We start from the raw sequence: 57,671 nt of genomic DNA on the forward strand, positions 1-57,671 counted from the left end.
GTTGCTACACTAACTAACCAAAAAACAGTATCAATTTTCCATTCGGACCAACCACTCATTTCAAAGTGGTGATGAATTGGTGACATTTTGAAAATTCGTTTCCCGGTTAACTTAAATGAAGTTACTTGTAACATTACACTTGCTGTTTCCATAACATAAATCAAGCCAACTAATAACAACGTCCATTCTTGATTTAGCATCATTGAGATTGCTGCTAACAAACCACCTAAGGCTAAAGAACCCACATCCCCCATAAAAATTTTCGCAGGTTTGTGATTGTAAGCAAAGAAACCAATCAGACCGCCAACAACACTTAAGCAAATAATCAAAACATCTAGTTGATTTTGATGCCAAGCAATAAGAGCATATGTTGCAAAAGAAATTGTTCCTAATCCTGCAACTAAACCATCAATTCCATCTGTTAAATTGACTGCATTTGAAAAACCAACTAACCAGAAAATCGCGAATAAACCATAGAAAATCCCTAAACTGATTTCTAATCCAAAAAAGTTAAGTACACCTGGATACCCTTCTGAACGATAAACAAGATAAAAAGCTACCCCACCAATAATTTGACCAATCAATTTTTGTATGGAATTTAATCCCATATTTCTTTTTTTAAAAACTTTAATAAAATCATCTAAAAACCCAATCGCACCATATAACGCTAGAACGAATAACAATATAAAAAGTATTGGTGTTAGCTGATTTTGCCACGCTCCTACCCAAATACCAGTTAAAATTGCTGCAATCAGGAACACTAAGCCACCCATTGTTGGAGTCCCGGCCTTGATATTATGCCATTTAGGTCCTTCTTCACGAATCGCCTGTCCTTGTTTTTTCATTTGAAAGTAACCAATAAACAATGGCATTACTGCAACTGTCATTGCACAGCTACTCACAATGGGGATTAATGCTTGTGTCCATTCCATGCTTTTTTCTCTCCTATTTCTTTTCTTACTCTTTTAAAGTAAAGTGTAATTTTTTATCTGTAATTTTTTCATACGGTGCAAGACTTTGCTTGGTGCAATAGCCATCACCATCAAAAGTAACTTCGATGCCAAGAATTTTGCCTAATTTCATGATATCAGCTTTTGACCAACCAGTAACATCGGGCATTAGCTCATCGCCACCTGTTTGTAGAATCAATTTTTCTCCCAAAATGAGTTTATCACCGTTGGAAGTTGATTGTTTGATAACTTTCTTTCCATTACCAATCACTACTGGCTGTAAGCCACTTTTTTGTGCGTCGGCTGCAGCAACGTCTGAATCTAAATTGCGGTAATCAGCAACCACTACTTTTTCTGTCTGATCTGTCTTTTCTTTAGTCTCGCCTTCTGTTTCTTTGAAGTCCATTGCTCGTTTCATCAACGGGTTAGCAATTTTTGCCAAGGCCATTCGATCGTAAGTTTTTGGATGTTTCATTGTTAAATAAAGAACGTATTCAGGATCTTCTGAAGGAACCATTTCAACGATTGAATAAAGATAAGAAGTATCTCCTACTTGATAACCGCCAGAATCAGAGGCAATTTGTGCTGTACCAGTTTTTGCTGATACATTATATCCTGGTACGGAATAAACGCCATAGGCACTTCCATAATTTTCACTTTCAACAACATCACGCATATATTCACGTACTTTTTCTGTTGTTTCTTTTGAATAAGGTTGTCCTAATACTTCTGTTTGAGTTGTTCGCTCTTCTCCTGTTTGTGGATCAACGATTTTACTGATGAATCTAGGTTGAAGCATCGTTCCATTGTTAGCAATTGAAGAAAATGCCTTCATCATTTGGAAGTTAGTTACACCAATTGCTTGTCCATATGCACTCATTGCACGGTCAACAATATTTTCTGTTGGTAATGTACCTGCGTTTTCATCATCTAATCCAGAGTGAGTACTTTGACCAAAGCCAAGTTTTTGAAGATAGTTATACCAACGTCCACCTAGTCTTTGTTCTAAAATAACCATCCCAACGTTACTTGACCAAGAAAGAGCTTGACGCATCGTCAATACACCTTTTTCTCCAAAGTCATGGTCGTTGATGGTTGCATCTGCTACATCGATTTTTCCAGAAACAAATGTTTCGTTTTCGTTATATTCGCCTTCCTCAATAGCCGCAGCAGTGGTAAAGACTTTCATTGTCGAACCAGGCTCATAACGATCTTGAACTAAGAAATTACGCCAAACAGCATTTTCGTCTTTCAATCCCTCCATTGTTTCAGGGTTAAAGGTTGGACGTTGACCCATTGCTACGATTTCACCAGTTTTTGCTTCCATTAAAACAGCAGTCAGCTCTTCAGGTTGGTATTCTTGATTAACTTGATCCATCAATGTTTCTAAATAACTTTGTAATCTACTATCTAAAGTGGTGTAGATATCTTGCCCATCTTTAGAAGCAACCTCATCAGCAACAGTTCCTGGTAAAGGGTTTTGATATTTATCTTTTTGATAAACAATCTTCCCGTCTTTCCCAGTTAAAATGTCATTATAAGCTGATTCTAGCCCCAAACTACCGACTAACCCATCGCCTTCTTTATTAGGAATTGCAAATCCGATAAAATGGGAAGAAAAGATACCATTTGGATACATACGCGATTTGTGAGCATCAAAGTAAAGACCAGCTAACCCTGCCTCTTTCATTTGTGCCTCAATCGTCTGCTTTGTTTCCTGAGTGATATTCTGTCCGTAATTTCCAAATTCAACTTGATATAGCTCATTATCTGCTCCATTTTTCAAAATTTTAAGTGCCGCACTTTTCTTAATTGATAAATTATCACTTAAAATTGTTGCGATTTTATTAAAATCTTTTTCTTGAGCATAAAGTTTTTTATTTTCAGATGTATATGTTTTTGAAAGAATCGCTTTGATGGAATAAGAGGTCGCATCTTCAGCAATTGCAACACCATTTCGGTCATAAATTGTGCCCCGTTTCGCCTGCACAACTTCACTACCTCTGTAAAGTTGTTCTGTTTTTTCAGATAACGAAGTACCAGCCACATGACCACCTATTATAATGTACGAGAAACGGACGGCAAATAAAAAGAACAACCCAATACTCGTAGCAAATAAAATGATACCTACTTTTTTGCGATTGTTCATCGGATTTTGATTTTTCTTTTCCATAAACCGCCGAAATTTATTTTTAAGACTCATTTACTTCACTTTCCTTAAATTGTCATCATTAATGGACAATCCTTTTTCTTCTGCGATTTGTTTTACGCGTTCTGTACGCGAAAGTTCATTCTTTTCTTGTTCTAAAGTTGTTTTTTCTGTTTTCTTTTCAGTAATATCCGCTTGAATTGAAGTAATAGCTTGCTCTGCACCGCTAATATTAGTTCTTAACATAATTGTTAAGACAGACAAAGAAATTAACGCAACAATCAGGCCACTGATAACTAATTTTTCCAAATTAGAGATTCGTTTCAACCGTCTAGCTGGTGATTGAGGTAGAACAATCTCTTGATTAGAATCTGGCAGTTGTTCAGCTTGATCCACCATGTCAGGGAAATCATATGGATATTCATGTGCTCTCTTTAGTTCTGCCATTGTTCTACTCCTCTTTCACTCGTATTTTTTCCGCAATTCGCAGTTTTGCACTACGTGAACGATTATTTTCAGCTAATTCTTCTTCAGATGGAAGAATTGGCTTTCTGGTGATTACTTTTAGTTCTGGTTGAAACTCATCAGGAACAACCGGTAATCCCGGTGGTAGATCTTTCACTGTACTGTATTCCTTAAATAAGCTTTTAACAATTCGATCTTCTAATGAATGGAACGTAATCGCACTGATTCGACCATCTAATTTCAATAGTTTGATTGCTTGTTCCAAAGAAGTTTCCTCTGCTCCAAGTTCATCATTTACCGCAATTCGTACTGCTTGGAAAATTCTTTTTGCAGGATGGCCACCTTTTCTTCTAGCAGGAGCTGGAATCACACGTTTGATGATTTCAACTAATTCACCAGTTGTTTCGATTGGTTTTTCTTTTCGTACTCGCTCGATTTCACGAGCGATTTGTTTCGAAAATTTTTCTTCACCATAACGAAAGAAAATTTTTACCAGTTCTTGATAAGAATATTCATTGATAACATTAAAAGCAGAAATTGGTGCTGACTGATCCATCCGCATATCTAATGGTGCATCTTGGTGGTAGCTAAACCCACGTTCTGCCTCATCTAATTGAGGTGAAGAAACACCTAAGTCATACAAGATTCCATCGACTTCTGTCACTTCTCGTTCAGCCAACTGGAGTTCTAACTCTCTAAAATTGGCTTTGATAAAAGTAACCATTCCTTTTTCAACATATGGCGCTAACCGTTGTTTTGCATGATCAATTGCCTTTTGATCCTGATCAAAAGCATAAAGATGCCCATCGGTGTTCAATTGGCTTAGTAAATATTCACTATGTCCGGCACCGCCTAAAGTACAGTCTACATAAATTCCGTTTGGTTTAACATTCAAACCATCTACGGTTTCCTTCAACATGACTGTATAGTGTTGAAATGTCTCAGTCATTGGTCAGCCTCTTCCTATTCTATAGTCCAAAATCAATCATATTTTCAGCAATCTCATCGAAGTTACTTTCAGCTTCATCAGAAAATGTTTGCCAACGTGTTTCGTCCCAAATTTCGATTCGATTTGAAACACCAATCACTACGCATTCCTTTTCTAAACTTGCATGACTTCTCAAAGTGCTGGGAATGTTGATACGACCTTGTTTATCAAGTTCGCATTCAGTGGCAGCCGAGTAAAAAAACCGCACAAAAGTACGTGCATCTTTTTTGGTCAACGGCATTTCGCTAAGCTTATCTTCTAAGTTTTCCCACTCGCTCAATGGATAGCCAAAAAGACAGCCATCTAAACCACGAGTTAGTACGAACTTTTCACCAAGCTCGTCACGAAGTTTTGAAGGCACGATCAGACGACCTTTTGTATCAATATTATGCCGATATTCGCCCATAAACATTGAAACTACCCCCATTCCTCCACTAACTAAAATTAGTCTACCACAATCCCCCACTTTCTACCACCTTTTCTGGAAAATCTGAGACGAACTTTTTTTACATTAACTATTTTTTAAAAAATCAAGCTGTGAAAAATCTTTTAAAAGACTCTTCACAGCTTTTTTGACGTTATAAATAACTCACAATGTTAAACACAATGAGCACTAAATACAAAATGATCGTTAATAAAAAAGTTAACCGCCACGTCATTTTCAGATAACGAGAATAAACAATTTCTTCATAATAGTATGCCTGAAAAACTGCAATACAAATTCCTAAAAGTAATACAGAAATAATAAAAAAGGGTAAAACCGAAATGGTTCCCATATTTCTTGAAAGTTCATGCATTCCTCCCCATAGGAATGGGATAGCCAAATCAGGAGCTTTTAAATTAAAGCGGCGATTTAATGCAAAGATTCGCACTAAAAATTGGCAACCAAATAAAACGATTGCCGGAAAGATATACCAAAATAAGACTATTGGCGTAAAAGTACCCATGTGATGAAAACTCCTTCTTTCTAATTGCTCTAAGTATACTGCAAATACTTTACACAACTATTTCATTTTATTTAATTTATTGTGATTATCATTTTTAGATGACCACTTTTGTTTCTTGTTTATTACAGTCAGATTGTTTTTAGACAACTAGCTAATCATTTGACAGCGGTCATTAAACAACATCTAAAAAAGAGCTTATCATAATTTTTCAGTCTGAACCACCGTTTTAAAAAAGACATTCTTAAATATTTTATTTTTAATATGAAGAAATTTACTTCGTAACTTGAACAAAAACATAAAAGGTTGTACACTATTGCTAATGAATCTAACTTAAGGATGAACGCGATGAATAATAAAAAGCAAACAAGTACTTTTTCTAAAGTAACAAAAGTAGTCATTTGGACAATGTTAATTTTAACTGTTGGTTCAGTCGTACTAACCGCTGTCATGAGCGTACTATAAAAAAGCGTTGGCTATCTCTTATTTCTAAGAGATAGCCAACGCTTTTTTAATTGTGATTTTTTTTTGCCATTTTCAATAACTCTTTCGCATGCTCAATCGTTAATGGCGTAATTTCACTTCCAGCTAACATCCGAGCAATTTCTTCAATCCTTTGTGGTTCAGCAAGCTCTGAAACTGAAGTTTGTGTTCGACCCGCAATAACATCTTTCACAATGTAGTATTGGTAATCCGCAACTGCGGCAACTTGTGGAAGATGTGTGATACACAAAACTTGAGAGTACTTTGATATTTGGGCAATTTTATCTGCAATTGCTTGCGCAACTCGACCACTGACGCCAGTATCCACTTCGTCAAAAATAATACTTGTCACACCTTGTTCCGAAGAAAAAATCGTTTTTAACGCTAATAGCATTCGCGATAATTCTCCTCCAGAAGCAACTTTTACTAAAGGTTTTAATGGTTCACCAGGATTTGTCGTTATGTAAAATTCAACTTGATCAAATCCATTTTGGTCAAAAATTGTTTCTTCTTGTGTAAAACGAACTTCAAATTCTGTGTTTTCCATGTACAACCCTTTTAGTTCTTGTAAAATTGACGCCTCAAGTTCTTTAGCAATTTTTTGTCGTTGCTCACGCAGAATCATCGCTTGCTGATGAAGTTCTGTTGTCTTTTCTTCGAGTTCTTTTTTCATTTTCTCTAACTGACCCTCAGAAAAATCAGAGTCACCTAACTCTTTGGTAATTTCCTCATAGTAAGACAAGATAGCTTCAATCGACTCGCCATATTTTCGTTTCAATTGACGGATTACTTCTAATCGTTGATTTACCTCTTCCAAACGATTGTCATCAAGTTCCAAATGATCAATTTGGCGACTCATATCTCCTACTGCATCTTGTAACAGATAGTAAGCATTTTGAATATTATCAAAAATCGCTTCATACTCTGGATCTAAATGCGCAATCCCCTGCATTTCTGAAACCGCTCGTCCAATACCGTCAACGCTACTTTGCTCACCATTATCTAGCGCACTATATCCAGCGTTCAAGCTATCTACGATTTTCTGATAATTACTTAATTTGTCACGCTCTTCAACCAATCGCTCTTCTTCACCTAATTGAAGTTTAGCTGCTGCAATCTCTTCTTGCTGAAAGTGAAGCATGTCCATCCGTTGAACAAAAGACTTCTCATTTTGTTGAACTTTACGAACTTTTGCTTCTAACGTTCGATAATTTCGATATAATTTTTGATATAATTTTTTCTTTTGTTGGAAAGCTGCATCACCAAACTGATCCAGTAAGATTAGATGTGATTCAGGTTGCAACAATTCTTGATGTTCATTTTGTCCTTGAATATCAACTAAAAAAGCACCAATTCGTCGCAAATTCGCCAAAGTCACAATGTGTCCATTGACACGACAAATATTTTTTCCTGTCAATGCCATATCTCGTCGAACAATTAAGTTATCCTCATCTGATTCAATTCCTAACTCTTCCATTAGATCAGAAAAACCTGGCTGTTTAGGTAACTCGAACAGTCCTTCAAGAATACACTTGTCTGCGCCCTGACGAATATAATCACTTGAACCACGACCACCTGCTAGTAATCCTAAAGCATCAATAATGATTGATTTTCCAGCTCCCGTTTCACCAGTCAGTGCCGTCATCCCTTCGTGAAAAGACAATTGCAACTCCGGAATAATTGCAAAGTTGGTAATACTAATTTCTTGTAACACAGCAATCACCCCTTAATTACAAGTAATGTAAGAAATCTTTTTTTAATGAGACTGCATCTTCTTCTGTACGTGTAATCATCAAAACATTGTCATCATCATTGATAATCGAAAACAGTTCCTTCTTGTAACATTTATCAATTAGATTCGCTGCTGCAGAAGCATTTCCAGGTAAAGTTTTCAAAATAACAAATTTTTCCATTTGATCCACTGCGACAAAAGCATCTTTTAAAATTTTTTCTAATTTTGTTTGAACATCTTCGCTTGTTTCTGCTGGCAAACTATACCGGTAGCCACCATCAGAAGCGGGAACTTTAATCAACTTTAGTTCTTTAATATCCCGAGAAATTGTGGCTTGAGTTACAGAAATTCCTTTGTTTTTCAAAATTTCGACAAACTCTTCTTGTTTCCGGATATCACGCTCGCTCAATAATCGAGTAATCAAACGGTGTCGATCTTTTTTTCTCATTGCTTTTCGCTCCTTAGCTCATTCTTCTTGTTAATGATAGCTTATTTTTTCGGCTTAAGAAAGAAGAAATCTGCAAACCGCTTACTTTTGTTCAAATTGTTCATGCGCATTGGTGACAACTGCTGAAATATCAATTGTCGGGCTCATAGTTCCTTTACCAGAAACTTTTTGGAGATGTGCTAGAAATTCAATATTTCCTTCGCCACCTGTAATTGGTGAAAAACTCAATTCTAAGACATCATAGCCACTCTCCATTGCAAAAGCTAAGGTATCTTCTATTACTTTTTGATGTGTCTGAGCATTCCGGACGATCCCATTTTTCCCTACTGCTTCTCTCCCAGCTTCAAATTGAGGTTTGATCAACGTAACTACTTCTCCGTGATCTGCCAAAATCGCATGTAACGGTGGCAACATTAGTTTGAGTGAAATAAAAGATACATCAATCACTGCTACCTCTGGTACACCTTGTTCGAAGTCTTCTGGTTTTGAATAGCGGAAGTTAACACGTTCCATCACAACTACTCGTGGATCTTGACGAATTTTCCAAGCAAGTTGATTGTAGCCAACATCTAAGGCATAGCTCATCTTTGCCCCGTTTTGTAACGCTGCATCAGTGAATCCTCCTGTAGAAGCACCAATATCTAATAACACTTTATCTTGAACAGTCAGGTCAAAAACTTTTAACGCTTTTTCTAGCTTAAGGCCCCCACGAGAAACATAGGGCAATTTTTTCCCCTTGATTTTCAGTTCATTCGTAACAGGAATCTTTTCCCCCGGTTTGTCAAAACGTTCATTTTTTTCGTTATAAATCAAACCAGCCATAACCGAGCGTTTTGCTTGTTCTCTGGTTTCAAATAGTCCTTGTTTAACGGCTAAAACGTCTACACGTTCTTTTTCCATTTTTTTCCTCATTTCTCTATATCAAATTGTTTAATTAATTGACGTAGCAGATCACCATCAAACACTAAAACATCTTTTTCCAACTGTGTAACTAATTCCTTTGCTTGTTGGATTTCGTTTGCTAAAGCTTCATACGTTTTTTCAATTCCTAACAAACGTGGATACGTATTTTTTCCTTCTTGCGCATCCTTGCCAGCAGTTTTACCTAATTTTTCGGTTGTGCTCACCACATCTAATAAATCATCCCGTATTTGAAAAGCAAGGCCAAGATGTCCAGCCAATTTTTGTAAACAAAGTAGAACTTCTTCAGGTTGATTGGCTAAAACACCACCTGCTAACAACGCATAACGAATCAAACGACCCGTTTTTCGTTCATGGACAAAGGCAAGTTCGTCTATAGTCAATTCTTGCTTTTCACCTAAAATATCTGCCGTTTGTCCAGCAACCATTCCTTGAGCTCCACTACTACTTGCCAATTGTTGAATAAGCAATAATTTTTTCGAAGGTTCTAGTTGTGTCAAACTAATCAATTGAAAGGCACCCGTCAACAGGCCATCGCCAGCCAAAATAGCAATTGCTTCACCAAAAATTTTATGGTTTGTTGGTTTTCCTCTACGTAGATCATCATTATCCATTGCAGGTAGATCATCATGGATCAATGAATACGTATGGACCATTTCAAGAGCACCTGCTACTTGATACATCGGAGTGGTCAATGTTTCGCCAAAAGAATTTATTGCTGCTAAAAGCAGTAATGGTCTAATTCGCTTCCCACCAGCATTAATCGAATAAAGCATACTTTCTTTCAGCGTTTCATCACTTGTATATTCCATTAAAAATTGGGTGATTTCTTGTTCAACTATCGGCAAATTAGTTGCTGTAAATTTGGTTAATTGCATCAAGCTTCCTCGCTCTCACCAAAAACGACTTCTTCCTCTGTTTCAGTCATCATTTTAGTCAAAGTTTCTTCTGCTTTTGCTAATGTATCTTGACATTGCTTACTTAGCTCCATCCCGCGTTTAAATGCATCCAATGCTTTTTCCAGTGGGACATCGCCTTGTTCTAATTGTACGACGATTTTTTCTAATTCTTGCAATGATTCTTCAAATGTTGGATTTTCCATCGGTTATTCTCCTTCTTCGATTTCTTGGACTTTTGTAATAACTCGCCCATCTTGATAGTGAACAGTCAGTAGTTCTCCTTGTTGGACCTCTGTCACACTCTTAGCTACTTGATTAGTAGGTAATGTCGTATAGCTATACCCTCGCCCCATGATTTTCAGCGGACTTAGTAAATCAAGTAATTGAACAGCTGTTTGAAAATGATTTTTTTGTTGTTGCATATATTGTTCCATTTTTTCTTTCAAACGTTGCTGTAGATAATCTGTTTCTTGTTTAGCTGTTTTTATCCGATAATCAGGAGCTACCTGTTCGAGTTGGTGATTAAGAGAAATAACTTGCTTTTCCTTTTCATAATACACTTGTTGTGCAGCTTGTTGTAACCGTTGCTTGAAGTGGTCTAACTTAATCGTTTGTCCCTCATATAGTCGTTCTGGTTGCCTGAAGACATAAGACTGCTTCAAATGTTCAAAACGTTGTTGCTTCGTTTGGATTTGACGCGAAAAAGCCTGCTCTAAACGGGCTTGGCGTTCATTGATTTTCAACAAAACTTCTGATAATACCGGCACCGCTAATTCAGCCGCTGCCGTTGGTGTAGCAGCACGCACATCCGCAACTAAGTCAGCAATTGTTGTATCTGTTTCGTGTCCGACAGAAGAGATAATTGGCGTATTTGCCGCATAGATTGCCCTAGCAACCCGTTCTTCATTAAAAGGCCAAAGATCTTCAATCGATCCCCCGCCCCGGCCAATAATCATCGTATCAAAATTCCCCAGAGCTTCCACTCGTCCAATATTTTTCACCACATCGTCTGCTGCTTGGTTTCCTTGAACCACAGTAGGAAACAATACTAACTGAGCAATTGGATAACGCCTCTTTACCGTCGTAATGATATCTCGAATAACTGCACCACTAGGACTAGTTAGGACAGCAATTCGTTTAGGAAAACGCGGTAATGGTTTTTTTGGTCCTTGGAACAGACCTTCTTTCATCAACTTATCTTTTCTTTCTTCTAACGCTTGATACAACGCACCGATACCATCTGGTTCCATATGCTCCACATAGATTTGATAAGAGCCACCAGCTTCATAAAGTGAAATTCGACCGACAACGAGAACTTTCATTCCTTCCTTTGGTTGAAATTTCAGTTTTTGAAACGCGCCTTTAAACATAATTGCCGAGATTTTTGCATGATCGTCTTTCAAGCTGAAGTATTGATGTGCGTTTGCCCGCAGGCGAAAGTTAGAAATTTCACCAGTCAGATATACTCGTTCCAAATAAGGATCTAAATCAAACTTTCTTTTTAGATATTTAGTCAACGAGGTTACTGTTAAATATTCTTGTGCCATTTATTCACCTGCTCCAAAAGCTTCGGCAGACTTAACTGTTTGATACATCAGCATCGTGATCGTCATGGGTCCAACCCCTCGAGGTACTGGCGTAATATAGCTTGCTAACGGCTCAACTTCATCAAATTTGACATCTCCAATTAGCTTGCCTGCTTCATTTCGATTCATCCCTACATCAATCACTACTGCCCCAGGTTTAATAAATTCTTTTGTTACAAAATGACCGCGTCCAATCGCAACAACTAAAATATCCGCTTCGCGAGCAAGCGCTGGTAAGTCTTTTGTTTTTGAATGCGCAATGGTGACTGTCGCATCTGCCATCAATAATAGCTGCCCCATTGGTTTACCAACAATATTGCTGCGCCCAATCACTACTGCACGCTTTCCAGCAGGATCAATTGAATAAGCTTCAAACATTTTCATGATCCCATATGGTGTGCAGGGGATCATATCTGGATCACCAGCAAATAAACGTCCAAGGTTCATCGGATGGAAGCCATCGACATCTTTTTCAGGTTGGATTGCCAATAATACTTTTTCTTCGTTGATATGTTTTGGTAAAGGTAATTGTACTAAGATTCCATGGAACAATGGATCTTGATTATATTTTTCAATTTCTAAAAGTAATTCTTCTTCAGAAATGGTTTCTGGATAACGTTCTACTTTTGAGTGGATACCAATTTCTTTTGCAACACGTTCTTTATTTCGAACATAAACTTGACTCGCTTGGTTTTCTCCCACTAATAAAACGACTAGGCCAGGATGGATACCAACTTCATTGAGTTCATGCACTTTTTCGGCAATTTCTGTTTGCATTTTTTCTGCTAATTCTTTTCCATTGATTGTGACTGCCATATAACCACTCCCTGAACTTTTTGTCTTTTTATTCTACCATATAATTTGATTACCCAATAACAATGATTTTTATTTCTCAAAAAAAAGCTAGGGCCTATGCCCCAGCTTCCATTTCATTTAAAATATTGGATAATACGCCGTTTACGAATTTACGTGAACGATCGTCACTAAATGTTTTCGTTAACTCTATTGCTTCATTTAAGGCAACTGGAGCAGGCACATCTGTCACATATTTCATTTCAAAAATTGCAATACGCAAAATCACTAAATCCATTTTTGAAATTCGATTGATACGCCAATTATTTTTCAAATGTTTTTCAATCGTTTGATCTAATTCATCTTTCTTCGCACACACACCACCAACTAGTGTGTCCAGATAAACCGGAACAAACTCCGATTCTTCTTCATTGATCAAGTCACGCTGATCTAACTCAATGGCATGCATGATTGCGTCTTCTTTTGTTAAATCTGCATTGAAATCTAGTGGAAACAGTGCTTGCAACGCCATTTCACGAATCTTATGTCTCGATATTTCTTTATTCATTTTCGTCCTCATCGTCTTCAAAAAGTTCTTCCAGTACGGGTTGTTCTAATTTTTCAGGTACCACTGCTACCACGTGAACATTCACTTCAGCTAAAGCAATGTCTGTCATAAATAAAACTTGTTGGACTACACGCTCTTGCATATCCATCGCTACTTTAGGAACAGATACTCCATATTCTAAATAGCAATAAATATCCACTTTCAAGCCATCTTCTTCATTTGCAAGATAGACACCTTTACCATGAGCTGCACGACCTAATAATTCAGTCACATTGCTAGCAAAAGTACCACGCATGCCATAGACACCTTCTACTTTAGATGCTGCAATCCCAATAATTACTTCAATTACTTCAGGAGCAATAACAATTTCTCCTAAGTCTTGATTTGCGTTTAAGACAAGATTTTTTTCATCTGCCATTTTTCTTCCTCCTTTTACCTAAGCACGAGATACATATGAACCGTCTCCGGTATTAACAATCAGTTTATCTCCTTGGTTCACAAAGAAAGGTACATTAACCGTTAACCCAGTTTCCATAATTGCTGGCTTCGTCCCACCAGAAGATGTGTCTCCCTTGATGTTTGGATCTGTTTCAGCAACCTCAAGGATAACTGTATTGGGTAACTCAAGACCTAAAATTTCTGCGTCGTACATGATAATGTTAACTTCCATATTTTCCAAAATATACTTCAATTCATCTTTAATCTGTTCTTCAGGAATTTCAATTTGTTCATAAGTTTCTAAATCCATGAACACATGGCTTCCTGCACTTTCATAAAGATATTGCATTTTTCGATTGCTGATTTGAGCCTTTGCTACTTTTTCACCAGCACGAAAAGTTTTTTCCTGTACGCCGCCTGTACGCAAGTTTTTTAATTTTGAACGAACAAATGCAGCGCCTTTTCCTGGTTTGACATGTTGGAACTCAATTACCCGCCAAATTCCACCATCCACTTCAATTGTTAATCCTGTTTTGAAATCATTTACAGAAATCATAAATAGCCTCCTAATTCTTTACGGAGAAAAACTCCCAGCTCTGCTATCTTCTACATGCGTAAAAGTCCTTCTATAGTGTATCACTAAATCTAGCTATTTTCTATAACAAAAGTCAGTGCGTTAAACAGGAAAAGAAATTTTTAAACATCAGGTGAAACTATAGAATAATCAATTCCTTTGGTGAATGAGTCAACACTCGATTCCCCTCTTTTGTGATTAGCAAATCATCTTCAATCCGCACGCCACCAATTCCTGGTAAGTAAATTCCTGGTTCATCTGTGATGACATTTCCAGGAACAAATTGTTTTTCTGCCCGAGCAGAAACATTCGGACCTTCATGGATTTCTAACCCGATACCATGACCAGTTGAATGACCAAACGCTTCGCCGTATCCTTGTTTTGTAATGTAGTCACGAGCTACTGCATCTAATTGGATTCCTGTTAATCCAGGTTTAGCTGCATCTAAGACTGCTAACTGTGCATCTAGTACGATTTGATAGATTTCTTTTAATTTCTCGCCAGGATCACCAATGGCAAATGTTCGAGTCATATCAGAAACATACCCTTGATAATAACAACCAAAGTCTAGTGTGATCAAGTCACCTTGTTCAATTACTTTGTCACTTGCTACACCATGAGGCATAGCTGAGCGCAAACCACTAGCAACAATCGTATCAAAGGAAACACTTGTTGCACCTAACGAACGCATGTAGAAATCCACTTGATTTGCTACTTCGATTTCAGTCATTCCCGGGCGAATCATCTTTAGAATATGATCATAAGCCATATCGGCAATGCTACATGCTTTTTCAATGATTGAGATTTCTTCTTCATCTTTTACTTCACGTAATTCTTCAATCATTCCACTAACTGGAATCAATTCTGCATTGATAATTTCTTCTAACACTGAGTATTCTAGGAAAGATACCGTTGTTTCTTCAAACGCTAAAGCATTTAGGTTTTCTCTCTTTACTAAATCAGCCACTTCATCAAAAATCGGGCCAACATTTTTTATAATTTCAAAGCCTTGTGCTTGGCTAGCAGCTTGTTCTGTGTAACGAAAATCTGTAATAAAGAACGCTTTGTCCAATGTGATAACTGCTAAACCAGTAGTGCCTGTGAAATTGGTCAAGTAACGAAGGTTATAGGGACTTGTAACTAAAAATGAATCTAAATTTTCTGCTTGCATTTTTTTGCGGAGTTTTTCAACACGTACCATCATCAATAAAATCCTTCTTTCTTTACTTTCTTTTTTCTATTATAGCAAATTATTATTGTTTCTCGTACGAATATGAATGAAAAAAATTTGTTAACTTTCTTTCCCTAAGAAAAAGAAAAAAGAACTTGCTTAGCAAATGCTAGACAAATTCTTTTGCAACAAAAAGTAATCACTTACTTGCTTTGTTTATTTAAAAGCTTATGCTTTTTTTCCAAAGAAAAATGAAACAACTGCAACTAAAATAACTGCACCTAAAATTGAAGGTACAATCGCCATACCCGCAGCGCTTGGTCCCCAATTGCCAAAAATCGCTTGACCAATGCTTGAACCAATCAATCCTGCGATGATATTTGTAATGCAGCCCATTGAATTTCCTCTATTTGTGATGGCGCCCGCAATTGCTCCAATGATTGCGCCAACGATCAATGTCCATAACCAACCCATAATCTAACCTCCTTCTTTACAAAATAATTTTATCATACTGATTTTCTTACAAGCAAATGATTGGATTTTACTGTGCAGATGATAGCAAAAAAACGAGTGATTTTTCTGTTAAGAAAAATCACTCGTTTTTTTATTTTCGTTTAAAAATGTTCTTAACGCCTCTCTTAACAACATCCAATAAACTCAAAGATTTAACCATATGATCAGGATCTACGTAGTTACGGATGGCTCTCAAAACAACTTTTGGTTTCTTTGCTGAAAAAGAATACGTTCCATTTCGTTTTGTTTGAATGGCAAAACGAGGAATCCATTTTCCTTTGAACATCACAGAAGCAATGACATAATCTACTTCCTCCCAAGGAATCTGAACAAACTTACGCGCATCTCTTTCATTGTAAAATTCAAACCCTTTGTCACCAATCATGATTTTCCCATATTCGGTAATTCCTAAATAAGAAGTAGCATTGACTGTTAAATCGACTTTTGTATTGATTGATTGTACCATGCTAATATTTACTCCATTCAAGTTATTCTCTGCTTTATCATAACAAAGCGTTCTTCTCTATCATTATAATTATAGACATTTCTAAAAAATAAAGCAACGCAGAATGAAATCACCAAACTTGTCAATTTTTTGAGAAAAATTCGCTAAAACTATCAAAAAATTCAATAAGTTCTTTTTCTGTTATTACTTGAAAATCTGGTTGCTCAGCACTCAAACTTGCTGTACAGATACATCCATTAAGAAAAACAAATGGATGAAGATAGACTTCCTGAATAACTGTGTCTTTTAGTTCACTATTATTGTAAATCAATTCTGTTGCTGGTGAAGAGTACCAGTCTTCGTTATATAATTTACTGATTGCTTCTTTGGCAGTCCAAAAAACCACTTTTAAAAAATCATCTTTAGTAACTTGAATTTTTTCTTTTTTTGAAAAGGATTCATCTATGATTATCTCGTCAATATTCGATTCTATTTCACAGTCGACGCCGATATTTTCATTTGAAATGCCGACACTCACCAATCCATTTGTATGAGAAATTGAAATCTGACAATCTGTCTCTTGCAAATAAGGCTTGCCATTGACACCTCTACTGATTTCACCTACTATTTTTTTATTTGCTAAACAAAGTAATACATAGGCTAACGCCGAACGGTATTGATCTTCTTTTCTATAAAAATGACAGACATAATCATATCGCATAGGTGCAACGACTCTTACAAAAGTCATTACTTCTTCAAACAACATGGTATTAATTGGAGCAATCAATATGCGTTTCATTTTTCAGAGTCTCCTATGGGAGTAAGTTGAAGAAGCTTTTTGATGATCGAAGCAGTCTCTTCCTCAACAAATAAATAATCATGTCTTGAAAAGACATCGATGATACGATTATTACTAAATAGTTGATCGATTTGTTCATCACTTAAAGGACGTTCTTCAACCATACTCCGTATAAAAATAGTTGGCACTGTCAATGCTTTAGGTTTATAGTGAACTAAATCTTGAAACACCTCATGGTTATTTTTAATTAAGCGTTCTGTTGTAATATTTTTTTGATCTTTATTTTTAAAAATGTGGGTTTCTTCAAAATATTTGCGATAATAGCCAGTTTTTTCTCTTGTTCGTGCCAAATCAATATCTTCTTGGCTTAAATAGAATGGCGAATCTAAAATAATCAACTCAGTAACTTCTTTATGATTTTTATTTTCCATCATTTGGTGACAAATTTCACTTGCAACCACACCACCGTAGCTCCATCCCATCAGTTTAATCTGACCGATCTTTTTTTCTGGAATAAAGGTTGCAATAAGTTCACTGTAGTACTTGGCAATGTTTTCAATTCCATCAATTCGTTCGTCTGAGGTAAGTAAGTTATGAGGTTCAATGACATAGATAGGAAAATCTGGCGCAATAATTTTTTCAAACAAAGGGCGATAGACATCACTACCTGTATTTCCTGAATGAACAATGAATAGGCCCGGATTATCCTTCATTTCAGCTGTTCTAGGTACAAAGGTATAAATCGATTGAAAATTATTTTCCTTTACTAATAATTTAGCCATATCACTGAGCTTACTTTGTTTATGCAATTCAACAAAGTTCACTTTTTGATTTCTATCTTGTAAAATTTTCACGCCTAATTCCATGATTTGTAAGGAACTAGCACCTAATTTTTTAAAGTCGCTTTCAAAACTAATGTTTTCTTCGTCTATATTTAAAATCTGTGCCCAAGCTGTTGTTAAATATGCTTCGATAGTTGCTTGGTTCGTACTAATGTGACGTTGAATGTCCCTGTCTACTCGTTCTGATAGCTCAGAAAAAAGTTGATTTTCGTCTGTTTTTCCATTGCCGTTAAGTGGTAACGAGTCTATTTGAATCAATCTAGTAGGTATCATCACATCAGATAAATATTGATTCAGTTGCTCAAGTATCAATTGTTCATTCTCACATTTTTCACTAGTAATCCAACAGTAAATACGATTCTTTCTGACGGTTACATAACTTTGTTGGAGCTGAGGAAGAACCTTTTGTAAAGCTTCTTCAATTTCTGCTAAGTCAATTCGTACACCATTTATTTTGTATTGTCGGTCGCGTCTACCAAGATAGTCGATTTCACCTGATGGTAAGATTCGTGCAAAGTCTCCTGTACGGTATCCTCTAACTTTTTCATTATTTGAATTTTCTACAGTTATAAATGTTTTTGAAGTAGCATCTGGATTAAAATAATAGCCTTTTGCAACTTGTGGACCATAAATAAAGAGCTCACCAACCTCTCCTATAGCAAGGGATTCATTCTTTTCCCCTAATATCAATGCGTTCATCCGATAGACTGGCTTACCAATCGTGATTTTTTTATCCGTAGATTTCATTTCTTTAATAGTTGCAGCCCCGCATTCAGTATTCCCATAAACATTGAAAATTTTATATGATACCTTACTTAAATCGATATTAGGGAATCTTTGACCTGAAAAAGTTAATATTCTTAAGCTAGGAATCGTCATGCGCTTAACTATTTGTTCCCCAATCACTGCTGTAGTGTTCATAAATGTAATTGAATGTTTGACTAAGTACGCTTCTAGCATATTTAAATCATGACGAATCTGCTCATTCACTACATAAAGTGTGGCACCAGAGTAAAGTGTCGAAAAAAGTTCAATATAACTGATTGCAAATGAATAAGGTGTATATGCTGCTACTCTATCCTTTATACTAATTTCAAATTCATTTTTTTCCCAAATCACTGTATTCATCACATTTTCTCTAGGAATCTCTACAGCTTTTGGGATTCCTGTAGAACCAGACGTAAAATAAATTGCCCAAGCATTGGTGTTTTTTATTTTATTTTGGTCAATTTTTTGGACATGATAGTTTCCGTTTTTTATAGAAATAATTGCTGTTGCTTGCGCTGTTTCAATCATTTGATTAAGTCGTTCTTTAGGTTGGGTGATATCTTGTGGGATAAAAGTCACAGACATTTTTGTTAATGCCAAGACTATAATCGGAAAGTAAACACCTCTTGTTACCTGAAGTGCGACACATTGATCTTCAAGTTGATATTCTTTTAGTAATCGAATCGTCGCTTCTATTTTTTCTTTCATTTCAAGATAAGTAAACTCATTTTCATCATCAACCAAGGCTATTTGATTGGGTATTGTATCTGCATAATCAAATATTTGTTCTAAAAAATCCTTTGATTCGGCCATCATCTATTTCCTCCTACTCGTTCGATCTTAACAAAAAATAGTTTTGGAGCTGATTTTCCCTGATTAGCTTCCGGTATTCATTATCATTTCTAAAATACGTGGATTTTTCACATCAAATTCTGTTTCAGCAAAATAATAATTTATTTGTGCTACTAGATTAGGTGCATTAGGATCTAGTTGTAGCGCAAAAGCCACTTTCGATTTTTCACTGTCAGAAATCGTATTACTTGCGTTCATCAGCGCGGCAGCAATAAACGCTTCATCTGCATCAACATTATTACTTTTGGCTAACTCTAAAGAATGATTTGTCCTGTCAAATATCTTTTCAAATTCGCAAATAATTTCATTTAGAAAATATTTTTTTCGTATTTCTGGTGTAATTTCGACAGTTTCTTCATTCGTTAGTGTATTCCGGTCTAAAAATGGAAAAGTTTGATTCTGTATATAATATCCGTAGCTTCTTCTCAAAAATGGATGGATCACATATAAATCTGATTGCCATAGCCATTCTAGAAAGTACTTGCAACCTTCGTCTAATGATTGTTCAAGTGCTTTTAATAATCCCGTCAAATATGGTGGTTTGCCATTTCGATCCCAATGTATTTTGTCAGCTATAAAAACGATTTTTACTAATGAAGAAGCCTCATCGATACAAGTCGTATGGTAAAGTATGGCATTCAATATTTCTGGATCTTCAATTTGAAATAAATTTCGAGCAAAAAATTCTCCTTGTTTTGCATGAACAAGCATTGGAACCATTTTTTCTTCTTCAAAAAGCGGAATATGATAAAGCTGGGCTATTTCAACTCGATCACTATCAGGAATAGCTCCCCCTAAATCATGGAGAACACCTGCGATAAAAGCACGTTTAGCATCCACTTCATATTTTTTTGCTAACTCATATGAAACTTTCCCCACGCCAATTGCGTGGAGAAAGTTTTCTGTCACTGGGCTCAAAAAACTTCTTTCTTTCATAGTTATTTTAGCTCCTCAGTCAGTAACCCATATTTTTCATATCTAACTTCCCGTTGAATTTTATTCTCTTCATCAACCAAGACAACGTATGGTTTGGCTTCTTTTGCCTCATTGATTTCTAGCTGACAGTAACTCATAATGATTATTTTATCTCCTACAGATACACATCTTGCTGCTGCACCATTCAAACAAATCATTCCTGAATCTCTTGGTCCTGCAATCACATATGTCTCAAATCTTTCACCATTATCAACATCTGCAATTTGTACTTTTTCATATTCAAAAATATGACTGGCTTCCATCAAGGCTTCATCAATCGTTATACTTCCTACATAATCAAGCTCTGCTTGTGTGACTTTAGCTCGATGGATTTTTCCTTTTAACATTTCAACTAACATTTAATTTTCCTCCTGAAAAATATCTTTTATTTGAATCATTGGCTCTTCAATTATTAAGTGAACGATTCTTTGATAAACAGTTATAAATAATTTTATTTGATCGGGTTGGAACAAATCTTTAGCATAATTGAAATCTAATGTTTGTCCCCAAACAAAGAGTGTTAAGTCGCTAAAAGCATCTTTTTGGGCTTGTTGGTTCATTTCTTTTATACCTTCAAATAATTTAGAATGACTCAATGCTTCTCCCTTAAATCCTTGGATTCCAAAATATAGCGTATTTCCACTTAATTGAATATTGTTTTCTTCTAGCATTTGTTCAAGTGGAATATCCTGATTATTTTGTGCTAAGACAACTTTTTCATTTATTTTATTTACAAGCTCTATGAATGTTTCGTTCTCTTCTATATGAATTTGCAACAACAACTGATTGACGAATAAACCAATCAAACGATCGACTCCAGCAACATTTCGATTGAGTGTAGGAATGACAATAGCAAGTGTTGATTGCTTAGTGACTTTTGCACACATTAAGTAAAAGATACCTAACAAAATATTGTGCATCGTTAAATCATTTGTTTTAATCAAATGTTGAAGTTTTTCATATTGTTTATCATCAATATAGAAATACTCATCTGCACCAGCTACTTGACGCTTTGGAGAAGTAGCCTTCTCAGATAAATACACGCCTTCAAAGTCCTCCAATTCTTTTTTCCAATATTCTAGCTGTTGTTGTTTCTGATCACTATTTAAGAAATTATACTGACAAATGGAATAATCCTTGTATTGATAAGGCAGTTGTTCCAATTCTTTTTTGTCATAAAATGCTTCAATTTCTTTTAAAAATAGAGAAGTAGACCAGCCATCAAACGCCACGTGATCAATCACACAACAAAATTCCTCATTTGTTATATTTACTTTGATCGGAATTTCCTGGCTTAAATCAAATTCGTGATCAAAGTAACTTTCTACGTCAATTTCATCTGAAGTTACTATTAGTTTTTGCTCATCTACAACTTGGTAGTCTTTATAAATTTTGGTTCTAAGAACTTCATGTCGCTCAACTACTGCCACTACGGCTGCTGCTACTCGTGCTGGAACAATGTTTTCTTTCAATTTAAATCTAATTTTGATATTTCTATAAGAATTTTTGGGTGCTCTTTGATATAGCTGCTGAGCATATGACAATTTTTGCTCTTTGACATCATCAATGTGTTGCTTTGTTACTTCCAGATGATCTTCGCTCGATACCTGAGAGTGCCTGTTTTGATCAATAATTTGTGCAATTTTTTCAATCGTTTTGTTTTTGAATACCTGATTGATTGTTAGTTTATAGCCCAACTTCGCTTTTATTAAACTAATCAATTTAATTACCTTAATTGAATCACCGCCAATGCTAAAGAAACTTTCTAAGATTGAAATGTTTCTTGTTTCAAGTTCTAAAACTTCACAAACGATGTTTAGTACGCTATCTTCTACCAGATTTCTTGGTGCTACGAATTTCACGTGATTATCATAGGTAATGACTGGTAGGGCGTGTCGATCTATTTTTCCATTAATCGTTAAAGGAAATTCTTTTACAAATTGATAACCAGACGGCATCATGTAGTCTGTCAAATGCTTCGCAAGTACATCTTCAATCGTTTTACGTTCGATTTCTTGTTCTCCTTGATAATAAACACCAAGATATTTACTATCTGATTTTCCTAAAGCTAAAGCGAGTACCTGCTTAACACCTGGGACTTTTAACATCGCCGCTTCAATTTCACCCAGTTCTATACGAAATCCCCTTATCTTCACTTGGAAATCATTACGACCAATTAATTCATATTCTTGATTCAATAATCTTCGAACGACATCACCCGTTTTATAGATCCTGGCATATTCTGGTGAATCAGAGGCATTATAAGGATTTTCGATAAAGCTAGCTTTTGTTAAGCTTTCTTGCCCATAATATCCCGCTGAAAGTTGTGGTCCGCCTACATATAATTCTCCGGGTGCGCCATCTGGTAACAATCTCAATTGTTCATCTAAAATATAATGTGCATACTGAGGAAAAGGTGTACCTATATTTGAATAGTTGTCTTCTACTTTTTTCATTGACGTCCACACAGTTCCCTCTGTTGGCCCATAAATATTAATCAGGGTGATTGTTTTGAAGCGTTCAGCAAACGAAGCATTCATTTTTTCGCCACCTACTAAAATAGTCGTGAGCGCACTTTCTAAAATCTCTTCATCATTTTCTTGGAACAAATAGCTAATTTTTCCTGGTGTAGATTGTAATGTCGTGACTCGATTATGCTTCATAAACGTAAGGAAATCTTCTGGCTGTCCCGTAAATAAATGAACTGATTTTCCTCGCAAAATTTGACCAAAGACTTCTGTTCCAAAAATGTCGAACACAGGCTCAGCGATGCAACCAAATTCAATATCAGTCGTTCCATTTCTTTCTATCGAAGCAATCATGTTAGCCAAATAGCAAATGAAATTACGATGTTCGACCATTACACCTTTTGGTTTTCCAGTTGTTCCTGAAGTAAAAATAATATAGGCCAAATCTTGTGGCAGAATCTCTACATTAGGATTGCTATCAATTAAAGAGAACTCTTGTTGCATGAATTCTTCAGTAATTGTCAATTTTGCCTCGACTTGCCTTTGAATATAAGTAATTCGTTCACTTGGATAGGACGTGGACATTGGCACATAGACCGCGCCTGCTTTCAAAATGCCTAGCATCGCAATAATTATCTTTTCTGACTTAGGCAACAACAATGGAATCTTGTCACCAACTTTGACGTCATACCTTTTAATTAGTGTGTGCGCTAAACGGTTAGCCTGCTTATTTATTTCGTCAAATAAGTAACTACGCTGATTAAAGTTGATTGCTATATTTTTTGGTGTTTTTAGAACTTGTCTTTCAAAAACTTCAACGATTGTTTTTTGTGGATATTCAGCAAAACCAAATTCTGGTGCTTTTTTAACATAGTTAAAATGTTCTGATCCCTCCATAATTTGCTCAATCAAATAATGCATCAGTTGAAACAGCCGGTCGATCGTATGATCAGTAAATAATTCGGCTGCATATTTTATACGGAAATTCAGTTCCTTTTCTGTCTCATAAACAACAATCGTTAATGGGTAGTCTAGTTTTTCCACACCATTTGTCTTTGTAATACGAAGGCGATCATCCTTGCCATTATCTTTTGGCACTGGATAATTTTCATAAATAAAGAGTGTGTCAAACAATCGATCGCCATTTTTTTGTAATTCAGAGAGATTGACATGCCCATTTGTCATCCCTTCATTATTGATATCCTGAAGTTGGTGTAATTCCTTGATAATGTTTTCTTCAGAATGTTTAAATTGGATAGGCAAGGTTTGGATATAAAGACCTACGCTATTTTCAACACCAGCTATCGGTAAGTTTCTTCCTGCATTCACTACACCAACAGTCGTTTCTTTTATTCCACCATAAATGCTTAATACCTTATGCCAGACATATTGCATCATGATATTAGTTGTTATTTCATGGTTCGTTAAAAAATCATGTAGATTTTCTTGTTCATTTTTCGATAATTTGAATACCTTGTCCTTTGGTTTCTCAATCCGATTGAATGTTTCAAGTTTCGTTTCTCGCATGCCCTCTTTAAATATGCCAGAAAGGTCTGGATGTAACACTTCGTTAAGATATTTTTCCCAATAGGCTTTATCTTCATTGTTATGATCCACTAAATAAGATTGTGCTTCAATGTAAGCTTTGTCTTCTATGATATGGATGGGCTGTCTCTTAGTTAAAGCATGATAGATCGTATGAACCTCATTTAACAATACTGGGTTGGACCAACCATCAAGTATCGCATGATGATTCGTTAAAACACAGACATAATGTGTCGGATTCATTTTTATTAACCTAATCCTAAAAAGATTACCTTCTTGTAAAGAAAAAGGAATCTCTCTTTCTTTTCTAACCACGTCTTCAACTGTTTCGTTTTCCAGATAGTCAAAATCAAGTTGACCTTGTTTGGCAATAACTTGTAAAATCTCACCATATTCCGCATTTAACGATAGACGCAAACTAGGATATTTTTTTTGTGCATAAGACCAAGCTTTCTTGTAATTAGCCACATCGATTTCCTGTTCATATTCGAAAATAAACGAACATATATAGGCATCATCTTTCGTTAAGTTGTTTAAACTTTGATAGACAAAACCTTTTTGTAAGGAATTAGCAGCTAAAACTGTCTCTAGCTCCTGTGTAGCTTGCAGTTTATCCAGATTTTGTTGAGTAGTAACCTCTTGAATATCTTCAACAGTCAAATAGGTTCGACCGATTTGTTCAAGTTCAGAAATGAGCTTCTTAAGTTCTTTTTCATAATCGGAAATAATCTCAGTTAATCCGGTAATAAATCCGCTAAATTCTAATGTCAATTTTTCTTGAGAGATTGCACTATTGACCGTTAGAACATCATTGAAAGCTACATCTGTAAGCTTCCCTAATTCAGCGGGAATAATGGACCAATCCTTATTTTCCCCTGTATCAATTTGTCCTAGATAATTAAACATGATCGACGGAAGATCTTTTGAATGAATCCCTCTGCTTGCTACATAACTTACACCATGATCTTTTATTTTACGTCCAAATGTTTTTGTTTTAAGCAGATCAACAGAAATCACTTGTGGATATATTGTAGTGAACCAACCTACTGTTCTTTGAATATTCAAATCGTTCATTATCTCTTCACGCCCATGAGATTCTACTTTTACACTCATGCAATCTTTTTGATTTACGTTTTTTAACGTTCGAGCCAAAACCGTCAATAAAAGATCATTCATATTCGTATTGAAAACTTGATTTACCTCGTTTAGCAGCTTTTTCGTCTCACTAGCTTCAATAGTTAGTTTCATGCTGTGGTATTTATCTCCACATCTATATGTTTCAACAGAAAAGTCATCCACTTCAGCAGTATCTTTTTCTGACGCCATCGAACTAACTACTTCGGTCCATTGGCGATAGCTGGTCTGTTTCTTTATCAAACTTTTTCCTTCGTAAAGTTCTTTTAAATCAGAGGCAATGATTTGCCAAGAAACACTATCAATCACTAGATGATGACAAATAATGATCAAGCTCTTTTCTTTTATTGCAAAACGATACAACTTCCCATCTAGTTGAAAACTTTGCTGAATTCTATTAAGTTCATCCGTACTGTTCACAAATGAAACATCCACCGTTGAAATAGGTGAATCATATAGCTGAATACCATCTTTGAACGTTAAGCGCAATGCATCATGATAATTTACCAATTTAACAAGCGCACTTTTCAATTTATCAAGAACTACATTTTCTGGTAATTGAAGAGCAAACGCCTGATTAAAGTGAGAGGAGTGATATTCTTCAAAGAACCATTTTTGGATAGGAAGTAATTTGACTTCCCCTGTTAGCTCTCCTTCTTCAGCTCTGATTTGAACCTCGTCAGCTTCATCAATCAGTAGGGCGATTCCTTTAATTGTTTTAGCGTCAAAAATCTGTTTAATTGAAATTGTTTTATCTAATTTTTGTTTTAGACGATTGCTCAATTGAATGGCTTTGATTGAATCACCACCTAAATTGAAGAAATTATCTAATATACTAATTTTTACTTGCTCGCGACCTAATAATTCAGAAAAAATCGATTGTATTTCTAACTCAGTTTCATTTCTAGGACCTACAAAATCTTCAAGAGCTACATTCGAAGTTGGCAAAGAGCTACGATCTAGTTTTCCGTTGATCGTTAAAGGAAATTTTTTCATGTGTGTATAGATTTTAGGAACCATGTAATCAGGAAGTTTTGCCTTCAGCGCTTCTTTCAAAAAGTCTGGTGAAAGTTCTTTTGGACTCAAATAATAAGCAATCAACTGATCCGTTTTATTTACTACGATTGCTTGTTGGATACCATCTATTTCTGTCAGTTGTTTCTCTATTTCACTAAGTTCGATTCTCAAACCATGAATTTTTACCTGAAAATCATTTCGACCTAAATAATCGATTTCTCCTTGATTATTAACTCGGACAAGATCACCTGTGCGATAAATCCTTCCAACTTTTGGATGGTCGAAGAATTTCTCATTCGTTAGTTCTGCTTGATTTAAATAACCTCGTGCTAATTGAACACCACCAATAGCTAATTCACCAATTGCACCTGCTGGCAATAGTTGATTATTTATTCCTAGCACATAACAATTTGTATTAGCTACAGGTTCTCCTATAAGAATCTTATTGATATTGACAGGATTACAATCATAGGCTGTGACGTCAATACTTGCTTCTGTCGGCCCATATAAGTTGTATAAATTTGCGTTTGGAATCATTTTTTTAAATCGCTGAACACTTGCTAAACTTAACGCCTCACCAGAGCAAAAAACATATTTTAGTGAAGACATATCAACTTGATCAGGCACAACACTGTAAGTTTCTACAGTATCTAAGAAAGCATCCAGCATACTAGGAACAAAGTGAACGACAGTAATCTTTTTGCTTTTAATCTCATTTGCAAGATACAGTGGATCCTTATGTCCATTTTCTTTTGCAAAAACAATTCTTGCACCTGTCAAAACTGCCCAAATTTGTTCCCAAACAGACACGTCAAAAACATAATTCGTCTTTTGATAAATCTTATCTTCTTTATCGATTGGATAAGTTTCATTCATCCATTGAATTCGGTTACTCAATCCTGCATGTTCAATCATTACGCCTTTCGGTTTACCTGTCGTTCCTGAGGTGAAAATGATATAAGCTAACTCATTGAGTGTTGGCCGCATTTTTATCGAAGATTGATTCCCAGCAAAAAAGCCCGCAAACGACTGAGTTACCACTAATTTACAATTTAATTGTTTAAGAATATAGTTTTTTCTTTCTTCAGGAAATTCAGGAGAAATTGGGACATAAGCACAGCCCGCCTTTAATACTCCCCAAATAGCAATTGCCATTTTTTCATTCCGCTCTAGAATTAGTGGTACCTTATCCCCACGCTTGACTCCATTATCCAATAAATAATTTGCGAATTGATTCGTCAATAAATCGAACTCTTCATAAGTAATCTTTTTATCTTGATATTCAATTGCAATTGCTTTTGGTGTTCTGATAACTTGATCGGCAAAAAGATCAACAACAGTCTTTTGAGGATACTCTTTTTTCACTCCTAGTGAAGTTTTTTCTGGTAAAGTTATAGTCGCTACTTTTACGATGTCATTTTCGATTACTTGTTCAATCAAAGCGATATAACTATCAAGCATAGATTGGATCGTATCTTCACAATAGATATCTGTGCAATAATTAAAGTTGATAAACCCATTTTCTACTAACACAGACAAATCATATTTGGCAGTTTCTATCTTTAATCCTTCATTACAATTCATAAACAAATCATTTTTTATTAAGTTAACTGGAGCAAAATTTTGGACACTAAATAGAACTTGAAAAATCGGATTTCTCGAAGTATCTTGTGCAACATTCAACATTTTTACAATCTGTTCAAAAGGAATATCTTGATTATTTTGAAGCTCCACGACTGCTTCGTTATTTTGTAAAAATAGTTCACTTAGACTAAGATCATTTGTCATTTTTGTCCTGATAGGTAATGTGTTGATGAAGAAACCAATCAAATCTTCAGTACCTTCGATGTGTCGATTAGCAAAAGGAGTTCCTACGACTACTTCTTGTTGATAACTATATTGAGAAAGTACAATATCCAATAAAGTCAACATAACTGTATAAAGACTTACTCCATATTTTTTAGCTATATCTTCTAGCGAGTTTTGCCATTCTGCCTTGAATACAGTTTTGACATCCGCCCCTTTATATGAGAATTCTTTTGGTCGTTTAAAGTCAGCTGGTAAATTCAATGGCTCATAGGATGACAAATATTCCTTCCAGTATTCCTTTTGTTTATCTAGTTGTTTCTCTGTTAAATTCTCTCTTTGCCAATGAGCATAATCCTTATATTGATTTTGTAATGAGGGTAATTCATTGTCATGATATAAATCATTTAACTCTTTTAATAAGATTTCTGTAGACCAACCATCAAAAGCAATATGATGGATACTAATCATCAGCTGATCATGGTAAATATTTACTCTTATTGGTATTTCTTTTTCTAAGTCGAATCGTTGTTCCACAAACTCTTTGGCATCAATTTTTTGATGTAAGATTTTAAGCTTTTCTGGTTGGATCACTTGATAGCCATCAATAATCAAAGTGCGTAACACTTCATGTCTTTCAACTATCTTTATCAGAACCTCTTCTATTTTCTTCCTTGATACATGTGGTCTTAAAGTTAAGATAATAGGAACATTGTAAGCACTACTACCTTCTTCAAATTGATCGATAAACCACAATCGTTCTTGTGCAAAAGATAATTCAATTTTTTCTGTTGCTTTTACCTGATAATTCTGAAGTTGTTTTTTTCTTGGTTCCATTTTTGCCATTGAAAAAATAGTTTTTGCTTGTAGGATTTGTTTGGCTTGTAGATTTATTTTATTTGATAATTTCAACGCTAGGATTGAATTACCACCTAGTTTATAAAAATCATCCCTGATAGAAACTTTTTCTCTATTCAATAACTCACAAACGGCATTAGCTATTTCAATTTCTCTTGGAGTTTTAGGAGAAACAAATTCTTGTTGATCAAAAATAGGATCAGGTAATTGCTTTGTATCTACTTTTCCATTGATAGTTAATGGAATCGTTTCTAATTTTATATATTTATTTGGCACCATATAGTCTGGTAAAACATTTTCTAAGGAAGAAGCAAATTCGCCCGTATAATAAACGATGATATTAGATTCTTTAACAACGGCTACACATTGTTTAACAGATGCTATTTCTAACATACGAGACTCTATCTCTTGCAACTCAATTCGATAACCACGTAATTTAACTTGAAAATCATTTCGTCCAATATAAACAAAGTCTCCAGTTGGTAGCTGTTTGACTAGATCTCCAGTCTTGTATAGTTTTCCTTTTTCTGGATGTAAAATAAAAGCTTGCTTTGTTCTTTCATCGTCCTTAAAATAACCTCTCGCTAAACCATCTCCTCCAATATAAAGTTCTCCTATAGCATTATATGGAAGTTGTCTTAAGTTTTCATCAAGTACCCATGCGGTAACATTTTTTAAAGATTGCCCAATATTTCGATTATCCATCCCTTGCTCATAGAATTTTATCGTTGCACAGATGGTTGTTTCAGTTGGTCCGTAAGCATTGACTATTGTTGTCCCATTTTTATCATAAGCTTCATAGATTTCTTTTGGTGTCGTTTCGCCTGCAACAATCAATGTTTTTAGGTCTAATAGATCCTCTCCATTTAAGATAGCAGGTGGTAATGTAGCTAAGTCAATTTCATTTACAGTGACAAAATTTTTCAGATTTTGATAATCGGTTCTAATTTCTTGATCCAGTAGATAAGTTGTAGCTCCGGCTAATAATGTGTAAAACAATTCAAAGACAGATGCATCAAACACAAAATTTGAAAAATGGACAGCTTTCGTTTCTTTCGTAATTTCGTATAATTCGATCTGATTACAAATAGTATTGATGACATTTCGATGCTCGATCATTACGCCTTTAGGAAGCCCTGTTGTACCAGAAGTAAATATGATGTAAGCAAGGCTCCTATTCGTTAACTGAAGATCTGGATTTTCCACATTATGAGAAGAAACTGTAAATTCATCTGTGATGATCAATGGTGCATTTGTTTTTTCAACAATATAATCGATCCGTTCTTGAGGATATTCTGTGCTTAATGGCACATAACAAGCACCTGCTTTTAAAATACCTAGTATGGCAATCACATACTTTTCAGATCGTTCCATCAGGATCGGTATACAAGTTTCTGGTTTTATTCCATGCTTCTCAATCAATGTATGCGCAAATTGATTGGCGTTTCGATTAAGCTCCGCATAAGTTAATTGTTTATCTTTATATACAATTGCTAGGCCATTTGAATTTGTTTCCACCTGCTTTTCAAATAACTGGTGAATCAACTTATGTGGATATTCTTTTTCCACTTTTTTCGCACTATTTTCCGTTAACGTAAGTTCAGCAATTAATTGGTCAGGCTCATCAACGATTTCTTGTAGAATTCGTTCATACGTTTTGGCAATATCTGCAATTGTTTCTTGTTTAAATAAACTTGTAGCATACGTAAAATCGATTGCGTTATCTCTATGCATCATTGAAAAATCAAATTTAGTACTATCCAAATCTAATGCTTCATTGATTTCACGATACACATCTTTATAGGACAATACATCAGAGACATCTTGAAAACCAAACATAATTTGAAAAATTGGATTTTTTGATAAATCTGCTGTAATATTCAGCTCATTTACTATACTTTCAAATGGTAGATCTTGATATTTTTGTGCACTAATTACTTGTTCGCTATTCAAGTGAATGAACTCATTAATTTTCAATTCAGGATCTACCTTTGCATTCAAAGCTAATGTATTCACGAAAAAGCCAATCAAATCTTCTGTTCCTTTGATATGGCGGTTAGCAATTGGCGTGCCAACGACTACATTTTTTTGATTACTATAAATTGAGAGCAAGATCATAAATGCACTTAAAGTGACAGAAAATAAACTTGTATTTTCTCTTTGGGCGAGCTCTTTTAGTTTAATAATTAGTTCCTCATTCAACATATATGTGTATTCTTTTCCTCGATAGTCAAATTCTCGAGGTCGAGAAAAATCTGTAGGGAAATCTAATTCTTCATAGTCTGCCAACTGCTTGACCCAATACTCTTTTTGCTCTTTTAATGCATCGTTCGTTTGTACTTTCCTTTGCCAATTTGCGAAATCTTTGTATTGTAAGTTCATTTCTGGTAGTTTTTCACCACGATATAACTTAGCTATCTCATCTAATAACAAATTTGTAGACCAGCCATCAAAAGCAATATGATGAATATTAAAGGTCAAGACATTCTGATATATATTCACTCGTATTGGTATTTCTCGAGTCAAGTCAAACTTATAAGAAAAATATTCCTTATTTTTAATCGGTTGGTGCGTAATTTCAACTTCCGTGTGAAGCACTTTTTGATGGAAATCAACAATCACTGTTCTCAAGATTTCATGACGTTGAACTACTTCTTGAATAGCTGATTCTAGCTTTTGTAAATTGATCTTTGGATTTAAAGTAGTAACTATTGGTATATTATAAGCTTGTGTTCCTTCTTCTAACTGATCGATATAAAAAAGTCGTTCCTGAGCATAAGATAACTCTTGCGCTTCTTCATTAGGAAAATCTTGTTTCTCAATTTTTAAGTTTTTAACTGTTAGCTTCGCAAGGTTGCGAATCGTCTTATGCTCAAAGATTTCTTTTACAGGTAAATCAATTAGATTTGCTAATGAAATAGCCGCAATAGAATTTCCGCCCATTCTGAAAAAGTCGGTGCATACCGAAGCTCTTGGTATAGCTAATACTTCACAAAATGCTTGAGCAATTTCCACTTCTCTATCTGTATTTGGTTCAACATATTCTTCTTCGAACTGTGGCGCTGGTAGCTTGCTAATGTCTATTTTTCCATTAATGGTTAAAGGTAGATCAGAAATTCGGATATACGCTACTGGAACCATATAATCTGGAAGCTTTTGACTAACTTTTCTTCTCAATCGCATGGTGTCCAATACTTCATCGGCAGTATAGTAAGCAATCAAATTTTCTTTGTTGACTACTATTGCAACTTGCTTGATCTTTTTAATCGTCTTTAATTGTTTTTCAATTTCTGGCAACTCAATTCTGAATCCCCGAATCTTGATTTGTTGGTCTTTTCGACCGTAGTATTGATACGATCCATCTTCCAATTGACGAACAAGATCTCCAGTGTTATATAAAATTCCTGTTCCAAAAGGGTTCATGATATACCGTTGGCTTGTTTCTTCTAATTGATTAAGGTAGCCTCTAGTTACTTGATTCCCCCCTATATAGAGATTACCTACAGCTCCTGCCGGAAGTAAGTTTTGATCATCATCTAATACATAAGGTTTTACTCCACCAATCGGCTTCCCAATAGAAAGGTCCTTCGTATCATTATTTACAAAACTTAGAACAGTCGTTTCCGTTGGCCCATAACAATTATTTATTTGTATGCCTGTTTTGGCATATTTTTCAATCACCTCTAAGGTAATGGACTCACCACCACAATGAATAACTTTCATACTTGGAACTAAATTAAGATCGATCTTTCCAGCTAAGGATGGTGTCATACCGATTGCCTCTACATGATAATGATTTAAGGTTTTAATAAAACGATCAATATCATAAATTAGATCTGTATCAAGCATCACGACACTTTCGCCCATCGTAAATGGACGTATCAAATCATGGATAGATGCATCAAACACATATTCAAAGAAGGCGCCATTAATCCTCCCTGCTTTCATTCCTGAATGTTCCATTTTTGGAACTTCTACCACAAAATTACTTAAATTCCCATGTTCGACCATTACGCCTTTAGGCTTTCCAGTAGTTCCAGAGGTAAAAATGATATAAGCTAAATCATTTGCATTTATGCTTTGATTTGGACGAGCTGTATTATTAGGAAAGTCTTGATGCATAAATTGATCATCAATGATGAAGCTTGATTTACAGGTTTCCACAATGTAATCAATACGCTCCTGTGGATATTTTGGACTAATTGGAACATAAGCAGCTCCTGTTTTTAAAACAGCTAAAATAGCAATAATCATTTTTTCAGATCGTTGAAGCAATAAAGGAATTTTTTGTTCCGAACAGACGTGATACTCACTGAGCAAGTAGTTCGCTACTCGGTTCACTTCATTATCTAATTCTAGATAGGTCAATGATTTGTTCTCAAACTGCAGTGCAATGCTTTCCGGATGGATGTCGACTTGTTCTTCTATCAAATGAATGACATTTGGTTTAGACGAAAATTGGGTATGTTGAATTAGTTTTTCTTGCTCTTCTTTGGAAACAAGAGACAAATCTTTTAACCGTTTATTTTCAGAATGCAAGTACGATCCTAATAATCTGAAAAATTGCTTACCTAATTTAGCAATCGTGGTTTTTTTGAAAAGAGAAGTGTCATAATTCAGGTATAAAGACATCGTTGAGTCATGATCTTCTACTTCAAACGTTAAATGAAATTTTGACGCTGAAGTTTTATACTCATTTCTTTTGGCTTCACCAGCGAAATACTCTTGAGAATTTCTTTGTTGATAAACATACATACAATCAAAAAATGGATTTCTTCCATCAGTTGCTACATTTAGATCCTTTGCAATTTGTTCAAACTGATAGTTTTGATTTGAAACTGCAGATAGAATATTTTCATTCATTCTTTTTAGAAATTCAACTGTACTTTGATTCTGATCGATTGTTACTCTGATTGGTAGCGTATTAACAAACATCCCTAACATTTGTTCAGTTTTCTCATGCACTCTACCATTAGCAACTGTGCCGAGGACAAAGTCATTTGAATAGTAGATTTTAGATAGTAAATAACTAATCGTCGAAAATAGAACAACATATTCACTCACTTTATTCTCTTTCGAAAATGTTCTTAATTCACGCAATAATATTTCATCAAAAACAAACAATTCTGTTTGCCCAACGGATAACAAATCTTTTTGATAATGATAATCGGTTGCCAACTCTAATCTTTGATACCCATCTAAATAATTTTTCCACCACTTAGCTTCATCAGAAACCTCTAGTTGATTAAACCAATTGCTGTAATCTTTATAATGGTATGCAGGAGTTGAAAGATGTTTATTTTCATAAGCTTTTGATAATTCGCTATAAAAAATGTCTTCACTAGTTCCGTCAGTAATAATGTGATGCTTATCTATAAATAAAGAATCATGACTGTCTCCTCTTAGCAAGCGGATGCGCATCGTATGACCTTTTTCTAAATCAAAAGGTGTGACTAACGACTCGAAATGTGAGGTAAAAGGTATGAGCTTAAAATCTACTATTCCTTCAGGCATTATCTCCTGCATATATTTTCCATCTTTTGTGAAAAAACGTGTTCTTAATGTTTCATGTTTGCTCACAACCGAAGAAAACGCTTTCTTTAATCTGTCAACGTCTACATGCCCGTCAAAATCTAGAATCGTTTGTTCATTATATTTCGTTTGTCTTTTATCTAGTTGATAAAATACAAACATTCTTCTTTGCGCGGGGCTCATCAAAGTTTCTGTCACATTTATGGCTACGAGTGGCAATTCTTTCACTGACTTTTCATTACTCATAATAGCTGCTAATTCTTGGATGCTTTCAGTACTCAAAATCAATTTTGTAGTTATTTTTTTATTGGTTTTTTCCATTACCTGATTCGATAATTTGATTGCTTGCAATGAAGTGCCACCAAGCTCGAAAAAGTTATCTCGTACACTCACTTTTTCTATTTTCAATAATTTTTCAATTAGATCCACTAGTATTTTTTCATCGTAACTGGCAGGTGCTACAAATTTTTTTCTGCCAAGATTTACTTCTGGTAATTTTTTTCTATCTAATTTTCCATTGTCGTTCAAAGGTAGCTTCTCAAGCCAAATGTACATATGGGGTTGCATATACTCAGGTACACCCATATTAACGACTTTTTTTAGTTGCTGTTCATCGATTCGATGGTCACTTACATAATAAGCAAGGATAAACTGGTCCTTATAACCTATTACTACCGAATTGCTGATACCTTCTACTTTGTTGATCTGAGCCTCGATTTCCCCTGGCTCAGTTCTAATCCCATTAATGTTTAATTGGAAATCATTTCTCCCTACAAATTCATACTCATTGTCAGGCAATCTTTTCACTAAATCACCAGTTTTACATAATCTTCCTTTACCAAACGGATTTGTTACAAAATGTTTTTTGGTTTCTTCATCTAAGTTTAAATATCCTTTGGCTAATTGATCTCCTACCACACAAATTTCACCGATTTCACCGATCTCTACTTCATGAAATGTATCATCTAATACATAAGTAGTCATATTAGTTAACGTAGAACCAATGTTATTGATATCTTTTAGTGAATTAATAACTTTTGCAGTTACAGAATGAAATTCTGATTGTCCATATACATTAATAAGTTTCACATTGTTTGTTTTCGCATTTTTGACAAGATTTGGTGACAATTTTTCTCCTGCCACAGCGACAGTTTTTAAATGAGATAACTTTGAAAAATCTAAACTGTCTGCAAGTGACGGCGTGCTTTGAAAATAATTGATTCTTTTTTCGTCAATATATTGTGAAAATTTATTAATATCTTCTAGACAATCTGGTTCAGAGATAATTAGTTTGTGTCCGTTAAATAGGGCTGTATAGATTTGTGTTGTTGCAACTGAAAAAACATAATTAACCAAAAACAGCATATTAAGTGGAGCAACTGTATCTATAGCTAAAAATTCAGTGTATGCCCTAATATGATTTAACACACTTTTATGTGTATGAACTACCCCTTTTGGATTTCCCGTCGTTCCAGAAGTATACACCAAGTATGCTCGTTCGTTTTCAGGTATTGTGATGTCTAGATTAGTTGGATGGTATTCAAATTTTTGGCTCATAAATTCGTCGTCAATAAGCAGTTTTGCCTTTGTTTGTTTTCGTACAAAATCAATTCGTGTTTCTGGATATTGCTTGGATAAGCCAGTATACGCTGCACCCGCTTTCAAAACTGCGAGCATAGCAATAACGATTTTCTCGTTTCGTTCCAACAATAAAGGAATAATGTCGCCAACTTTGATTTTTTCTTCAGTTACTAAGTAATGGGCTACAGTATTCGCTTTTTCATTTAACTCTTGATAACTCAATGACTCATCCTTAAATTCAACAGCTATGGCATTGGGACTTTTTACAACTTGTTTTTCAAACATTTTGACTAAATTATCAGTCATAATAACGCTACCTCCCTAAAAAAAATAGTCTGAAGCTCAAAATGAGCTCAGACTATCTGATTCTTTTTTACATCAATCCGATTAAGTGGAAGACAATACCAACCACGAATAATCCAAGGATAATGATGATAGGTGATACTTTTTTCTTAAGTAACCACATACAGAACAATGTTAAACATAGAGCAGCAAGACCAGGGATCAAGCTATCTAAGTTGTCTTGTAATGTAGTAACTTTAGAAGAAGTTAAAGATAAACCTGCTGCTTGTTGTTCCAAAGCAGATTTAATTCCTTCAGCACCAGCAGGTAATTTGTCCCACTCGATGTATGCACCTTTATCAAGTTTTACAGTTGAAACTGTAGGTGCAAAGCTGATTGATACCCAGCGGTTAACTAACGAACCTAAGATAAACATACCTAAGATTGAAGCACCTTTAGTGATATCTTGTAGTAATCCACCAGATAAATCTTCAGTGATTTTTGAACCAGCTTTGTAGCCAAATTCTTGTGTATACCACATGAAAGCCATACGAATAATATTCCAACCTAGGAAGTAAATGATTGGTCCTAAGATGTTACCACTCATTGCAAGAGAAGCTGCTAATGCACCAAGAATTGGTTTTACTGTGAACCAGAAAACTGGATCTCCGATACCAGCTAAAGGTCCCATCATACCAACTTTAACCCCTTGAATTGTTACATCATCAACAGGTGCGCCATTTGCACGTTCTTCTTCAAGTGCCAATGTAACCCCTAAAATTGGTGAAGCTACATATGGGTGTGTATTAAAGAACTCTAAATGACGTTCTAATGCAGCTGCACGGTCTTCTTTTGTTTTATATAATTTTTTGATTGCTGGAATCATTGAGAAAGCCCAGCCACCATTTTGCATACGTTCGTAGTTCCATGATCCTTGGATGAAAGTTGAACGCCACCAAACAGAAATACGATCTTTTTTCGATAATTGAATTCTTTCTTCTGCCATTTTCGTGTACGCCTCCTTTAGTAGTTATCTATGATATCGCCTAGTGGGTCACCAGTATTTGAGCTACCACCATTACCTGAGCCGCCACCTTGTTTAGATAGAGCTAAGTAGATAAGAGCAAGAGCTACACCGATTGCACCAAGTCCGATAAGAGTGATTTCAGAAACAGTTGCTAATACGAAACCAATTGCGAAGAATGGCCATACTTCTTTTGTAGCCATCATGTTGATAACCATTGCATAACCAACAGCTACAACCATACCACCACCGATTGCTAATCCATCTGTCAACCAAACTGGCATAGATTCAAGTAACCCTTTCACAGGTCCTTCACCGATTGCCAAGATCAAAGCAGCTGGAATTGCAATACGTACACCTTGCATACAAATTGCAATGATGTGCCATAATTCAACTTTTCTGAAGTTACCTTCTTTCGCAGCAGCATCCATCAAGTGAACGAAAGCTGTTGCGATTGTACGACAGATGATTGTTAATAATAGACCAGCAACAGCTAGAGGTACAGCGATCGCGATAGCTGAAGAAACTCCAGCTCTTCCTTGACCACCTAATACTAAAATAATTGCAGATGCAACAGATGCTAAAGCAGCATCGGGAGCTACAGCAGCGCCGATATTTGCCCAACCAAGAGCGATCATTTGTAAAGTACCACCTAAAATAAGGCAAGGTATTAAGTTCCCAGTAACTAAGCCGATTAACGTACATGCGATTACTGGTTGATGGAAATGAAATTCATCAAGAATTCCTTCCATACCAGCTAAAAATGCTACGATAACGACTAATATCATTTGAATAAAGTTTAATTCCATGATGTTAAGCCTCCATTTTTCTCTGATAGTTAAAACTATGTTTGTTTATTATTTTTTGTTTAATTCTTCTTGTGCTTTTTTCAAAATTTCATCCATATTTCCTTTTGAATCATTTGGTACTTTACGTACATCAAATTTGACGCCAGCGTCTTCAAGTTTACGGAAAGTATCAATGTCAGCTTGACTGAATGCCAAGACTTTATTTGGTTGCACTTTACCTGGTGAATGAGCCATAGAACCAACGTTAACTGTTTCTAATGGTACGCCACCTTCAACCGCTCTTAACACATCTTGAGGGTTTTCGAATAAAAGTAAAGCACGTTGTCCACCAAAGTGTTGGTCATCTTTAGCTAGCTTGATCATTTGTTCAATTGGAACAACATGTGCTTTTACACCTGGAGGAGCAGCTTGTTGAATCAATTTTTTACGAAGTTCATCTTTAGCTACTGCATCAGAAACAACAATAATACGAGTTGGATTTGTTGTTTTTGTCCAAGCTGTCGCAACTTGCCCATGAAGCAAACGTGAATCGATACGAGCTAAAACATAGCTGAATTTACCTGGAGTTCCAGATACAGATTGTTGTACTTCAGCTTTTGGTGCTTCTTCTGGTTCTAACTCTTCTGGTTTAACCTTCACACCTTCTTTTGCAGTTTCAATGATATGTGCTGCAATTTCTTGCGCAGATTCCATTGAAAAACGAGAAGCATATGCTTCAATTAACATTGGCAAGTTCAAACCACTGACGATTGCCCATTTGTCTTTGTGTTCTTCAAACAAAGTATTTGCTTGATTGAATGGAGTACCACCCCATAAATCAACTAAGAATAATACTTCGTCTTGATTGTCAAAAGAAGCAATTGCCTCTTCTAACTTGGCTCTCAAGTCATCTGGACCTTCGCTTGGTTTCAAAATAACTGCTTTAACGTTTTCTTGTTCGCCAAAGATCATTGAACCAGACTGTAAGATTCCTTCAGCAAACTGTCCGTGACTTGCTAGGATAATTCCTACCATACTTATACCTCCTATTTCTTTTTGTTGTAACAAAAATCAAAATTAAAAATAATTGCTAACCATTACAACAGATTATTTGACCGACCACAACATCCAACTATGCCTTTTTTGCTTTTGCTAGTAGCTCCCTTAAAAGAACCTTTCTGTCTGCAGGTACTTTGCGAATCTCTAATTCCACTTTTTGACTATCCAAATAGTTAAAAGCTTCTATATCGCGTTGGTTTACTGAAACAAAATTAGTAATCATTGTTTTGCCATCAGTAAAACTCATGCCGCCAATATTTAGTGAATTCAGTTGCACACCACAGCGGACAATTGCTTCTACATCTTGAGGGTTTGTGAATAACAGCATGACTTTCGCATTTGCTAATAATCCACTTTGATAAACTTGGATCATCTTTTGAACAGTTATCACGTTCGCATGAATTCCTGGTGGTGCTGCTTCTTTTAACAGAAACTTTCTCAAATCGTCTTTTGCCACCATATCGCTGACTACAATGATTCGTTCAACACCAGTCGATTTTGACCAAGCCGTCGCAACTTGTCCGTGGATTAAACGATCATCTATACGCGCTAATCGAATATCCATCTTCAAAACTCCTTTTTTCAAACTACTTCACAGAAACCCCTATCATTTCTGTGAAAGCAACCAATCCCTAGCACACTTATATAAAAGCAAGAAGCGTGCCAACTTTTAAGTGATACACTACTGGTTCTTTAAGCTTTTTTAAACAATACACAAAAAGGATACACTTATATAGTGTATCCTTTTTGTGTATTGTTTATTGAGTGTATCACACTTTAGCCAACTGATTATGGATTAAACGTAAAATATAATAGCTTTCAACCAAAGGAATCTTTAAGTTCACTCTTTCCTCTAATGGAACAATCGAACTTTGAAGCATTGTGTAAAACGGATCTTGAACCGTTTGATCCAATTCTGCTTTATCGGCAGTCAATGGTTCATTTAATACGATTCGTTCAATCATCCCAGCTGTGTGCATGACCAAATTGATTTTAAAGCCATATTCTTTGCTAGCTAATCCAATACTTTCTGTCACATGTTCAGCAAAATTCCAAATAGGATCGATCAGTTTTCTTCCATTAATAAAAGTAAAGTTATCTGATATAAAGTCCACACATGTTTCTTTCGCCGTTTCTTCGGTTAAAGAAACCTCTGGCGCGTCTTCTAAATCCGCTTCAAGTAACAGTTGGTCTAAAATCAACTCGATATTTTGATCAATAAAGCGCTCAAGTGGAATAAAGGGTGCCGCAATTTTAGGATCAGTGATTCCTGTAGTAGCAATCACTTGATATTCTGATTGAATACGTGGCAGTTCTTTTTCTAATTCAACAATGGATAAAGCTAAAACTGTTATCTCTGCTTCTTGTCGTTTACTTACCGCTCGTTCAATCAATTCCTTGATTCTCTTTGCCGTCCCTTCTCCCGAAGCACAAATAGCTAAAATTGCTTTTTGCTCTTGAGCTGGCTTTTCACTAGCTGGTGCAGGAGAAACAGCCGCGTAACCACGAAAGTTTTTTAAGGAATCATAAAGTGTATCTAGATCTGTTCCTAAAACAGAGACTTTTCGAACAGTTTCTAAAACTAACGACGTCGTCACCATATCAACTGTTCGAATTGGAATTCCTGTCTCTCGCTGAATTTGAGTATTGAACGAGGCCAACGAGCCCATATCAACTAACAGAATAACGCCACTACCTTCATCAACCTCTTGAACCTTTCGTTCAATTCGGCTAAGAGCCGTTTTAGGATCCATATCCAACGGCATATCAACTGCTCGAACATTTTCAACATCTAAAAGTTGTTTTACTACTTGAACCATGCTACTAGCTGTGCTATTTCCGTGAGCTGCAACCACAACGCCGATTCGGCCAGTTGCTTGATTTGCTCGTAAAGATACTAATAAGACTGTCAAATAATAATCTTCACTTTCTGGAATACGAACTTGAAAGTATTCTTCAATATATTTACGGACTTCTTTTGCAACTGCATACTCTTCGGGAAAATCAAATGTCATTTCTCGAATGTTATCATTCGTGTGTCGTTCTTCCCCTAAATTGATTTTTTTCAAAAATGAACTGATATGCAAACTCATCGCATAAATAAAATTCTGTTGAAATTCATAAGGCAAAGAATTCTTAACCATACTATAAATTTGATGTGTTACTTCAATTACTTTAGGATCAACAAATTCAGCCAATTTGTTGTCAGCATTAAAAGAAAATCCATGATCTTTATAAAAAGATTTCAAATGAATATTGATATCTGTCGAAATAAAATGGTTGATTGCCTCTTGATCTAAGCCATCAGATTTCAACAAAGCCGCTTTATCTCCAATAATATCGTATAAGTTATAAGGCAATTCATACGAATCTGATTGGATTTTCATTATGTCATCATTTGGTATGATTGTTAATTTGGGCTCTAGAATTTTTGATAGCTCTGCCATTGCTACGCGGTTGCTAGCTAGCTGAATTAGCCCACTTCGAATTCCTTCTGTTAAATCACTAACGGTAATCGAAATTTCGGGTGAGTTCATATGATTTAGAAATCCACGTGCGCAAATCAGTTGGATATTTGATTTCAATTGTCCAATATTCCCATAAGTAACACTACCAATTAAGGCTTTGGCAACATCTTCCGTCAGAGAAATTTTTCGTTGGATCCGATTCGCTTCATGAGCAATCATGATCTTTACCAAATCGACTTTTTCATTAGCAGGTCGCTTTTCGAAAGACGGTAGTTGAATGTTGATTGGAATCCGTCTAACAAAAGTTTCCAACAAGGAAGAGCCGGGGTCTTCTGTCGTTGCACCAACGATACGGACGTTTGCTTCATGTGATTTCGTCGTCTCACCCAATCGGCTATAAGTTCCATGATCCATAAAATAAAAGATCATTTCTTGTCCTTCTGGCGGTAAACGATGAATTTCATCTAGAAAGAGCATCCCACCGTCTGCTTGGTCAATAATCCCCATTTTTTCTTCAGTTGCACCAGTAAATGCGCCTTTTGTATACCCAAAAAGATGACTCATCAATAATTCTGGATTATTTGCATAATCGGCACAATTGAACACAATCAATTCTTTTTCTTCATCAATGACATGATTTGCTTTGGCAAAATGAAACATTGCATGTGCAAAATAGGTTTTCCCAGAGCCAGTTGGCCCCGTAATCAAACAATTTAACCCTCTAGGTGGGTACAAGATGGCAGCTTTTGCCTGTTCAACAGCATTTTTCATACTGCCATTTTCACCAATAATTTTGGAAAAAATATCTTTTGTATCAATAGAAACGATTGGTTCCTCAATTGGTAGAACATCCTCTTTGTAACTAACGACATGCTTGCTTTCAGGTTTTTGATATACATCTGCCTTTTGATATATGTAACGGACTGGTCTGCCATCGGACTTGATTAATTTTCCTTCACGAACTAACTGGTTTAAATCTTTACTACTATTTGTTCGTTGAATTCCTAGTATTTCAGCAATTTCTTGAGTAGTTACTCCTCGATCAGCTTCTGCTTTTGTTAAATGAGCGGTTTTTTCTTTGACATAGAGATAAATTCGGTCAATACGCTTTGTCAATTGATACGCCCCTTCCTGTGTTTCCAAATTTCCTGCTACACTATTTTTCTTACTATTATATATAGAATAAACATAACTAAAAATAGCTAACTACAAAACATAATACTATGGATTTCTAGAGGATTCGTCAACTATTTACCTTATGCTTTTTTTAAAATAAAAGAAACATTTGTTAAACAAGCACTTACTTTTACAAACCATTGTTCTTTTTTCATTTAAAAAACTTATTTTAAAAATAACTAAAGCTATCATTTTTATTTTTAGTATTTTTTATTAAGCTTAACTTGCAACACAACAAAAATTTTGGAGGTTTAGAAAATGAAAAGAAATCTGTTCTTTACAGTCACTTCACTTGTATTATTTAGTACCGCACTTGCAACGTTTTCACCAATCAGTTACGCGAATGAAAATGTGCCACAGCAAGAACAAACAATCAAAGTAAGTAACTATTTCACTGACATACTCGCTCCTTTAAAAGGAAATAAAATTGATTCCAAGATAACAACAGAACCCACTCAAGCAATCACGATCAATGATCCAGCTTTTGAAACCAAACTAAAAGAAATATTTCATTTGACCGCCGACGAATCACTCACATCGCAACATATGGAAAGCCTAGTTACCTTAGATATTTCTGGGTTGAGCATCAAAGATATTACCGGAATTGAATTCGCATTGAACCTAACAGACTTTCGTTTGAACAATAACTTAGTGACAGATTTAACCCCCATTCAAAATCTCACAAAATTAAGAATCATCGGTGCGACTAACAACAGGATTTCCTCCATTGATACTATGAATCATTTGCCAGCATTAGAGCAATTGGCATTAAGCAATAATCAGTTAACTTCTCTCGATGGTGTAAGCAAGTTCCCAACAATCAAGCAACTTTGGGTCGATAACAACCAACTCTCATCATTGGTTGATCTCTATTACATAAATGATTTACGTATGATTAATTTTAACTTTAACAACATCATCGACCTCGCACCTTTAAAAAAACATACAAAACTTCAAGGAATTTATGGCGCTGAAAATAAGATTCAGCGTGTTGACACTCAACTTGATTTTCCTAATTTAATTGCTCTAGAGCTAAGTGAAAATCGACTTAGCTTACCTGATAATAATTTTATCCAAATTGAAAATCTAAGAAAAATCGCTGAATTCAAAAATCTCCAACAGCTCGGTCTATCAAATAATGAACTCAACGATCTTAGTCCACTCGTTGAATTGCCAAACTTGAAACAACTGACTCTTTCAGGAAATGAATTGACTAGCTTAGAAGTATTAGAAGATGTACCTAGTCTTCAGAAAGTTGTCGCTTTAAATCAAACTATTTTTGGATCAAATACTTGGATCAACCATAAAACGCCTTTAAAACTCCGAACAATTCACGGTGAAAGACCGAACGTCACTTTTAATCAACCAGGAACTTACGATGGGACAAATATTTCATGGCTAGAAGCTGGAACAAATAATCTTTCTTGGTCTTTCAGCAATGCTAATTCAAGTGAGCAATTTTCTGGTACATATATTCAATATGCGGCTCCAGATTGGAATAATCCAGCCACACCAAGAAACCTCAAGGTGGAAAAATATGAACATTTTGGTACGATACTCAGTTGGGATGCTTCAACAGATGACTCTGGTATTCGTCACTATGAATATTATCGCGATGGTCGATTAATAACGACTACGACTGAAACTTCTTATTGTGATTATCAAATCAATGGTCCTGGACAGTGGAAAATCAAAATTCGTGCAGTAGATTTCACAGGTAAAACTTCTGATTACTCAGAAGAACTTCTCTTTTCACGTTGGTTCTAAAAAATAATAAAACGAGTGTGATTACCTCCACACTCGTTTTATTATTTTAGCAGTTACTTTTTAAAAACTTACTCATTCTTCTACCAACCTGCAAAGTAACCAATGACCACTTGCATCAACCGTCCAAACCAAACACTTACCAACAGGCAGGCAACCAGCCCAAATAAGACTTCAGCTACAAACAACAACACCTGCAGCAATGGATGCCCGTTTAGATTCACTAATCTTCCCTTCATTAAAAGCCCCTCTTTTGTCCTGTGACTTATTCACTCCCCCATCTTTCCTTCACGATACAATGTATCTCAACCATTTACTATAGACAAAATTTACAAACTATTTGGTTCCGCTTTCTTTCTATTCGTTCTTTCCATTATTTTTTTCTTCTTGGCTCTGGCAACTTCTTTGAAAAATCCGTGCGCCCTAACAAAAAATCTAAATTTGTCTCAAAAAAATCAGCAAGTTCAATCAAAATGTATAGTGGAACTTCTCGCTCACCTCGCTCATATTTTGAATAGACAGAATAATCACAGTGAAGATGTTCAGCTAATTTTCGAATCGTTAGCTGATGCTGCTTGCGTAAATAATATAATCTCTTCATAATGAAATCCTTTTTGTTAATTATATACTGCGCTTTTCTCAATCGGTCAATTGTGGACAAAAAGACCACTTTTTTCAGTATGTCAGAAAACAAAACCATTTGAAGTAGTTGATTGAAACTTTCTCTTCTTCCTTCTTCATTTTTTTACAACTGCTGTGTTTCGTTATTATCCCTTTTATTGCGAAAGAAAAATGAACATGCTATTCTTAAAATTGATACCAATACACCACTATTTTCGGAAGGTGATCGAATGATTCCTAAGTATGAACAAATCAAACAAGACTTACTAACTGAAATCAAAACGAATAAATTTGTTCCTGGCGATAAATTTTATTCAGAAGCTGCGATTAAGAAAAGATATGCTGTCAGCTCAATCACGGCAGTTAAAGCACTTAATGAATTAACGAATGCTGGCTACCTCTACCGGATTCAGGGAAAAGGAACCTTCATTTCAAGATCAAAAATAGCAGAGACTGTCAAATTCTCAGATCTCGAACGTAATTCTTTTGATAAAGAACATGTCACTGTTTTATCCATCGAAGAAAAACATGATGCTAAGATTCTGCATGAATTGAAATTAGCTAGTAATGAAACATATTATAAAATCAAACGCGTTCGTTACTTTGATGATATACCTTTCTTGGTTCATCTTACTCATTTACCAAAAAAACTGATGAAACAACCACTTGCAGATGATTTATCAGCCTACACCAGTGTCTACGAACGAATCCGCTTAGATTTCGGCATTGATCTTTTTTCCTTAGCATCTGTTGAAACAAATGAAATTGTGTTTCCCGATGATCCCGAATTACTTCGTTTGTTAAATCTAAGTTTTCGAGAACCTGCCGTTAAACAGGTCAAACATTCTTATTTGCCAGATAAAAGTGTTGCAGAATACATTATTAGTTACAAGCATTGGAAATATTTCAAAACAAAAATAGAAGTAGAAGCTAAATAAGCCACTACTCCTATTGAAAATTAAATTCTATTTATCCTTCACAAATATAAAATCATTTAAATAACTAACTTCTGTTACCTAAGGGAGCATTGATACTTTCTTAGGTAAATTACTTTCCACTAGCACTCGTACTTCGTAAGCAGCAAGGACGATCGTTTGACCGGCGCTTTTCTTTGTTTCAACATCGATACACGGATGATTCAACTTGATTTTTTGCTGGTTCGTTGAAAAGTTCATCAAGAAATGGTAAGTTTCTCTGCCATTCGTCCGACTTTGAACTGAAACATCAGTCAGGGGCTCATTTACTAACGGATTTTCTAATTGAAGTTCCGTAATCAGCTCTTTGTAAAAAACCCGTAAAAAATCGACTCCTGTTCGTGCTGCGAAATAATAGGTAGTGCCTTTTTCAACATTATTTTTAGTAAGTGCCGGCGTGCCTGCATAAAAATCCTCGCTATATTCACCACAAACAACTGCAGACGTTTTTTCGATTATGTTGCAATAGTCTTTGATGCGATACAAATTTCCAGCATAAAGTATTTGATTGCTTTCCTCTGGATAAAGCATTTCTAATTCTTTCGGAATAAGCCCAAAAAGATTTTGTAACGTTTCAGGCCATTCGCCTAAATGAAGCACATCATTCTCATTCACTACACCAGTGAAATAACTTGCAATCAAGCATCCGCCTTCTCTAACGTATGTGTCAAGATGAGCCATTGTTTTTTTCGTCATCAAATAAAGCATAGGCGCCACAACCAGCTCGTAATTCGTAAGATCGTCATCCGGGTGTAAGATATCTACGGTGATGTCTTGTTCCCAAAAGACTTGATAATGTTCCTGCAATGTCTGCGGATAACGCCTTGAAGGACGCCCAAATCCACCACCACGTTTTAAAGCCCAATTGCTTTCCCAATCAAACAGAATCGCTACTCTTGCTTTTTTATCGAGCCCCTTTATAGGAGTAAGCGAACGTAAACGATGACCATAGGTGGCTACCTCTTGATAGACACGATTCTCCTGTGAATTATCATGCCCGACCACAGCTCCATGGAATTTTTCAGAGTTAGCTAACGATTGACGCCATTGAAAATACAATGTACTGTCTGAACCATGCGCGAGTTGTTGCATAGCACTTAGTATATGAACTCCTGGTCGTTTCGATTTGTTGTATTGATGCCAATTCACGACGCTAGGTGTTGATTCCATCACTAAAAATGGTTGCTTTTTCAACGAACGAAATTGATCATGAGCATACGCCGACTTCATTGCGGTTTGTACAAGTGATTCATAGTTATTATGCCAGTCAGGATAACTATCCCAGCTTACAATATCAACAGCTTGTGCAAATTTATGATAATCAAGTCCTTCTAAAGGAAAAAAATCATGTTGATCATGTCCTTCTGCCATAAAATTCGTCGTGACGGGAATGTCCGGTGTAATTTCTCGAATAGGTTCAATTTCCGATAAAAAGAAATCAATAGTTCGTTGTGTAACAAAACGTTTCCAATCAAGATCCATTCCATGAACTTTTGTTTCTCCTAAAGGGGAGGGTGGTACTACTTGTGACCATTCGGAATAACGATTACTCCAAAAAGTCATCCACCAAGCACGATTAATAGCATCTAATGTCTGATATTTTTCTTTTAACCAATCCCGCCAAGCTTTTGCACACAAATCACAAAAACATTCACCGGAATATTCATTGCTGATGTGCCATAAAATAAGAGAAGGTCGTTTTCCATAGCGTTGTGCAAGAAGTCTGTTCATTGCTTGAACTTTTTTACGATAGATTGGTGACGTGTAGCAATGATTATGTCTAAAACCATGATGATGTTTTTGTCCATAAGCATTTGTCCGATTAACTTCTGGATATTTTTCGCTTAACCATTGTGGGCGTCCACCACTTGGCGTAGCGAGGATAACATTTCCGTCCATTGCTTCCATTTGATCAAAGACCTTATCCAACCATTCAAAGTGATACTCACCTTCGCGTGGCTCTAAACTACTCCATGAAAAAATACCAACAGTAACCGTATTTATATTCGCTTTCTTCATTAATTCTAAGTCTTTTGCTAAGATTTCAGGATGATCTAGCCATTGTTCTGGATTATAATCCCCGCCATGTAGAATACTTTTTCCAGCTACTATTCGTTTCATTTTTTCGCCTCTTCCACTGCTTTGATATGATAGATTACGGATTGGAAGTCTCCTCCCACTTGATAAGTTCCATGATTGGCACCATTAAACGCATATGGTTTTCTGATGCCTACTGCTTCTAAAAATTTCCCGCTAAGCTGTTCTTCTCCTACTTGATAAGTCAGAGCAGGAGTTAAGTGCGTAATTTTTAGAAATTCTTGCGCACTTGGGTTCGCCTGAGCGAGTTTTTGATAATAGCCAACAATAGCTTCTGTCTTTTCTTGATTGATGACACCCCAACACACTTGATTGGGAGTTGGATAGGTAGGTAGAAATTGGATAAATTGACCAGAGGTGAGCAAGGATCGATGTCTTTTATAAAAGGCAATCGTCGTTTTAATTTGCTCTTTTTCTTTTGCTGATAATTGTTGCAAATCTAATTCGTATCCTAACGGTCCAAAGATAGCTACATCTTGTCTAAATTTTAATGAGATTTCACGTAATATTTGGTGATTTGGACTGGCAGACACATGATTACTAAAGCTAGACAATGGATAGCCTAATAATGTGCCACTTTGAATGGTTAATCGTTCCACGGCATCACTATCATCACTTGGCCAAATTTGTGGACTATAAAATAATATTCCCAAATCATAACGTCCGCCTCCACCTGCACATCCTTCAATCAAAATATTGGGAAAATCTGTCAAAATTTTGGTATATAGCTCATACACACCTAAGATATATCGGTGGAAAAACTCACCTTGGTTACGCGAAGTATCTGCCAAATAATTTGAATAAGCTTCTGTAATATTTCGATTCATGTCCCATTTGATATAATCTAAGTTTGTTGCCTGTATGATTTTCTTCATTTGAGTATAAATAGCATCGACTACTTGCGGATTTGCAAAGTCGAGAACATATTGACCTCTTCCCATCGAAAAACGTTCATAAGGATGTTTGACGACCCATTCTGGATGTTTCTTATATAAATCACTGTCTGGAGAAATCATCTCGGGTTCAAACCAAATTCCTAATTGCAAATCCATTTGATGGATCTTTTGTGAAAATGCCGTTATTCCATTTGGAAACTTGCGTTTATCAACATACCAATCTCCAAGAGAGGACCGATCACTATCTCTTTTACCAAACCAACCATCATCAATCACAAAGCATTCCATTCCAAGTTCTTTTCCAGACCGAGCGAGTTCGAGTAATTTTTCTTCGTCAAATTCAAAATAAGTAGCTTCCCAATTATTAAAGACAATGGGCCGCACTGTGTGTTGCCATTTTGGATCAATAATATGACTTTCAACAAACGATCCCATCGCTGTACTTAAGCCATTCGTTCCTTGATCAGAAAATAATAACACCGCTTCTGGTGTAACAAATCGTTCATTTATAGCCAATTCCCAACTAAAATGCGCTGGGTGGATCCCCAACATTCCACGAGTATGTTGCCATTCATCAACTTCTGCCTGTGCTAGAAAATTTCCTGAATAAATAAAATTCATCGCATAAACGTCCCCATTGTCGAGACCGGCTTCTTCATGCACAAAAGCTACGAACGGATTGTGCTGATGACTGCTGGCACCTTTCAATGAACCAATTGCTACTGTTCCTTGTTCTAACTTTCTTCTTTTTTCATGTCGCTCTTTCAGCCATGCCCCTGAAAGGTGCGTAAACGCATAATTTGAAGTAGGCAAATGCAATACACCGGAAAGCATTTTATCAATTGTAACGATTTTGTTTCCTTTATTGATTAATTCTTGATTTTGCACAATAACTGGACTATCTTCAAAAATCGTATAATTCAGTATCAAGATTAACTCTCGTTCCTGATCCTCCAAGATTAGCTGAAGCGTCTGAGCATTCTCCCCATAAGTTGCGGGAACAGCCAAATTTCTAGGTTTACTTGTTTGAATTTGATTAGAACAAAAAGAAAAGTCAGTATAAAGAGGATTTCCCTGACAAGTTAATTCAATCGCTCCTTCTTTAAAATCGGTTGTTCCATATACAGGATAGGCTTGAAAGTGATCCGTCAAAGTAAAATCTCTTCCATCTCTAAAGTATTTGACTGTTCCAGCCGATTTATTTTCTTTTTTCGTAAAATAATCGAGTTCTGTTTTCGTAAGCTTTCCTAAAGCTTTTCCGTAGTAAAGCTGCTCAATTTGCCCGTTTTCCATCACATGCAGAATATAGCTAATTGCTTCATTATGTAGATGGAATAAGCGATCGTCCAATTGTTCAATCATCTGTCAACACCCTTGTCATCCGTTAATTATTTTGTACAATCATCTCAAGATATTGCATTCTTTTTTTCGCACTTTTGTTATAAATAAGTTTATATATTGGTAATGTGAACAATAAACTCAACTGACTTTTCATCTGTTTCAGCTCATTCGTTTCTGAATAGCTCACAAAGTTTGTTCCATTTTCGGTTGTATGAATCTGATAAGTTTGAAGAATTTTTCCATGAGCATGTTGGGTAATCAATTCCAATTTTTTATTGGGAATAATCGTCCCAATTTCAATAGTGCTTTTTACCACTTGCTTATTCACCTTTGTTTGTAAGTATGAATGCACTCGTGTACCTGATTCGATTGTTTCAATCGAATCATTTTTGGACTGAAAATAGCGGAGCTGTTCATTCAGTAAAGCTGAAAAAAAATCAGTAACCTGAGATTGCAATTTCCACTGGTAAGTTAACGTATCTAATCGCATCATTTCACCTACTTAATCAGTTGTTATTGTTTTATCTACATGAATAGCTTCATCCATTTCTACGTCTTTTATTTCTTTTTCTTCACGTAGATATTCATTATCCATTGCCATCAAAAATGGAATCCAAATAGCGGTCATCACAATAACTGTTACAAATTGCAAGATTGCGCCTCTAATCGACCCTGTCCCTAACCAACCAGATAAGATGATGGGAGTTGTCCAGACGACAGTCGCACCTGTTGGTCTTGGTACAAGTCCAGAATAAATCGCAAAATATGAAATAATCGTGGAAACCATTGGTGCAAGTACCCATGGAATGAAAGCCAATGGGTTCATAACCACAGGCAATCCAAATGTCATCGGCTCGGAAACGTTAAAAATAGCGGGTGCGATAATTGTTTTCATTGTTTTCTTCATCCGAATTGATTTTGCAATAAAAAATGCCATAGCAATGGAAACACCTAGCTGCATTCCTTGATTTACGAATACACCCATAAATGTAGTGTTGATAATATGTGGTAATTCAGTTGCTCCTGCTTTATATGCTTCATAATTTTCAATGGCCAAAGCACTCATAATTGGATCAATGATAGCATTGACCACCAATGTTCCATGAATACCAAACCACCAGAAAAACTGTGTGAAAAATACTGCAACTAATACAGCCGGTAGCGTTCCGCCTAATCCCATCAAAGGTTGTTGTAAGATTTGGTAGATAAAGTCGACAGCATTTCCCCATTCGGTAAACGTAAAGAGGTAACGAATTAAATTAAATAAGAACAAAGGGACAGCACCGGGAATAATGGCAACAAATGATTCTGCAATCATCGGAGGAACCGAATCTGGCATTTTAATGGTAAAACCGGAACGACTAATTCTTGAATAAATTTCTGTAGCAATAATCGCGGTCAAAATTCCGACAAACATCCCTTCAGCGCCCAGTTTAGATACTGGAATAAACGAACCTGCCACATCATCTGTACCAAAAGGCAATAACATAATAAAACAAGAAAGTGAAATGGCTCCTGCAAATACTTGCGGTTGTTTATAATGACCAGCCAATTGATAGCCAATCCCGTAAACAATAAATACAGCAGAAATACTCATAGTTGCATTTCCAACTGGGCCAAAAAAATCATTCAAAAATGCATTAAAACTATCCGGTAAATACTGAGCAAAAGCAAATGTTGTTGGGATATTTTGAATAATAATCATAATTGAAGCAAACATTGTAGCTGGAAATGCCATCATAAAACCATCGCGCAAACTAAGTAGATATTTGTTATTGGCAATCAATGTTGCTGCTGGCACCATTTTTTCTGCTAACTTGTCAACAAATTTCATTTTAGAACCCCTTTTCTTTTTTCTTTTTTGTAAACGTTTACCAAAAACAGTATATCTGTTTAGTTAACGTTTACACAAGTGCAAAATAAAAAAAGATTCAGATTTTCGAATCTTTTTTTACAAGTTTTACAAGGAGTCTCTTAAAATCAATTCACTACTACAGATAACACGAATCGGCATGGTTCGTTCTTCAAGCATCCTTTCTTTTGCTAATCTGACCGCCATACGTCCCATTTCCTCTGGATTTGCTTTGACACTCGACAAGCTAGGTGTCATGAATTTTGCCATTTCAATATCATCAAAGCTAGCGACCGCAATATCCTCCGGTATTTTCAAATTTGCTTCATTAATTGCTTTGTAAAGCCCTAAAGCCATTGGATCACTTGCAACTATTACTGCTGTCGGACGTGGATCGCTTGCTAACAATTTTTTGCCTAAAGCTAATCCTTCTTCTGGCCCCCAACTTCCTTGATATATTTGACTATATTTTTCAAGATTATTTAACCGCATCCATGTTTTATAGGCAGTAGCACGTACTTCATCTTTGCTTGTCTGCACCTGTCCTTCACTGTCCACTTTCGTACTAAGTCCACCCACAAATGAAATATTTCGATGTTTTTTCTCATACATAGTGTCAAGCAAACTAGCCGTTTTTTGTGCAAAATCTGTTTGGATGCAATCAAAAGGTTGAGTATTGGAATAATTGTCGACTAAAATGATGTTCTTATTAAACAAAGCTAACCGTTTTGTGGCTTCTTCAGTCATTTCTCCAATGACAATGACTGCACCATATTTTTTCAATTGATCCCAATCTTTATTTTTATCCCTCATATAAAAAGCTTTGACTGTACGGAAGCGCCATCTTGCTGCTTCTTTTTCAATTCCTTTTCGTATTTGTCCAAAATAAGGATCTTCCTGTTCGTCAGCTTCTTTATGTCGAACAATTAAAGCAATTGTTAATTGATCCCCTTTGTTGCGCCCGCCTTTTTGATTTTTCTTAGGTGAGTAATCTAATTGATTCGCGATTTCCAACACTCGAACACGGGTATTTTCATTGATGCTAAACGTCGCATCTTTATTTAAAATCCTTGAGACACTCGCTGCAGAAACACCAGCCAATTTTGCAATATCCCGAATCGACGTCATATATTCCACACTCCTCCATACATCTGTTTAGTAAACAGTTTATCATAAAAACGATTTCATTCAATACTAAAATTGTCTGTTGAACATCTGTCAAATTTAGAGTGGTAATCAAAAATTCTATAGATTTATCTAAACAAAAAAAAGCTCCATCCCTTGTTAAGCAAGGGATGGAGCTAGCCATTTATTAAGCTTCTTGAGCAACTGGATAAACAGATACTTGTTTTTTGTCGCGGCCTTTACGTTCGAAACGTACTACGCCATCAACTTTAGCAAATAAAGTGTCGTCTCCACCAATACCCACGTTTACACCTGGATAGATTTTTGTACCGCGTTGACGGTAAAGAATTGATCCACCTGTAACAGTTTGTCCATCAGCACGTTTAGCACCTAAACGTTTTGATTCTGAGTCACGGCCGTTAGATGTAGAACCGCCACCTTTTTTATGGGCAAATAATTGAAGATTCATAGATAATAACATAGTCTGCACCTCCTATTTATCAGTAATTGTTTTAATTTGGATATATTCTGAATTATCAGCTTCTATGGATTGTAAACCTAGCAAAAGATTTTCCAATAGAATTTCGGCAATATTCGTTTGTTCCTGTGTCATGATTGAGCTAACTTCGGTATAAAGATACCCGCCATCTTCTTCATTCACGTCAACAATCGGATCAAAACCAGCTAATGAAGCAATCCCGTTGACTGTGCTGATTGCTAATGCAGAAACACCTGCACATACAATGTCACTTCCATAAGGACCTGCATCAGCATGCCCTGTCAAAGTAAATGAAACGATTTGACCAGCGTCATTTCGCTTAAATGTTCCTTTGATCATCATTCAGGCCTTCTTTCTCAAACACTAATTAAGCGTTGATTGCGTCGATAACCACTTTTGTGTATGGTTGACGGTGACCTTGTTTGCGGTGTGAATGTTTTTTAGGTTTGTATTTGAAAGTAACGACTTTCTTTTGTTTGCCGTGTTTTTCAACAGTTCCTTCAACAGTTGCACCGTTGATTGTTGGAGCGCCTACTTTTGTAGATTCGCCACCTACTAAGATAACTTCGTCAAAGACAACTTTTTCACCTGCTTCAACGTCAAGTTTTTCAACGTAGATTGCTTGACCAACTTCAACTTTTACTTGTTTACCACCAGTTTTAATAATTGCGTACATGCTATAAAGCACCTCCTTATTTTATACTTAGACTCGCCATCCTAAGTGACAGCTAAGCTGTGCTTACTACTTACTCTGTGCGGTTGTAGCTGTGGAGTCCACAATTACAACATTACTAGCTTAACAAAATAAATACAATTCGTCAACTATAATTTCTGTTCACACGCACCTATTTTAGTCGCAATTTTCAGGCACTCACTTTATACTAAAAAGAGGAAAATGAAAAACGAAAGTAGATGAATCTATGAACTATCCTACTGAATTGATCAAAGAAGCAAAACAACGAATGAATAATCGACCCGTTGAAGGGTTCGTCGCAGGACAGGGTCCTCTTGAACCAAAAATAATGTTTGTTGGTGAAGCGCCTGGAAAAAACGAAGTTGAGAATCACATTCCTTTTAGTGGACAAGCTGGAAAAGAGTTGATGACTTGTCTTGAAAAATTAAGTTTAACTAGAGCAGATGTTTATATTACTAGTGCTGTTCGTAGCCGTCCTTATAGTACTGTTGAACGAGTAAATAAACGTACCAAGCAAGAAGAAATCGTTTATCCAAATCGAACGCCTACTAAAGCTGAAGTTTTTGCTCACGCACCAATTCTGGATTATGAAATTGCAACAATCAAACCTGAATTGATTGCTACTTTAGGAAATATTGGTCTTCAACGTTTGCTCGGAAAAGACTATACTGTTTCAAGAAATCATGGGCAATTATACGTGGGACCTATTTTAGAGTTGAACAAGCAAAAAACACAATACGAATGGTCAAAAAACACTTATCGTCTTCTTCCTTTATTCCATCCTGCTGCTATTTTTTACAATCGTTCTTTAACTCCACTTATTGAGCATGATTGGGAAACATTAAAGACACTCATCGACGAGACAAAAAAAGGAAACCCTGAGTAATTTCAGGTTTCCTTTTTTATTTTAAGTTGAAGTTTTTTCTTTTTTATTGATTCGTTTCATAGCGTGCATGCAATGCAGATAAGGCGTGTGCTACAGTTTGATGTTGTTCCGTGCCGTCTCCTTGCCATAAATGCTTCATATAATTTTCTACTTCTGGTTGCAGCGAAGTATAAATGACTAGTTGCCCTCTCTTGTCAGCATTCGCTTGAAATTCATCAAAAACAGACAGCGCAGTCAAGTCAATACTCGGAACCCCACGCATCGAAAAGATAATACCATCTTGGTCACTCAACTCAGCTAATTTTGATTTTAATTTTTCTGACGACATGAAAAACAATGGGCCACTGATGTAAACAACTGTCCAATCTTTTAATTTTTCAGTTTCAGGTAAATCCATTCGTTTCCAATCGATGGTTTCTAGTGAAATCGTAATCGCTGCACTTTTCATAACAAAGAAAATGCACCCACCGATAATTCCAATGACAATCGCAATACTTAAATCAAAAATAACCGTACAAATCATTGTTAGGATAAATAGAAGAATAGACGTCCAATATTTTTTTGAAAACAACTCACGGATTGTCTCCCATTCATTCATCCGCCAAGCAGTAACAATCAAAACACCTGCCAATGCAGGCATTGGAATTTGTGACATCACTGGTGCAAAAACAAGCATAGATAAAAATAAAACACCCGCATGAATGATTCCAGCTAATCGCGTTTGAGCACCTGATTTAATTGCCACACTTGTTCGTGCGATTGCTGCTGTCGCAGGAATTCCACCAAAGAAAGGTAATAATAAATTACCGATTCCTTGCGCTACTAATTCTTGATTACTATCTAATGGCTTGTTAGCCATCCTACCAGCAGATGCTCCGCATAATAAGCTCTCTACCATTCCTAAAAGCGCAATACTTACTGCTGGAACCGCTACTTGTTGGATATCTGCCATCTGGAAATCGCTTAAAACTAAACGATTACTACTAATTATTGTTTGCGGAATCTTACCAACTGTTGCCACTGGCAAATGAAAAATCAACATAGCGCCAGTTGCCAGAATAATTGCTAAAAGCGAGCTTGGCATTTTTTGTGCCCAACTTTTCGGATAAAAAGTCATCCCTAGAATCACTAAACTCCCCATGAACAAGGCACTCCAATTAACCGTAAAGCCTAACGACTGATAACTGCTTAATTTTTCAATCACATTTGCTCCTTGTGAATGTACACCAAATAAATTATCCACTTGTCCCAATGCAATAATGATCGCAATTCCTGACGTAAAACCGGTAATTACCGGTGCTGGAATAAAAGAGGTCAATGTTCCTAATCGAAAAATTCCAGCAATCAACAAGAAAATTCCAGCTAAGAAAGTCGCTAGTAACACCCCATGAATTCCTTGCGTCGCTACAATAGACATTAGTATTGCTGCCATTGCACCAGTTGGTCCAGAAATTTGATAAAAACCACCTGACAATCCACCAATGATAACACCTGCTAAAATTGCAGTAATCAGCCCTGCCGCGGCATCAGCACCACTCGAAACTCCAAACGCTAACGCAAGAGGCAGCGCAACTGCTGCAACTGTTACACCTGCCAACAAATCTTTTTGAAACTTTGCTAAATCGTACCCTGAAAATTCTTTTTTTAACAACAAACGATAATTTTTGAACAACCTACAAACTCCTTTTCATGAAAATTTCTTAAAATACAATCATTAGAATAGCATAAGTTTAGTCTAAAAGTAAGAACATTCACAAAGTCCTTTATTATTCATCAGCTTTTCTATTCCTATGACTAAAAAATTGTAAGAAAACTAATTAGAAAAAATAGAGCAAGAGAACGACCAACAAACTTCTTTGTTGATTGTCCTCTTGTTGATTTC

Annotated in this window: 44 protein-coding genes and 1 other annotated feature (1 of these 45 only partly in view); of the genes, 4 read left to right on the forward strand and 40 right to left on the reverse strand. The window is 35.9% G+C overall.

Annotation, left to right across the window (positions count from 1 at the left end):
* The 6 genes from mraY to AC4BD1_RS08530 form a co-directional block, all read right to left on the reverse strand.
* A protein-coding gene (gene mraY, locus AC4BD1_RS08505) for a phospho-N-acetylmuramoyl-pentapeptide-transferase (RefSeq protein WP_206910429.1) crosses the window boundary here: on the reverse strand, window positions 1-932 show its 5' portion. Its footprint begins 31 nt before the window's first position; the window shows 932 of its 963 coding nt (coding positions 1-932); it begins with the start codon at window positions 930-932; its stop codon lies beyond the left edge, outside the window.
* A 25-nt stretch (window positions 933-957) separates the two neighbouring features.
* Window positions 958-3,153, reverse strand: coding sequence for a penicillin-binding transpeptidase domain-containing protein (locus tag AC4BD1_RS08510; RefSeq protein WP_490485482.1), 2,196 nt, complete (start codon window positions 3,151-3,153; stop codon window positions 958-960).
* Complete coding sequence (gene ftsL, locus AC4BD1_RS08515; protein WP_206910433.1) at window positions 3,154-3,546, reverse strand: cell division protein FtsL; 393 nt, start codon at window positions 3,544-3,546, stop codon at window positions 3,154-3,156.
* 4 nt (window positions 3,547-3,550) lie between these two features.
* Window positions 3,551-4,513: a 16S rRNA (cytosine(1402)-N(4))-methyltransferase RsmH gene (rsmH, locus tag AC4BD1_RS08520; protein WP_490485483.1), complete on the reverse strand. Its 963-nt coding sequence runs from the start codon at window positions 4,511-4,513 to the stop codon at window positions 3,551-3,553.
* Window positions 4,514-4,532: 19 nt separating this feature from the next.
* Window positions 4,533-4,964: a division/cell wall cluster transcriptional repressor MraZ gene (gene mraZ, locus AC4BD1_RS08525; RefSeq protein ID WP_206910434.1), complete on the reverse strand. Its 432-nt coding sequence runs from the start codon at window positions 4,962-4,964 to the stop codon at window positions 4,533-4,535.
* Between the two features lie 166 nt (window positions 4,965-5,130).
* Window positions 5,131-5,499 carry a DUF3397 domain-containing protein gene (locus tag AC4BD1_RS08530; protein WP_206900049.1) on the reverse strand — a complete coding sequence of 123 codons (369 nt, stop codon included), beginning with the start codon at window positions 5,497-5,499 and terminating at the stop codon, window positions 5,131-5,133.
* Window positions 5,500-5,844: 345 nt separating this feature from the next.
* Between AC4BD1_RS08530 and AC4BD1_RS08535 the strand changes: the two genes are divergently transcribed.
* Window positions 5,845-5,961 (forward strand): DUF4044 domain-containing protein, encoded by a 117-nt coding sequence (locus tag AC4BD1_RS08535; protein WP_067480532.1) that lies wholly within the window; start codon window positions 5,845-5,847, stop codon window positions 5,959-5,961.
* Window positions 5,962-6,007: 46 nt separating this feature from the next.
* On the opposite strand, the gene recN is transcribed toward AC4BD1_RS08535, so the two are convergent.
* The 23 genes from recN to AC4BD1_RS08650 all read right to left on the reverse strand — a co-directional run bounded on the left by recN (window position 6,008) and on the right by AC4BD1_RS08650 (window position 42,980).
* Window positions 6,008-7,693: a DNA repair protein RecN gene (gene recN / locus AC4BD1_RS08540; RefSeq protein ID WP_206911042.1), complete on the reverse strand. Its 1,686-nt coding sequence runs from the start codon at window positions 7,691-7,693 to the stop codon at window positions 6,008-6,010.
* A 16-nt stretch (window positions 7,694-7,709) separates the two neighbouring features.
* Window positions 7,710-8,159, reverse strand: a complete 450-nt coding sequence (gene argR / locus AC4BD1_RS08545; protein ID WP_067480526.1) for an arginine repressor — start codon at window positions 8,157-8,159, stop codon at window positions 7,710-7,712.
* A gap of 81 nt (window positions 8,160-8,240) precedes the next feature.
* A complete protein-coding gene (locus AC4BD1_RS08550) occupies window positions 8,241-9,059 on the reverse strand; it encodes a TlyA family RNA methyltransferase (RefSeq protein WP_490466285.1) in 819 nt (272 codons plus the stop codon).
* Between the two features lie 8 nt (window positions 9,060-9,067).
* Entirely contained in the window at window positions 9,068-9,958 is an 891-nt protein-coding gene (locus tag AC4BD1_RS08555; RefSeq protein ID WP_490466286.1) for a polyprenyl synthetase family protein, read from the reverse strand.
* Entirely contained in the window at window positions 9,958-10,182 is a 225-nt protein-coding gene (locus AC4BD1_RS08560) for an exodeoxyribonuclease VII small subunit (protein WP_206911037.1), read from the reverse strand. The genes AC4BD1_RS08555 and AC4BD1_RS08560 overlap by 1 nt, the downstream gene beginning before the upstream one ends.
* 3 nt (window positions 10,183-10,185) lie before the next feature.
* Window positions 10,186-11,526 carry an exodeoxyribonuclease VII large subunit gene (gene xseA, locus AC4BD1_RS08565; RefSeq protein ID WP_490466287.1) on the reverse strand — a complete coding sequence of 447 codons (1,341 nt, stop codon included), beginning with the start codon at window positions 11,524-11,526 and terminating at the stop codon, window positions 10,186-10,188.
* Window positions 11,527-12,381: a bifunctional methylenetetrahydrofolate dehydrogenase/methenyltetrahydrofolate cyclohydrolase gene (locus AC4BD1_RS08570; RefSeq protein ID WP_206911034.1), complete on the reverse strand. Its 855-nt coding sequence runs from the start codon at window positions 12,379-12,381 to the stop codon at window positions 11,527-11,529.
* A gap of 94 nt (window positions 12,382-12,475) precedes the next feature.
* On the reverse strand, window positions 12,476-12,925 hold the full coding sequence (nusB, locus tag AC4BD1_RS08575; RefSeq protein WP_206911033.1) for a transcription antitermination factor NusB: 450 nt from the start codon (window positions 12,923-12,925) through the stop codon (window positions 12,476-12,478).
* Entirely contained in the window at window positions 12,918-13,343 is a 426-nt protein-coding gene (locus AC4BD1_RS08580) for an Asp23/Gls24 family envelope stress response protein (RefSeq protein WP_206911032.1), read from the reverse strand. Before AC4BD1_RS08580 ends, nusB begins: the two co-directional genes overlap by 8 nt.
* An 18-nt stretch (window positions 13,344-13,361) precedes the next feature.
* Entirely contained in the window at window positions 13,362-13,919 is a 558-nt protein-coding gene (gene efp / locus AC4BD1_RS08585; protein WP_206911031.1) for an elongation factor P, read from the reverse strand.
* Between the two features lie 157 nt (window positions 13,920-14,076).
* The gene (locus AC4BD1_RS08590; RefSeq protein WP_206911030.1) at window positions 14,077-15,141 is read right to left on the reverse strand and encodes a M24 family metallopeptidase; all 1,065 of its coding nucleotides are present in this window, start codon (window positions 15,139-15,141) and stop codon (window positions 14,077-14,079) included.
* A 195-nt stretch (window positions 15,142-15,336) separates the two neighbouring features.
* On the reverse strand, window positions 15,337-15,582 hold the full coding sequence (locus AC4BD1_RS08595) for a GlsB/YeaQ/YmgE family stress response membrane protein (RefSeq protein ID WP_490466289.1): 246 nt from the start codon (window positions 15,580-15,582) through the stop codon (window positions 15,337-15,339).
* A gap of 130 nt (window positions 15,583-15,712) precedes the next feature.
* A complete protein-coding gene (locus AC4BD1_RS08600; protein WP_206909914.1) occupies window positions 15,713-16,087 on the reverse strand; it encodes a DUF956 family protein in 375 nt (124 codons plus the stop codon).
* Between the two features lie 121 nt (window positions 16,088-16,208).
* Window positions 16,209-16,865 carry a 4'-phosphopantetheinyl transferase family protein gene (locus tag AC4BD1_RS08605; protein WP_206909915.1) on the reverse strand — a complete coding sequence of 219 codons (657 nt, stop codon included), beginning with the start codon at window positions 16,863-16,865 and terminating at the stop codon, window positions 16,209-16,211.
* The gene (locus AC4BD1_RS08610) at window positions 16,862-19,288 is read right to left on the reverse strand and encodes a non-ribosomal peptide synthetase family protein (protein WP_490466290.1); all 2,427 of its coding nucleotides are present in this window, start codon (window positions 19,286-19,288) and stop codon (window positions 16,862-16,864) included. The genes AC4BD1_RS08605 and AC4BD1_RS08610 overlap by 4 nt, the downstream gene beginning before the upstream one ends.
* Window positions 19,289-19,351: 63 nt before the next feature.
* Complete coding sequence (gene yqeK, locus AC4BD1_RS08615) at window positions 19,352-20,263, reverse strand: bis(5'-nucleosyl)-tetraphosphatase (symmetrical) YqeK (protein WP_490466291.1); 912 nt, start codon at window positions 20,261-20,263, stop codon at window positions 19,352-19,354.
* Between the two features lie 2 nt (window positions 20,264-20,265).
* A complete protein-coding gene (gene panD, locus AC4BD1_RS08620) occupies window positions 20,266-20,661 on the reverse strand; it encodes an aspartate 1-decarboxylase (RefSeq protein ID WP_206909918.1) in 396 nt (131 codons plus the stop codon).
* Complete coding sequence (locus AC4BD1_RS08625) at window positions 20,662-36,549, reverse strand: amino acid adenylation domain-containing protein (RefSeq protein ID WP_490485484.1); 15,888 nt, start codon at window positions 36,547-36,549, stop codon at window positions 20,662-20,664. It lies immediately after the preceding gene.
* A 67-nt stretch (window positions 36,550-36,616) separates the two neighbouring features.
* Complete coding sequence (locus tag AC4BD1_RS08630; RefSeq protein ID WP_067480490.1) at window positions 36,617-37,531, reverse strand: PTS system mannose/fructose/sorbose family transporter subunit IID; 915 nt, start codon at window positions 37,529-37,531, stop codon at window positions 36,617-36,619.
* Window positions 37,532-37,548: 17 nt separating this feature from the next.
* Window positions 37,549-38,358, reverse strand: a complete 810-nt coding sequence (locus AC4BD1_RS08635) for a PTS mannose/fructose/sorbose transporter subunit IIC (RefSeq protein ID WP_206909920.1) — start codon at window positions 38,356-38,358, stop codon at window positions 37,549-37,551.
* A 48-nt stretch (window positions 38,359-38,406) separates the two neighbouring features.
* Window positions 38,407-39,372, reverse strand: a complete 966-nt coding sequence (locus AC4BD1_RS08640; RefSeq protein ID WP_206909922.1) for a mannose/fructose/sorbose PTS transporter subunit IIA — start codon at window positions 39,370-39,372, stop codon at window positions 38,407-38,409.
* 97 nt (window positions 39,373-39,469) lie between these two features.
* Window positions 39,470-39,961, reverse strand: coding sequence for a mannose/fructose/sorbose PTS transporter subunit IIB (locus tag AC4BD1_RS08645; protein WP_206909924.1), 492 nt, complete (start codon window positions 39,959-39,961; stop codon window positions 39,470-39,472).
* Window positions 39,962-40,166: 205 nt separating this feature from the next.
* Window positions 40,167-42,980: a sigma-54-dependent transcriptional regulator gene (locus AC4BD1_RS08650; protein WP_206907655.1), complete on the reverse strand. Its 2,814-nt coding sequence runs from the start codon at window positions 42,978-42,980 to the stop codon at window positions 40,167-40,169.
* Between the two features lie 318 nt (window positions 42,981-43,298).
* Here AC4BD1_RS08650 and AC4BD1_RS08655 point away from each other — a divergent pair, with 318 nt between their 5' ends.
* Window positions 43,299-44,807 (forward strand): leucine-rich repeat domain-containing protein, encoded by a 1,509-nt coding sequence (locus tag AC4BD1_RS08655; RefSeq protein WP_490485485.1) that lies wholly within the window; start codon window positions 43,299-43,301, stop codon window positions 44,805-44,807.
* An 80-nt stretch (window positions 44,808-44,887) separates the two neighbouring features.
* Here the strand turns inward: AC4BD1_RS08655 and AC4BD1_RS08660 are convergent, their stop codons facing one another.
* Both AC4BD1_RS08660 and AC4BD1_RS08665 read right to left on the reverse strand, forming a co-directional pair.
* Window positions 44,888-45,043 carry a hypothetical protein gene (locus AC4BD1_RS08660; protein WP_490466295.1) on the reverse strand — a complete coding sequence of 52 codons (156 nt, stop codon included), beginning with the start codon at window positions 45,041-45,043 and terminating at the stop codon, window positions 44,888-44,890.
* A 134-nt stretch (window positions 45,044-45,177) separates the two neighbouring features.
* The gene (locus AC4BD1_RS08665) at window positions 45,178-45,405 is read right to left on the reverse strand and encodes a helix-turn-helix domain-containing protein (protein ID WP_206907649.1); all 228 of its coding nucleotides are present in this window, start codon (window positions 45,403-45,405) and stop codon (window positions 45,178-45,180) included.
* 250 nt (window positions 45,406-45,655) lie between these two features.
* On the opposite strand from AC4BD1_RS08665, the gene AC4BD1_RS08670 reads away from it, so the two are divergent.
* Window positions 45,656-46,363 carry a GntR family transcriptional regulator gene (locus AC4BD1_RS08670; RefSeq protein WP_490485486.1) on the forward strand — a complete coding sequence of 236 codons (708 nt, stop codon included), beginning with the start codon at window positions 45,656-45,658 and terminating at the stop codon, window positions 46,361-46,363.
* A gap of 78 nt (window positions 46,364-46,441) precedes the next feature.
* On the opposite strand, the gene AC4BD1_RS08675 is transcribed toward AC4BD1_RS08670, so the two are convergent.
* From AC4BD1_RS08675 to rplU, 8 genes are all read right to left on the reverse strand, one after another.
* Window positions 46,442-48,520, reverse strand: coding sequence for a beta-galactosidase (locus tag AC4BD1_RS08675; RefSeq protein WP_490485487.1), 2,079 nt, complete (start codon window positions 48,518-48,520; stop codon window positions 46,442-46,444).
* Window positions 48,517-50,754 (reverse strand): alpha-galactosidase, encoded by a 2,238-nt coding sequence (locus AC4BD1_RS08680; protein WP_490466298.1) that lies wholly within the window; start codon window positions 50,752-50,754, stop codon window positions 48,517-48,519. Before AC4BD1_RS08680 ends, AC4BD1_RS08675 begins: the two co-directional genes overlap by 4 nt.
* 22 nt (window positions 50,755-50,776) lie before the next feature.
* On the reverse strand, window positions 50,777-51,223 hold the full coding sequence (locus tag AC4BD1_RS08685; RefSeq protein ID WP_206907640.1) for a DUF3284 domain-containing protein: 447 nt from the start codon (window positions 51,221-51,223) through the stop codon (window positions 50,777-50,779).
* A 12-nt stretch (window positions 51,224-51,235) separates the two neighbouring features.
* The gene (locus tag AC4BD1_RS08690; RefSeq protein ID WP_490466299.1) at window positions 51,236-52,567 is read right to left on the reverse strand and encodes a PTS sugar transporter subunit IIC; all 1,332 of its coding nucleotides are present in this window, start codon (window positions 52,565-52,567) and stop codon (window positions 51,236-51,238) included.
* A 126-nt stretch (window positions 52,568-52,693) separates the two neighbouring features.
* A complete protein-coding gene (locus AC4BD1_RS08695) occupies window positions 52,694-53,713 on the reverse strand; it encodes a LacI family DNA-binding transcriptional regulator (RefSeq protein ID WP_490466300.1) in 1,020 nt (339 codons plus the stop codon).
* Window positions 53,714-53,897: 184 nt separating this feature from the next.
* Window positions 53,898-54,191: a 50S ribosomal protein L27 gene (rpmA, locus tag AC4BD1_RS08700; RefSeq protein WP_010751514.1), complete on the reverse strand. Its 294-nt coding sequence runs from the start codon at window positions 54,189-54,191 to the stop codon at window positions 53,898-53,900.
* A gap of 12 nt (window positions 54,192-54,203) precedes the next feature.
* A complete protein-coding gene (locus AC4BD1_RS08705; RefSeq protein ID WP_206907657.1) occupies window positions 54,204-54,548 on the reverse strand; it encodes a ribosomal-processing cysteine protease Prp in 345 nt (114 codons plus the stop codon).
* 28 nt (window positions 54,549-54,576) lie between these two features.
* Window positions 54,577-54,885, reverse strand: coding sequence for a 50S ribosomal protein L21 (rplU, locus tag AC4BD1_RS08710; protein WP_206899971.1), 309 nt, complete (start codon window positions 54,883-54,885; stop codon window positions 54,577-54,579).
* A 19-nt stretch (window positions 54,886-54,904) separates the two neighbouring features.
* Window positions 54,905-54,980 (reverse strand) — a sequence feature (ribosomal protein L21 leader region).
* 149 nt (window positions 54,981-55,129) lie between these two features.
* On the opposite strand from rplU, the gene AC4BD1_RS08715 reads away from it, so the two are divergent.
* Window positions 55,130-55,789, forward strand: a complete 660-nt coding sequence (locus AC4BD1_RS08715) for a uracil-DNA glycosylase (RefSeq protein ID WP_206907636.1) — start codon at window positions 55,130-55,132, stop codon at window positions 55,787-55,789.
* A 43-nt stretch (window positions 55,790-55,832) separates the two neighbouring features.
* Here the strand turns inward: AC4BD1_RS08715 and AC4BD1_RS08720 are convergent, their stop codons facing one another.
* Window positions 55,833-57,461 (reverse strand): SulP family inorganic anion transporter, encoded by a 1,629-nt coding sequence (locus tag AC4BD1_RS08720; protein ID WP_206907634.1) that lies wholly within the window; start codon window positions 57,459-57,461, stop codon window positions 55,833-55,835.
* Window positions 57,462-57,671 lie beyond the last annotated feature (210 nt).

Source organism: Enterococcus sp. DJ147D b (assembly GCF_058216655.1).

What these genes read in the sequence shown, in the direction of transcription:
- rpmA (WP_010751514.1), bottom strand. Translation starts at nt 54,191, where the DNA reads ATGTTATTATCTATGAATCTTCAATTATTTGCCCATAAAAAAGGTGGC.
- AC4BD1_RS08640 (WP_206909922.1), bottom strand. Translation starts at nt 39,372, where the DNA reads ATGGTAGGAATTATCCTAGCAAGTCACGGACAGTTTGCTGAAGGAATC.
- AC4BD1_RS08660 (WP_490466295.1), bottom strand. Translation starts at nt 45,043, where the DNA reads ATGAAGGGAAGATTAGTGAATCTAAACGGGCATCCATTGCTGCAGGTG.
- AC4BD1_RS08665 (WP_206907649.1), bottom strand. Translation starts at nt 45,405, where the DNA reads ATGAAGAGATTATATTATTTACGCAAGCAGCATCAGCTAACGATTCGA.
- AC4BD1_RS08625 (WP_490485484.1), bottom strand. Translation starts at nt 36,549, where the DNA reads ATGACTGATAATTTAGTCAAAATGTTTGAAAAACAAGTTGTAAAAAGT.
- AC4BD1_RS08570 (WP_206911034.1), bottom strand. Translation starts at nt 12,381, where the DNA reads ATGGCAGTCACAATCAATGGAAAAGAATTAGCAGAAAAAATGCAAACA.
- argR (WP_067480526.1), bottom strand. Translation starts at nt 8,159, where the DNA reads ATGAGAAAAAAAGATCGACACCGTTTGATTACTCGATTATTGAGCGAG.
- AC4BD1_RS08635 (WP_206909920.1), bottom strand. Translation starts at nt 38,358, where the DNA reads ATGGAATTAAACTTTATTCAAATGATATTAGTCGTTATCGTAGCATTT.
- nusB (WP_206911033.1), bottom strand. Translation starts at nt 12,925, where the DNA reads ATGAATAAAGAAATATCGAGACATAAGATTCGTGAAATGGCGTTGCAA.
- AC4BD1_RS08595 (WP_490466289.1), bottom strand. Translation starts at nt 15,582, where the DNA reads ATGGGTTGGTTATGGACATTGATCGTTGGCGCAATCATTGGAGCAATT.
- AC4BD1_RS08695 (WP_490466300.1), bottom strand. Translation starts at nt 53,713, where the DNA reads ATGACGTCGATTCGGGATATTGCAAAATTGGCTGGTGTTTCTGCAGCG.
- AC4BD1_RS08675 (WP_490485487.1), bottom strand. Translation starts at nt 48,520, where the DNA reads ATGAAACGAATAGTAGCTGGAAAAAGTATTCTACATGGCGGGGATTAT.
- efp (WP_206911031.1), bottom strand. Translation starts at nt 13,919, where the DNA reads ATGATTTCTGTAAATGATTTCAAAACAGGATTAACAATTGAAGTGGAT.
- AC4BD1_RS08655 (WP_490485485.1), top strand. Translation starts at nt 43,299, where the DNA reads ATGAAAAGAAATCTGTTCTTTACAGTCACTTCACTTGTATTATTTAGT.
- AC4BD1_RS08550 (WP_490466285.1), bottom strand. Translation starts at nt 9,059, where the DNA reads ATGGAAAAAGAACGTGTAGACGTTTTAGCCGTTAAACAAGGACTATTT.
- AC4BD1_RS08690 (WP_490466299.1), bottom strand. Translation starts at nt 52,567, where the DNA reads ATGAAATTTGTTGACAAGTTAGCAGAAAAAATGGTGCCAGCAGCAACA.
- AC4BD1_RS08605 (WP_206909915.1), bottom strand. Translation starts at nt 16,865, where the DNA reads ATGAAACGCATATTGATTGCTCCAATTAATACCATGTTGTTTGAAGAA.
- AC4BD1_RS08560 (WP_206911037.1), bottom strand. Translation starts at nt 10,182, where the DNA reads ATGGAAAATCCAACATTTGAAGAATCATTGCAAGAATTAGAAAAAATC.
- ftsL (WP_206910433.1), bottom strand. Translation starts at nt 3,546, where the DNA reads ATGGCAGAACTAAAGAGAGCACATGAATATCCATATGATTTCCCTGAC.
- xseA (WP_490466287.1), bottom strand. Translation starts at nt 11,526, where the DNA reads ATGGCACAAGAATATTTAACAGTAACCTCGTTGACTAAATATCTAAAA.
- AC4BD1_RS08580 (WP_206911032.1), bottom strand. Translation starts at nt 13,343, where the DNA reads ATGGCAGATGAAAAAAATCTTGTCTTAAACGCAAATCAAGACTTAGGA.
- mraZ (WP_206910434.1), bottom strand. Translation starts at nt 4,964, where the DNA reads ATGTTTATGGGCGAATATCGGCATAATATTGATACAAAAGGTCGTCTG.
- rplU (WP_206899971.1), bottom strand. Translation starts at nt 54,885, where the DNA reads ATGTACGCAATTATTAAAACTGGTGGTAAACAAGTAAAAGTTGAAGTT.
- AC4BD1_RS08630 (WP_067480490.1), bottom strand. Translation starts at nt 37,531, where the DNA reads ATGGCAGAAGAAAGAATTCAATTATCGAAAAAAGATCGTATTTCTGTT.
- AC4BD1_RS08610 (WP_490466290.1), bottom strand. Translation starts at nt 19,288, where the DNA reads ATGGCCGAATCAAAGGATTTTTTAGAACAAATATTTGATTATGCAGAT.
- AC4BD1_RS08670 (WP_490485486.1), top strand. Translation starts at nt 45,656, where the DNA reads ATGATTCCTAAGTATGAACAAATCAAACAAGACTTACTAACTGAAATC.
- AC4BD1_RS08680 (WP_490466298.1), bottom strand. Translation starts at nt 50,754, where the DNA reads ATGATTGAACAATTGGACGATCGCTTATTCCATCTACATAATGAAGCA.
- AC4BD1_RS08705 (WP_206907657.1), bottom strand. Translation starts at nt 54,548, where the DNA reads ATGATCAAAGGAACATTTAAGCGAAATGACGCTGGTCAAATCGTTTCA.
- AC4BD1_RS08530 (WP_206900049.1), bottom strand. Translation starts at nt 5,499, where the DNA reads ATGGGTACTTTTACGCCAATAGTCTTATTTTGGTATATCTTTCCGGCA.
- AC4BD1_RS08715 (WP_206907636.1), top strand. Translation starts at nt 55,130, where the DNA reads ATGAACTATCCTACTGAATTGATCAAAGAAGCAAAACAACGAATGAAT.
- rsmH (WP_490485483.1), bottom strand. Translation starts at nt 4,513, where the DNA reads ATGACTGAGACATTTCAACACTATACAGTCATGTTGAAGGAAACCGTA.
- panD (WP_206909918.1), bottom strand. Translation starts at nt 20,661, where the DNA reads ATGTTAGTTGAAATGTTAAAAGGAAAAATCCATCGAGCTAAAGTCACA.
- yqeK (WP_490466291.1), bottom strand. Translation starts at nt 20,263, where the DNA reads ATGAAAGAAAGAAGTTTTTTGAGCCCAGTGACAGAAAACTTTCTCCAC.
- AC4BD1_RS08600 (WP_206909914.1), bottom strand. Translation starts at nt 16,087, where the DNA reads ATGGTACAATCAATCAATACAAAAGTCGATTTAACAGTCAATGCTACT.
- AC4BD1_RS08510 (WP_490485482.1), bottom strand. Translation starts at nt 3,153, where the DNA reads ATGAGTCTTAAAAATAAATTTCGGCGGTTTATGGAAAAGAAAAATCAA.
- AC4BD1_RS08555 (WP_490466286.1), bottom strand. Translation starts at nt 9,958, where the DNA reads ATGCAATTAACCAAATTTACAGCAACTAATTTGCCGATAGTTGAACAA.
- AC4BD1_RS08685 (WP_206907640.1), bottom strand. Translation starts at nt 51,223, where the DNA reads ATGCGATTAGATACGTTAACTTACCAGTGGAAATTGCAATCTCAGGTT.
- AC4BD1_RS08645 (WP_206909924.1), bottom strand. Translation starts at nt 39,961, where the DNA reads ATGGATATTCGATTAGCGCGTATAGATGATCGTTTAATCCACGGACAA.
- AC4BD1_RS08590 (WP_206911030.1), bottom strand. Translation starts at nt 15,141, where the DNA reads ATGATGGTACGTGTTGAAAAACTCCGCAAAAAAATGCAAGCAGAAAAT.
- AC4BD1_RS08535 (WP_067480532.1), top strand. Translation starts at nt 5,845, where the DNA reads ATGAATAATAAAAAGCAAACAAGTACTTTTTCTAAAGTAACAAAAGTA.